At 62.9% G+C, this 57,671-nt stretch carries 37 protein-coding genes and 2 pseudogenes (1 of these 39 running past the window's edge); 15 read left to right on the plus strand and 24 right to left on the minus strand.

Going from position 1 to position 57,671, the window contains the following annotated elements; all coding sequences use genetic code 11:
• The 3 genes and pseudogenes from AC07PT_RS25075 to AC07PT_RS25085 all read left to right on the plus strand — a co-directional run.
• A pseudogene (locus tag AC07PT_RS25075) lies at nt 1–120 on the plus strand (electron transfer flavoprotein subunit alpha/FixB family protein); the annotation flags it as partial.
• Between the two features lie 77 nt (nt 121–197).
• Nucleotides 198–1,979: an acyl-CoA dehydrogenase gene (locus tag AC07PT_RS25080; RefSeq protein ID WP_494658502.1), complete on the plus strand. Its 1,782-nt coding sequence runs from the start codon at nt 198–200 to the stop codon at nt 1,977–1,979.
• Between the two features lie 20 nt (nt 1,980–1,999).
• Nucleotides 2,000–3,346: an acetyl-CoA hydrolase/transferase family protein gene (locus tag AC07PT_RS25085; RefSeq protein WP_492349769.1), complete on the plus strand. Its 1,347-nt coding sequence runs from the start codon at nt 2,000–2,002 to the stop codon at nt 3,344–3,346.
• 26 nt (nt 3,347–3,372) lie between these two features.
• On the opposite strand, the gene AC07PT_RS25090 is transcribed toward AC07PT_RS25085, so the two are convergent.
• Nucleotides 3,373–4,290, minus strand: coding sequence for a LysR family transcriptional regulator (locus AC07PT_RS25090; RefSeq protein WP_494658503.1), 918 nt, complete (start codon nt 4,288–4,290; stop codon nt 3,373–3,375).
• Between the two features lie 112 nt (nt 4,291–4,402).
• Between AC07PT_RS25090 and metE the strand changes: the two genes are divergently transcribed.
• On the plus strand, nt 4,403–6,709 hold the full coding sequence (gene metE, locus AC07PT_RS25095) for a 5-methyltetrahydropteroyltriglutamate--homocysteine S-methyltransferase (RefSeq protein ID WP_494658504.1): 2,307 nt from the start codon (nt 4,403–4,405) through the stop codon (nt 6,707–6,709).
• Nucleotides 6,710–6,897: 188 nt separating this feature from the next.
• On the opposite strand, the gene AC07PT_RS25100 is transcribed toward metE, so the two are convergent.
• The 8 genes from AC07PT_RS25100 to AC07PT_RS25135 form a co-directional block, all read right to left on the minus strand.
• Nucleotides 6,898–8,760 (minus strand): DUF262 domain-containing protein, encoded by a 1,863-nt coding sequence (locus tag AC07PT_RS25100; RefSeq protein WP_494658505.1) that lies wholly within the window; start codon nt 8,758–8,760, stop codon nt 6,898–6,900.
• A 583-nt stretch (nt 8,761–9,343) separates the two neighbouring features.
• Nucleotides 9,344–10,180: a RelA/SpoT domain-containing protein gene (locus AC07PT_RS25105; protein ID WP_494658506.1), complete on the minus strand. Its 837-nt coding sequence runs from the start codon at nt 10,178–10,180 to the stop codon at nt 9,344–9,346.
• Nucleotides 10,181–10,191: 11 nt separating this feature from the next.
• Nucleotides 10,192–11,286, minus strand: a complete 1,095-nt coding sequence (locus AC07PT_RS25110) for a ParA family protein (RefSeq protein ID WP_494658507.1) — start codon at nt 11,284–11,286, stop codon at nt 10,192–10,194.
• Nucleotides 11,287–11,691: 405 nt separating this feature from the next.
• Entirely contained in the window at nt 11,692–12,552 is an 861-nt protein-coding gene (locus tag AC07PT_RS25115) for an isocitrate lyase/PEP mutase family protein (protein WP_492349764.1), read from the minus strand.
• Nucleotides 12,553–12,593: 41 nt separating this feature from the next.
• A complete protein-coding gene (prpF, locus tag AC07PT_RS25120; protein WP_492349763.1) occupies nt 12,594–13,790 on the minus strand; it encodes a 2-methylaconitate cis-trans isomerase PrpF in 1,197 nt (398 codons plus the stop codon).
• The gene (gene acnD / locus AC07PT_RS25125; protein WP_494658508.1) at nt 13,787–16,420 is read right to left on the minus strand and encodes a Fe/S-dependent 2-methylisocitrate dehydratase AcnD; all 2,634 of its coding nucleotides are present in this window, start codon (nt 16,418–16,420) and stop codon (nt 13,787–13,789) included. Before acnD ends, prpF begins: the two co-directional genes overlap by 4 nt.
• 37 nt (nt 16,421–16,457) lie before the next feature.
• Nucleotides 16,458–17,627 carry a bifunctional 2-methylcitrate synthase/citrate synthase gene (gene prpC, locus AC07PT_RS25130; protein WP_494658509.1) on the minus strand — a complete coding sequence of 390 codons (1,170 nt, stop codon included), beginning with the start codon at nt 17,625–17,627 and terminating at the stop codon, nt 16,458–16,460.
• Nucleotides 17,624–18,022 (minus strand): acyl-CoA thioesterase, encoded by a 399-nt coding sequence (locus AC07PT_RS25135; protein ID WP_494658510.1) that lies wholly within the window; start codon nt 18,020–18,022, stop codon nt 17,624–17,626. The genes prpC and AC07PT_RS25135 overlap by 4 nt, the downstream gene beginning before the upstream one ends.
• A 113-nt stretch (nt 18,023–18,135) precedes the next feature.
• Between AC07PT_RS25135 and AC07PT_RS25140 the strand changes: the two genes are divergently transcribed.
• Both AC07PT_RS25140 and AC07PT_RS25145 read left to right on the plus strand, forming a co-directional pair.
• Complete coding sequence (locus AC07PT_RS25140; protein ID WP_494658511.1) at nt 18,136–19,572, plus strand: short-chain fatty acyl-CoA regulator family protein; 1,437 nt, start codon at nt 18,136–18,138, stop codon at nt 19,570–19,572.
• A 235-nt stretch (nt 19,573–19,807) separates the two neighbouring features.
• Complete coding sequence (locus AC07PT_RS25145; protein WP_494658512.1) at nt 19,808–22,006, plus strand: OsmC domain/YcaO domain-containing protein; 2,199 nt, start codon at nt 19,808–19,810, stop codon at nt 22,004–22,006.
• 43 nt (nt 22,007–22,049) lie between these two features.
• Here the strand turns inward: AC07PT_RS25145 and AC07PT_RS25150 are convergent, their stop codons facing one another.
• The gene (locus AC07PT_RS25150) at nt 22,050–24,581 is read right to left on the minus strand and encodes a cation-translocating P-type ATPase (RefSeq protein WP_494658513.1); all 2,532 of its coding nucleotides are present in this window, start codon (nt 24,579–24,581) and stop codon (nt 22,050–22,052) included.
• 276 nt (nt 24,582–24,857) lie between these two features.
• Between AC07PT_RS25150 and AC07PT_RS25155 the strand changes: the two genes are divergently transcribed.
• Together AC07PT_RS25155 and AC07PT_RS25160 are read left to right on the plus strand one after the other, a co-directional pair.
• Nucleotides 24,858–25,442, plus strand: coding sequence for a TetR/AcrR family transcriptional regulator (locus tag AC07PT_RS25155; RefSeq protein ID WP_492349756.1), 585 nt, complete (start codon nt 24,858–24,860; stop codon nt 25,440–25,442).
• Nucleotides 25,443–25,640: 198 nt separating this feature from the next.
• The gene (locus AC07PT_RS25160) at nt 25,641–26,738 is read left to right on the plus strand and encodes an alkene reductase (RefSeq protein WP_494658514.1); all 1,098 of its coding nucleotides are present in this window, start codon (nt 25,641–25,643) and stop codon (nt 26,736–26,738) included.
• A gap of 197 nt (nt 26,739–26,935) precedes the next feature.
• Here the strand turns inward: AC07PT_RS25160 and ctlX are convergent, their stop codons facing one another.
• Both ctlX and ocd read right to left on the minus strand, forming a co-directional pair.
• The gene (ctlX, locus tag AC07PT_RS25165; RefSeq protein WP_494658515.1) at nt 26,936–27,871 is read right to left on the minus strand and encodes a citrulline utilization hydrolase CtlX; all 936 of its coding nucleotides are present in this window, start codon (nt 27,869–27,871) and stop codon (nt 26,936–26,938) included.
• A 52-nt stretch (nt 27,872–27,923) separates the two neighbouring features.
• Nucleotides 27,924–28,973 (minus strand): ornithine cyclodeaminase, encoded by a 1,050-nt coding sequence (gene ocd / locus AC07PT_RS25170; RefSeq protein WP_494658516.1) that lies wholly within the window; start codon nt 28,971–28,973, stop codon nt 27,924–27,926.
• A 137-nt stretch (nt 28,974–29,110) separates the two neighbouring features.
• Between ocd and AC07PT_RS25175 the strand changes: the two genes are divergently transcribed.
• The gene (locus AC07PT_RS25175; protein ID WP_494658517.1) at nt 29,111–29,536 is read left to right on the plus strand and encodes an Lrp/AsnC family transcriptional regulator; all 426 of its coding nucleotides are present in this window, start codon (nt 29,111–29,113) and stop codon (nt 29,534–29,536) included.
• Nucleotides 29,537–29,655: 119 nt separating this feature from the next.
• Nucleotides 29,656–29,964, plus strand: a complete 309-nt coding sequence (locus AC07PT_RS25180; protein WP_494658518.1) for a hypothetical protein — start codon at nt 29,656–29,658, stop codon at nt 29,962–29,964.
• A 10-nt stretch (nt 29,965–29,974) separates the two neighbouring features.
• Here AC07PT_RS25180 and AC07PT_RS25185 read toward each other — a convergent pair.
• The 3 genes and pseudogenes from AC07PT_RS25185 to AC07PT_RS25195 form a co-directional block, all read right to left on the minus strand.
• Nucleotides 29,975–30,169, minus strand: a pseudogene (locus tag AC07PT_RS25185) (hypothetical protein); the annotation flags it as partial.
• Nucleotides 30,142–30,318, minus strand: coding sequence for a hypothetical protein (locus AC07PT_RS25190; protein WP_494658519.1), 177 nt, complete (start codon nt 30,316–30,318; stop codon nt 30,142–30,144). The gene AC07PT_RS25190 and the pseudogene AC07PT_RS25185, both read right to left, overlap by 28 nt.
• A gap of 124 nt (nt 30,319–30,442) precedes the next feature.
• Nucleotides 30,443–31,465: an aldo/keto reductase gene (locus AC07PT_RS25195; RefSeq protein WP_494658520.1), complete on the minus strand. Its 1,023-nt coding sequence runs from the start codon at nt 31,463–31,465 to the stop codon at nt 30,443–30,445.
• A gap of 219 nt (nt 31,466–31,684) precedes the next feature.
• Here AC07PT_RS25195 and AC07PT_RS25200 point away from each other — a divergent pair, with 219 nt between their 5' ends.
• Genes AC07PT_RS25200 through AC07PT_RS25215 form a run of 4 tightly spaced genes read left to right on the plus strand, consistent with a single transcriptional unit; the run spans nt 31,685 to nt 37,508 of the window.
• The gene (locus AC07PT_RS25200; RefSeq protein WP_494658521.1) at nt 31,685–32,872 is read left to right on the plus strand and encodes an LLM class flavin-dependent oxidoreductase; all 1,188 of its coding nucleotides are present in this window, start codon (nt 31,685–31,687) and stop codon (nt 32,870–32,872) included.
• A 54-nt stretch (nt 32,873–32,926) separates the two neighbouring features.
• Complete coding sequence (locus AC07PT_RS25205) at nt 32,927–34,540, plus strand: ABC transporter substrate-binding protein (RefSeq protein ID WP_494658522.1); 1,614 nt, start codon at nt 32,927–32,929, stop codon at nt 34,538–34,540.
• 53 nt (nt 34,541–34,593) lie between these two features.
• Nucleotides 34,594–36,132 (plus strand): amidase, encoded by a 1,539-nt coding sequence (locus AC07PT_RS25210; RefSeq protein ID WP_494658523.1) that lies wholly within the window; start codon nt 34,594–34,596, stop codon nt 36,130–36,132.
• Nucleotides 36,129–37,508: an ABC transporter substrate-binding protein gene (locus AC07PT_RS25215; RefSeq protein ID WP_494658524.1), complete on the plus strand. Its 1,380-nt coding sequence runs from the start codon at nt 36,129–36,131 to the stop codon at nt 37,506–37,508. The genes AC07PT_RS25210 and AC07PT_RS25215 overlap by 4 nt, the downstream gene beginning before the upstream one ends.
• 1,395 nt (nt 37,509–38,903) lie before the next feature.
• On the opposite strand, the gene AC07PT_RS25220 is transcribed toward AC07PT_RS25215, so the two are convergent.
• The 6 genes from AC07PT_RS25220 to AC07PT_RS25245 all read right to left on the minus strand — a co-directional run bounded on the left by AC07PT_RS25220 (nt 38,904) and on the right by AC07PT_RS25245 (nt 49,894).
• Nucleotides 38,904–41,078 carry a putative bifunctional diguanylate cyclase/phosphodiesterase gene (locus AC07PT_RS25220; RefSeq protein WP_494658525.1) on the minus strand — a complete coding sequence of 725 codons (2,175 nt, stop codon included), beginning with the start codon at nt 41,076–41,078 and terminating at the stop codon, nt 38,904–38,906.
• Between the two features lie 2 nt (nt 41,079–41,080).
• The gene (locus AC07PT_RS25225; RefSeq protein WP_494658526.1) at nt 41,081–42,568 is read right to left on the minus strand and encodes a methyl-accepting chemotaxis protein; all 1,488 of its coding nucleotides are present in this window, start codon (nt 42,566–42,568) and stop codon (nt 41,081–41,083) included.
• Between the two features lie 307 nt (nt 42,569–42,875).
• Entirely contained in the window at nt 42,876–44,357 is a 1,482-nt protein-coding gene (locus AC07PT_RS25230; protein WP_494658527.1) for a patatin-like phospholipase family protein, read from the minus strand.
• Nucleotides 44,354–45,691 (minus strand): TolC family outer membrane protein, encoded by a 1,338-nt coding sequence (locus AC07PT_RS25235; RefSeq protein ID WP_494658528.1) that lies wholly within the window; start codon nt 45,689–45,691, stop codon nt 44,354–44,356. Before AC07PT_RS25235 ends, AC07PT_RS25230 begins: the two co-directional genes overlap by 4 nt.
• Before the next feature lie 31 nt (nt 45,692–45,722).
• Nucleotides 45,723–48,797, minus strand: coding sequence for an efflux RND transporter permease subunit (locus AC07PT_RS25240; protein WP_494658529.1), 3,075 nt, complete (start codon nt 48,795–48,797; stop codon nt 45,723–45,725).
• Nucleotides 48,794–49,894 (minus strand): efflux RND transporter periplasmic adaptor subunit, encoded by a 1,101-nt coding sequence (locus AC07PT_RS25245; RefSeq protein WP_494658530.1) that lies wholly within the window; start codon nt 49,892–49,894, stop codon nt 48,794–48,796. The genes AC07PT_RS25240 and AC07PT_RS25245 overlap by 4 nt, the downstream gene beginning before the upstream one ends.
• A 496-nt stretch (nt 49,895–50,390) precedes the next feature.
• Between AC07PT_RS25245 and AC07PT_RS25250 the strand changes: the two genes are divergently transcribed.
• Nucleotides 50,391–53,264, plus strand: coding sequence for an ATP-binding protein (locus AC07PT_RS25250; RefSeq protein WP_494658531.1), 2,874 nt, complete (start codon nt 50,391–50,393; stop codon nt 53,262–53,264).
• A 39-nt stretch (nt 53,265–53,303) separates the two neighbouring features.
• On the opposite strand, the gene AC07PT_RS25255 is transcribed toward AC07PT_RS25250, so the two are convergent.
• The 3 genes in view from AC07PT_RS25255 to mhpA are tightly spaced (at most 42 nt apart) and all read right to left on the minus strand, a layout consistent with a single transcriptional unit that may run on beyond the window.
• The gene (locus tag AC07PT_RS25255) at nt 53,304–55,214 is read right to left on the minus strand and encodes an acyl-CoA synthetase (protein ID WP_494658532.1); all 1,911 of its coding nucleotides are present in this window, start codon (nt 55,212–55,214) and stop codon (nt 53,304–53,306) included.
• 42 nt (nt 55,215–55,256) lie between these two features.
• On the minus strand, nt 55,257–56,282 hold the full coding sequence (locus AC07PT_RS25260; protein WP_494658533.1) for an alcohol dehydrogenase catalytic domain-containing protein: 1,026 nt from the start codon (nt 56,280–56,282) through the stop codon (nt 55,257–55,259).
• Nucleotides 56,272–57,671 carry the 3' portion of a bifunctional 3-(3-hydroxy-phenyl)propionate/3-hydroxycinnamic acid hydroxylase MhpA gene (gene mhpA, locus AC07PT_RS25265; RefSeq protein WP_494658534.1) on the minus strand. The gene runs 295 nt beyond the window's last position, so 1,400 of the gene's 1,695 nt are visible here — the last part of the coding sequence; its start codon lies off the right edge, out of view; its stop codon occupies nt 56,272–56,274. The genes AC07PT_RS25260 and mhpA overlap by 11 nt, the downstream gene beginning before the upstream one ends.

Raw genomic sequence — 57,671 nt, forward strand, 5'->3', positions numbered from 1 at the left:
GACAGCAAGGTGATCGTGGCGATCAACAAGGACCCGGAGGCACCGATCTTCAGCGTGGCCGACTATGGCCTGGAGGCTGATCTGTTTGCGGCCGTGCCAGAGTTGATCAGCCAGCTTTGAACGCCCCCCTGTGAGCCTTGACCTGAGGCCCCCGGCCTCAGGTGCCCCCGACACCCCAAGACACTCTGGAGAGAGACATGACATACCAAGCCCCCCTCAAGGACATGCTGTTCGTGATGGACCACCTGGCCGGCCTTGATGGCATCGCCGCCCTGCCCGGCTTTGAAGACCACGGCCGGGACACCGCCGAAGCCGTGCTGGAGGAATCTGCCAAGTTCTGTGAAGGCGTGGTCGCACCTCTGAACGCGCCCGGCGACAAGAACCCGTCGGCCTGGAAGGATGGCGAGGTCAGCACCACGCCGGGCTTCAAGCAGGCCTTCGAACAATTCGCGGCCGGCGGCTGGCAAGGGGTGGTGCATCCCGTCGAGCACGGTGGCCAAGGCTTGCCCAAACTGATCGCCACGGGCTGCATGGAAATGCTGCATGCGGCCAACCTGTCGTTTGCGCTGTGCCCCATGCTGACCGATGGTGCCATCGAAGCCCTGCTGACGGCGGGCAGCGACGAGCTCAAGCGCATCTACCTGGAGAAGATGATCTCGGGCCAGTGGACCGGCACCATGAACCTGACCGAGCCCCAGGCCGGCTCGGATCTGGCCGCCGTGCGCACCCGGGCCGAGCGTCAGGACGATGGAAGCTACCGCGTGTTTGGCACCAAGATCTTCATCACCTACGGTGAGCACGACATGGCCGAGAACATCGTGCACCTGGTGCTGGCCCGGGTGCCGGGGGCGCCCGAAGGCGTGAAGGGCATCAGCCTGTTCGTGGTGCCCAAATACCTGGTGCAGGCGGACGGCAGCCTGGGCGCGCGCAACGACGCCCACTGCATCAGCATCGAACACAAGCTGGGCATCAAGGCCTCACCCACGGCCGTGCTGCAGTTTGGTGAGCATGGCGGCGCGGTGGGCCACCTGGTGGGCGAAGAAAACCGGGGCCTGGAGTACATGTTCATCATGATGAACGCGGCCCGCTTTGCCGTGGGCATGCAGGGCATCGCGGTGTCCGACCGGGCCTACCAGCAAGCGGTGGCCTTTGCTCGCCAACGCGTGCAAAGCCGTGACCTGGCAGGCTCTGCCGGGCCCGTGGCCATCATCGAGCACCCCGATGTGAAGCGCATGCTCTTGACCATGCGTGCGCTGACCGAGGGTGAACGCGCCCTGGCCTATGTGGCGGCCGCCGCCAGCGACCAGGCCCACCACGCCCCCGATGCGCAGCGGCGTGCCCGGTACCAGGCGCTGTACGACTACCTGGTGCCGGTGATCAAAGGCTTCAGCACCGAGCTGGCCATCGACGTGACCAGCCTGGGCGTACAAGTGCACGGCGGCATGGGTTTCATCGAAGAAACCGGCGCGGCGCAGCACTACCGCGACGCCCGCATCCTGAGCATCTACGAGGGCACCACCGCCATCCAGGCCAATGACCTGGTGGGGCGCAAGACCTTGCGCGATGGCGGCGCCATGGCGCAGCACCTGTGCGCCCTGGTGGCCAGCACCGAAGAAGACCTGGCCGTGCATGGCGAGCCCGAATGCGCGCTGATGCGCGCGGCCCTGACCCCGGCACGGCAGGCGCTGGAAGCTGTCGTGGCGCACGTGCTGGCCCATGGCAAGACCGACCCCAAGTCGGTGTACGCCGGCGCGGTGAGCTACCTCAAGCTGGCCGGCTACGTGTTGTGCGGCTGGCAGATGGCCCGTGCCTTGATGGTGGCCCTGGAAAAGCGCAACGAGGACCCCGCCTTCCACGGTGCCAAGGTGCACACCGCGGTGTTCTATGCCCAGTCACTGTTGCCCCTGGCCGATGCCCTGGCCAGCGCCATCGTGCAAGCCGGGGGCAACACCCAGGCCATGCCCGCCGATTTGTTCTGACCTGCCTCGGATCTGCCAACATGACACAAGACCTGCAGGCGCTCTACCGGCAAAAACGACTGAGCGCTGACGCCGCCGCGGCCCTGGTGCAATCGGGTGACACCGTGTTTCTGGGCGAATTTGCCCAGAGCGTGGAGGCCTTTGACGCGGCCCTGGCCCTGCGCGCCGGCGTGCTGCGTGACGTGAACCTGATCACCACCACCCGCGCCAAACCTCTGAAGTGCGTTGAAGCCGACCCCCAACGCGAGGCCTTCGTCTGGAACGACTGGCATTTCTCGGGCCTGGCACGCCAGGCCGCTGAAAAAGGCCTGGCCAGCTACATCCCCCTGTGCTACCACCAGGGCCCGCAGAACGTGATGCTGTACGAAGAGCCCGAGGTGGCGGTGGTGCAGGTCACGCCCATGGATGCCCATGGCTTCTTCAACCTCTCAACCAGTTGCTCGCTCACGCCCGCCTACCTGCGCAAGGCCCGCAAGGTGCTGGTGGAGGTGAACACCCGCGCACCGCGCTGTCTGGGCGGGCTCGATGAGGGCATCCACCTGAGCCAGGTGAATGGCGTGATCGAGGGCCCCAACAGCCCCCTTCTGCAACTGCCGGCCACCCAGGCCGGTGCGGCGGACACCACCATCGCCGGCTACGTCATGGGCTTGCTGGAAGACGGCGCCACGATTCAACTGGGCATCGGTGCCTTGCCCAACATCGTGGGCGCGCTGATCGCACAAAGCGACCTGAAAGACCTCGGGGTGCACACCGAGATGCTGGCCGACTCGTATGTGGACATGTACGAGGCCGGCCGCATCACCGGCCAACGCAAAGCGCTGGACCGCGGCAAGATGGTCTACACCTTTGCCATGGGTTCGCAAAAGCTCTACGACTTTCTGCACAACAACCCGGCCGCCGCCATCTACCCCGCGTCGTACACCAACGACCCCTGCGTGATCGGCCGCAACCCCAAGGTGGTGGCGATCAACAACGCCATCGAGATTGACCTGTTCACCCAGGTGTCCAGCGAGTCGACTGGCACCCGACAGATCTCGGGCACCGGTGGGCAGTTGGACTTCATCCTGGGCGCCTACAAATCGGAAGGCGGCAAGGGCCTGATCTGCCTCAACTCCACCTACCGGCAAAAAGATGGCACGCTGGCCTCGCGCATCGTGCCGACGCTGTCGCCAGGCTCCATCGTCACCTGCCCGCGCTCGCTGGTGCATTACGTGGTGACCGAGTTCGGCTGCGCCCAGTTGAAGGCCAAATCGACCTGGCAGCGGGCCGAAGCCCTGATCAACATCGCACACCCGGATTTTCGGGAGCAGTTGATCCAGGATGCCGCCCGCCTGGGGGTGTGGCGGCGTTCGCAGCGGGTGCTGTGACCTGAGGCAGCGGCCCGGGGGCCGTCTCAGGTCGCCGGGGCCTTGGCGGTGGCCCCCCGCACATCGCTGCTGCGTGCCAGCGCCACAAAGGCCTGCAGGTAGTCCACCTGCACATCGGCCTCGCGGGCGCCCAGGTAGATCTGCTTGGCAATGCCTTGCTCGCCCAGGCGCACCGGCTGGATCGGCAAGCGGGCCGCGTACTCTTGCACCAGCCAGCGTGGCAGCGCGGCCACGCCCCGCCCGCTGGCCACCATCTGCAGCATGATGTCGGTGTTCTCGATCGGCTTGTGACGCCGGGGCAGCGCGCCCGCAGGCACCAGAAACTGCTGGTAGATGTCGAGCCTTTCGGGCGATACGGGGTAGCTCAACAGCACTTCAGACGCCAGTTCAGCTGGCTCGACAAAGAGGTGCTCGGCCAGCCGATGGCCCCGGCCCACCACCAGCACCTGTTCATAGTCAAACACCGGCTCGAAATGCAGGCCCGGCTTGAACACCGGGTCGGGCGTGACCAGCAGGTCGATCTCGTAGCCAAACAGCGCACCGATGCCCCCGAACTGGAACTTCTGTTTCACGTCCACTTCGACATCGGGCCAGGCCGCCAGGTAGGGCGCCACGATCTTCAACAGCCATTGGTAGCAGGGGTGGCACTCCATGCCAATGCGCAGCGTGCCGCGCTCACCCTGGGCAAACTGCTTCATGCGGGCCTCGGCCAGCTCCAACTGGGGCAGCACCCGGTTGGCCACTGCCAGCAAGTACTCGCCAGCCTGGGTCAGGCGCAGGCTGCGGCCTTCGCGCAACCAGATGTCGGTGCCCATCAACTGCTCCAGCTTTTTCATGGCGTGGCTCAGCGCGGGCTGCGTCAGGCACAGGGTCGAGGCTGCGGCCGTCATCGAACCCTGCCGATCCACGGCCTGGATGATGGCCAGGTGAATGCGTTCAATCATGCAGATCCATGAGCAAAATTTATCGAACTCTGAAATAAGATCATTTTACGTCATCGCATGTCGTCTCTAACCTTGCGTCATCTCCAACCTTGATGACATTGAAGAAGACAGCATGGTCCGCACACACAACCTCGGCTTTCCCCGCATCGGCGCCCAACGCGAACTCAAGTTCGGCCTGGAGGCGTACTGGAAGGGTCAATCCACACTGAACGATCTGAAGGCCTTGGGGGCCGCCCTCCGACAGCAGAACTGGGCCGATCAGGCCCCCCTGGACCTGGCCCCCGTGGGCGACTTTTCGTTCTATGACCAGGTGCTGGACCTGAGCTTCACCCTGGGCAATCTGCCCGAGCGGGTGCGCGGCTTCCAGGGCGACGCGCTGGACAACTGCTTCCGCGTGGCCCGCGGCCGCTCGGCACAGCCTGCCGAGGCCCATGCGGGCTGCGGTAGTGGCTGTGGTGGCGGTGTGGCGGCCGGCGAAATGACCAAGTGGTTCGACACCAACTACCACTACATCGTGCCCGAGTTCACGGCGGCCACCGCGTTCAAGCTCGATGCCAGCCGCCTGCTGGCGCAACTGGCCGAGGCGCAGGCCCAGGGCGTGAAGGCCAAGCCCGTGCTGATCGGCCCGGTCACCTACCTGGCCATCGGCAAGAGCAAGGACGGCTCGGATCGACTGAGCCTGCTGGAGCGCCTGCTGCCGGTGTATGCCGAGCTGCTTGACGCCCTGGCCGCCCAGGGCGTGGAATGGGTGCAGATCGACGAACCCATTCTGGCGACCGAGCTGGATGCCGATTGGCAACATGCCTTCAACACCGCCTACCACCACCTCAAAGCGGCCAAGGTCAAGCTGCTGCTGGCCACCTACTTCGGCCAGTTGCAAGAAAACGCCTACCTCGCAGCCAACCTGCCGGTGGCCGGCCTGCATGTGGACGCCATCAACGACCGCGAAGGCGTGCAACCCTTGATCAACCTGCTGCCCGCGCACAAGGTGCTGTCGCTGGGCGTGATCAATGGCCGCAACATCTGGAAAACCGACCTCCATACCACCCTGGGCTGGCTGGAGCCCCTGGCTCAGCAACTGGGTCAGCGCCTGTGGATCGCACCCTCATGCTCACTGCTGCACGTGCCGGTGGATTTGGCCAGTGAACAGAAGCTGGATGCCGAGATCCTGTCCTGGCTGGCCTTTGCGCGCCAGAAGCTGGTCGAGCTGCAGGTGCTGGCCCAGGCCTTGAACGAGGGCCGCGAGGCGGTGCGCGAGGCCCTGGACGCCAACCAGGCCGCCCTGGCGGCCCGCCGCGCCTCGCCACGCGTCAACAACCCCACCGTCAAACTGGCCGTGGCCCGCATCACCCAAGACCTGGGTCGCCGTGAAAGCACCTATGCCAACCGCGCCCCCAAACAGGCTGCGCTGCTGAAGCTGCCCAAGTTTCCGACCACCACCATTGGCTCGTTTCCGCAGACGGCCGAGATCCGCCAGGCACGCAGCGAATTCAAGGCCGGACGGCTGGACCTGCCGGCCTACCAGGCCGCCATGCGCCAGGAGATTGAGCGTGCGGTACGCGAGCAGGAGGCCCTGGGCTTGGACGTGCTGGTGCACGGCGAGGCCGAGCGAAACGACATGGTCGAATACTTTGGCGAGCAACTCGACGGCTATGCCTTTAGCCAGTTCGGCTGGGTGCAATCCTATGGCTCGCGCTGCGTGAAGCCCCCGATCCTGTTCGGCGACATCAGCCGCCCGCACCCCATGACGGTGGAGTGGACCACCCATGCCCAGTCGCTGACCCCCAAACCCATGAAGGGCATGCTGACCGGCCCGGTGACGATCCTGAACTGGTCTTTTGTGCGCGACGACCAACCGCGCTCGCAGTCTTGCCGGCAACTGGCCCTGGCCATCCGCAGCGAAGTGCTGGACCTGGAAAAGGCCGGCGTGCGCGTGATCCAGATCGACGAGGCCGCCCTGCGCGAAGGCCTGCCGCTGCGCCGGGCCCAATGGCAGAGCTACCTCGACTGGGCGGTGGAGAGCTTTCGCATCAGCGCCAACGGCGTGCGCGACGAGACCCAGATCCACACCCACATGTGCTATTCGGAGTTCAACGACATCATGGCCTCGATCGCCGACATGGATGCTGACGTGATCACCATCGAGACCTCGCGCTCAGACATGGAGCTGCTCGATGCGTTTGACCACTTCAGCTACCCCAACGAGATCGGCCCCGGCGTGTACGACATCCACTCGCCCAACATCCCGAGCCAGCAGCACATGGTCGACTTGATGAAGAAGGCCGCCGAACGCGTGCCCGCAGAGCGCCTGTGGGTCAACCCCGACTGCGGCCTCAAGACCCGCCAATGGCCCGAGGTGATCCCGGCACTGACGCACATGGTGGCGGCGGCCAAGGCACTGCGGGCAGAGCTGGCCTGATTGGGCTGTGTGGGACCCCGGGGGGGAGAGGGGCGAAGGCTGCGCACTGAGGGGGGGTCCGAATTGGCGCAACGGACCTCAACGACTGGTGTGCAGCGATTGCCGTCGACCACAGATAGAGGCTCCTATGGCAGCTATGGGGCCAGAAGCGGATAGCTGCCAACGGCTGGTTCGTAATCAGGTAAGGCCTAGCCTCTCGGCCACAGCTCAAGCGCCCGAGAAAGCAGGTCGCGGCCGCGCCGCTCAATCGCTCCTTCGTCCCACGTTTCGGCGCTCCTCAGTTGGAGGTTGATTGGCAGCAAGCTATTCGCCTCAATTGCGGCTCGCTTGGTTGCCCAGGCGCCATTCGAGATTGAGCTGTTCAGACTGCCTGTGATCAAGGTGAGGTTGCCGAACGTTTGGACGATGGCGCTTCGAGCGCGTGTCGCAAGTGCCTGGGGATCATCTGCCGGAACAGACCATGGAATGTCGACGCCTCTGTTTCCATCCGACAGCAGCCAGTGAGCGACCCAGGCCTGCGGCATCAGATGTTCTACCGTAAGCTGCCCAGTTACTTTCAGCTGTTCGGTTTTGGAATTTCGGTAGGTTTCACTCAGCTTGCTCAGGATGTAGACGATCCTCCCGTTGTTGAGCGCCGAGTAAGCGTGCCCCGTCATCCATGCCTCGGTGAATCGTTCGTCGCTCGGCCACGCATCGGTGGCGCTCTGGAGGCCGATCAGGTGCGAACGAACAACTGCGGCGGTCGCCCCGTCTCGGCGAATCGCCCGCGTAAGGCCCATAAAGACTCGGTTGTACGCCTTGGTATCCGACACGCAGACCGTACGACGAAGGAGGTAGCTCTCAAGGACACTTGCAGCCTCGCGCATCTCATCGTCGCTCGCCCCGAGATCAAGCATGGCCAGAAGAGGTGGGAAGACGGTACTTATGTCGAACGTCTCCAGGAAGTGGGCGAGCGGCCCGAGTGCATCGGCATCACTACGACCGACGAGGCGTCTGAAATCCTTGCCTTGCTTCGCTAGCGCCGCGAGCTCTGCCTCGACCGTCTTGTAGGGAGCACTGCGTTCGACCCAATATTTGTACTCGACGAACAAGTGCTTGATTGGGATATCTCTGGCCTGCTTGCTCGCAAGAAAGTGCTGAATGAATAGGTCACTGCGTGGACGCAACAGACGCCCCTGCACGACCTCCTGGCGCCAGAAGGGCTCATCGAAGGCTGCCCAATACTTCTTGTACAGCGCCTCTTGTTCCTCGTTTTGCCGAGCGGCCCGAAGGAAGATGAAGTTCCGGAGAAGATCGGCCGGCAGAAGCGGCTCGCCACGGGCGTTGAGCGTCTCGAAGATGACCTGTGCGTCGTCGTCGCGGTCAAGGTCGATTGCTACCACCTTCAGCGCCGTCTTGAGGGCTTCGAAGCACTCTTCAACGCGATCAGCCAACGGCTTGTTGGCTGCCAGCGGCGGCTCGGTCGGGCTTCCCTTGAAGAACTCAGCAAGACTGTCGTAAAAGAAGAAATAGGCCTCCACCATTCGAGGGCGCGGCTCGAACTTCCGCGAATACTTGCGTCGCGTCAACGGATGGAGCTTCTCCAGAGCATCTCGTGACCCCGCATCGACGACGTCAATGAACTGCTGTCGGTCGCTCAGTGTTGGCCAAACCTTGTACTTCTCCACTTCCGGCTCTGCCATCCGACCGGTGTTCACCGTGTACTTCTCACACTCGTCGGCGAAGTCGCCCAAACCTTCACATCGGCAAAAGTCGCGAAACGAGGCAAGGAAAAGCTGAAGAGTTGTGAGACGCTGTTGACCGTCGATCACACTGCGCCGCTCGACACGGCCGGTCTGCGTTTGCCGCTGGTCGAGCACCATCGCACCGAGGAAGTGAACTGGTGCGTCGGTTCGACCCTCAATGAACTCCACAAACTTGCGAGAGATGTCCTCCCACAGTGGCTCCCATTGGTGCTCCTGCTTCCAGACGTACTGCCTCTGGAACATCGGCACTTCGAGCCGCATCTTCTTCTCAAAGATGTCCAGCAGCGCAATCGCATTCGCGTCCATCGCTCCCCCCAGGTCTAACGTGAAAAGCGCTTAGCTTATCGGATCCCCCCAATGGCGGGACAAGACTCTTCGGAAGGAACTGAGCGTACTTCCTATGCAGGGGTGCTACGCCCTGACCCTTCGTCGCACGGTATTCGATTTTTGTTCCGGACAGATTTAGTCGAGTAGGCAAGGGGCTAAGCACCTCGCCCGAGTCGCTGGAGCCTAGTTCTATGTGTTCTCTCCTGATGGAGTAGTCCGTATGGCGTATCCTCAAAGCCGTATCCGCATCCGTAAGGATGCAAGCACGTCGGAAGTGCGAACACCGGCTTTCGGGAGGTGTGATTGCGCGCAGGTGTAATCTTAGAGTGCACAGCAGTCGCTTGAACGTTTACCGTTGAGCATCAGCAACCAGCCGGAAGCCGTCCGACAGCAGTCGGCCGGCAGCTATGCAGCGGTGACAGTTAGTCGGTCAACTTCCCGGTGAGGTCAACTCTGGGCCAGTTGCGGCTATTGGCGAGCGACAGCTTAGTGGCCGTGCATCTGTTGATTTTGCGAGAAGTGGTCAGGCAACTGTATTTTGTCCTGCGTCCAATGGAGGCGCTTATATTGGTTCAGCCGGCCTCTGCTCCACGAATTCCTCTGCGGCAGCCGCAGGTTCATTCTCGAGCTTCAGCACCGCTGGTGGCAAAACGACAGGAGCATGTATCACAACGGGGGTGATCTCGGTAGCTGCCTCGGGTTGGTGCGCTTGCTCCACGAGTAGGGCTGGTTCGGCTGCAACTGTTCGATAAATTGAATCAACAAGCCTGCTACCCGCGCCCACGACCTTCCCGAGAACAAGAAGCTGCTCTCTACACGCGACGCTATCCGTAGGATCCGGGTAGTTCAGCGCATGATCTACCTCCCCCCAGATTTCCTCGAACAATGTGCGGACTTGAATCTCGCAGCACAAGGGGGAGTCATGTCGCGGGCGCACAGTGTAATGAACGCTTGTATAGGACGAAGGCTTCAAATGAACTTCAAAACCTATTCCATGATAAAAGTCGCGCCGCTCTGGATCCCAGGTGTAGGCGCGCGGCGTCTCGTGAAGAACCCAGTCACCCCTATGCTCGATCTTTCGGAGAATCTGTTCGTGAATTTGCGTTAGTTGCTCTTGGTGCAGATGTAACACACGGACCCCGGCAAGGTCGGTGATCTTTTGCCCAAGATTGCTTCCGTCAATCAGATTTTCCGTATTAGATTTTTTCTGGATTTTTGCTCGCAGATGCTCTCTATTTTTTAACCTGGATTTAACGGAATGAACCAGCGGCGTATATCCGCTCGTCAGACTGGGATGGGTCTCAAACCACGTCCGAACGCTTGACATAAACATGGTCAATTCATGATTCATTTCGTCGAAGGCGTTCAGTGCCGCATTCGTCAATGCTGCGTCTTGCATATCGTGCTCTCTTAATCCAGCGAGGACGTGCGCAAGAGAAGATCCTTGGAAAACTCGGAGTATTTTTCTTTGGTCGCCTCGTATGCCGTACGATTACCCTGAATCGTAGAGACATCTGATGAATCCAGTGTTGCGTACGGCACCCGCCACATCGGTGTATGGTACTTCTGCGCCATAGAAGGCAAGGTGTTGTGGGTGTGCATGATCGCTCTCCCACCAATCGGCTTTTCCAAAACCTGCTCACTCAAGTGAGAGCGAATATCCAGACTAATATAATCACGGATCGCCTCCGGAATCTGCGTCGCAAAGTTGTAGTGTGCTGTCGCTAAGTCGAGTGGCTTTCCGGAATACTTCTTCGCATTGAATATCGTATAACCCAGCAGGCGTACAAAGTTCTGAGGAAATTGCTTTCTTTTCTCCGTCGACAGGAGGTGGTATATCGTTTCAAACTGCTTTTTCCAGTTTGCAAGCGCGTTACCAATATTCTTGATGCCATATTGAGAAAACATGTCTGGCATACACGGGATCAGAAAACCGTCTGCCGTGGAGATGATCACCTTGTTTAGAGTACCGAGGCTGGGCGACGTATCCATAATGACAAAGTCGTATCCGTAGGCCCTCGCGTAAGCCTCTGCAATCTGCCTAGGGCGAGTTACTGTTCGAACAGCAAGCGGATCACCCTGATAAACGTCACTCCATCGCCTAGCGATGGCATCCTCATATAAATGCATCGTGAGGCGGCCAGGGATGAGGTGAAGGTTCCTTGCAATTTGAAAAGGCGGCGGGAGACTATCCAGATCGGAAAGGCCATCTTCGGTTGGTTTCAGCAAAAAGTGGATAGAGCGCGGAGACGTTATCAGCGCGTCAAGATCCTTCTTTGGGAGACTATCTCGTGCGGCCTTGAAGTCGTCGATAAAGGCTTCTTCCGCTTGCCACACCTGATCCAAAGTTTCTTCAGGTAGCCCAAGGATGGTTAGATTACATTGAGGATCAAGGTCAATGACTAAGGTTTTATAACCTAGCTCCGCGAGCGCGTTGCCCAAATGGAACGTTAGAGTAGTTTTTCCTACGCCACCTTTGTTGTTAAACACGGAAATCGTCTTCAAGTTCTTCTCCACCTGTGCTTACGTCGACACCTGTTATTTGGTCTGGTCCCCGTTAAGATCAACCGCTCCCCACGGAGATGCACATCGTAACCGCAAGCTATCGAAGGTGGCCAGAATCCAAATCAAATTGAATGCCTGCTAACGGTCACTGACTTCGACATTCGCTGCGACTCATATGGGTCGAAAGCGACCAACCAACCGCCCGACGGCGAACGACAGCAGCCAGCCTACTGCAGCCCGCCGCGCCCAAAGGCCAGCAGACCGCCCCCGGGCCGATATTTCCCAGTCGTCCGGACAATGAGCGAGAAAAGGGGTGCCCATCACAGGACACGCCCCTTTGGCTTTGTCATACGCCTGTTCAGGCGCAACGCCACATGGTGCTCCTGGCTTGGACACGCCCGGCCCTCAGGTGTACTGCTTCTCCAAGGCGTCCCAGCCGGGCTTGCCCACCAGACGTTGGCGCTCGGCAAACGGCGTGACCAGGCCGCTGGACTCGTGCACTTCCTTCTCGTCGCGCAGCACCGTCAAGGCCTTTTGCATGCCGGCCACCGCGCCTTGCAGGGCCGCGTTGGCGTACAGCACGATGCCGTAGCCCAGTTCACCCAATTGCTCGGCATTGAAGATGGGGGTGCGGCCACCGATCACCATGTTCATGAGCTGGGGCTTGGCCAGGCGCTGGGGCAAGGCGCGCACCTCTTCGGCCTGGGTCACGGCCTCGACAAACAAAATGTCGGCACCGGCCTCGGCAAATTTCTGGGCGCGCTCCACCGCGGCCTCAAAGCCGTGGGTGGCGGCGGCGTCGGTGCGGGCCATGATGAGCAGGTTGGGGTCACGCCTAGCGTCGACGGCGGCCTTGATTTTGCTGACCGCTTCCTCGGTGGAGATGACCTCCTTGCCTGAAAAGTGCCCGCAGCGCTTGGGCGCCACCTGGTCTTCGAGCTGGATGCAGTCGGCGCCGGCGCGCTCCAGGGTTCGCACCGTGTGGTAGACATTGAGGGCGTTGCCAAAGCCGGTGTCGGCATCGACCAGCAGGGGCACGCTCACCGCATCGCGGATGCGCGCGGTGTGGTCGGCGATCTCGGCCAGGCCCATGAAGCCCTGGTCGGGCATGCCGAACCACATGTTGGTGACCCCGGCGCCGGTGACATAGATGGCCTGAAAGCCCAGGTCTTCGATGACTTTGGCCGACAGCGCATTGAAGGCGCCGGGCACGATCAGGCCACGGCGGGCTTCGACGAGTTGTTTGAGTTGTTGACGTGGGGACATGAACTGGAATCCGGTGAGGTTTGGAATCAAGGGGCGCGCGTTCAGAAGGCATCGCCGGGCACGCGCACCCAGCCTTCCATCAGCACGCGGGCGCTGCGGCTCATCAAGGCCTTGGTGACCAGCCACTGGCCGTCGCGCAGCTCGGCCTGGGCCCCCACGCGCAGGGTGCCCGAGGGGTGGCCAAAGCGCACCGCCTCGCGCGGGCCGCCGCCCGCGGCCAGGTTGACCAGGGTGCCTGGCACGGCCGCCGCCGTGCCAATGGCCACGGCGGCGGTGCCCATCATGGCGTGGTGCAGCTTGCCCATCGACAGGGCACGCACCAGCAGATCGATCTCGCCGGCCTGCACCGGTTTGCCGCTGCTGGCGGTGTAGCTGGCCGGCGGGGCCACAAAGGCAATCTTGGGCGTGTGCTGGCGTTTGGCAGCCTCACCCAGGTCGCGGATCAGGCCCATGCGCAGGGCGCCGTGGGCACGGATCGTCTCGAAGCGGGCCAGCGCGGCGGCGTCGCCGTTGATGGCCTCTTGCAGCTCGGTGCCGGTGTACCCCAGCTCGGCGGCGTTGAGGAAGATGGTGGGGATGCCGGCGTTGATGAAGGTGGCCTGAAAACGGCCCACGCCGGGCACATCCAGCGTGTCCACCCACTGGCCGGTGGGGAACATGGCACTGCCACCGTCGTCACCCTCGCCTTCGTCGGCCGGGTCGAGGAACTCAATCGCCACCTCGGCGGCCGGAAAGGTCACGCCGTCCAGTTCAAAGTCGCCCGTCTCCTGCACCTGGCCATGGGTGATGGGCACATGGGCCACGATGGTCTTGCGGATGTTGGCCTGCCAGATGCGCACGGTGCACACCCCGTTGTCGGGGATGCGGTCGGCCGGGATGAAACCGTTGGCGATGGCAAACGGCCCGACGGCGGCCGACAGGTTGCCGCAGTTGCCCGACCAGTCGACAAAGTCGCTGTCGATGGCCACCTGGCCGAACAGGTAATCCACATCGTGCCCGGGTTGGGTTGGGGGCGAGATGATCACCGTTTTAGAGGTAGACGAGGTGGCCCCGCCCATGCCGTCGACCTGCTTGGCGTAGGGGTCGGGGCTGCCGATCACGCGCTGCAGCAGGCGGTCACGGGCCGTGCCCGGCACCTGGGCCGCCGCAGGCAGGTCTTGCAGGCGAAAGAACACGCCCTTGCTGGTGCCGCCGCGCAGGTAGGTGGCGGCGATCTTGATCTGGGGTGCGTGGCTCATGCCGCGGCTCCTTGTAGTTGGGCCAGAAAGTCTTGGGCAAAACGTTGCAGCACGCCGCCGGCCTGGTAGACCGAGACCTCTTCGGCCGTGTCGAGGCGCGAGCGCACCGGCACCTGAAGCAGGCTGCCATCACGGCGTGTCACCACCAGGGTCAGGGGCGCGCGCGGCGCCAACTCACCGGCCACCGCGTAGGTTTCTCGGCCATCCAGGCCCAGCGTCAGGCGGGTGGTGCCGGGCAGGAACTCCAGTGGCAGCACGCCCATGCCGATCAGGTTGGTGCGGTGGATGCGCTCGAAGCCCTCGGCCACCACGGTCTCGACCCCGGCCAGGCGCACGCCCTTGGCAGCCCAGTCGCGGCTGGATCCCTGGCCGTAGTCGGCACCGGCAATGATGATCAGGGGCTGGCGTCGGTTCAGGTAGGTCTCGATCGCCTCCCACATGCGCACCACCTGCCCCTCGGGCTCGATGCGGGCCAGCGATCCCTTTTGCACCTGGCCGTTGACCACGGCCATCTCGTTGACCAGTTGCGGGTTGGCAAAGGTGGCCCGCAGGGCGGTCAGGTGGTCGCCCCGGTGGGTGGCATAAGAGTTGAAGTCTTCCTCGGGCAGGCCCATGCGGGCCAGGTACTCGCCGGCCGCGCTGTCGGGCAAGATGGCGTTGGAGGGCGAGAGGTGGTCGGTGGTGATGTTGTCGGGCAGCAAGGCCAGCACGCGCATGCCCTTGAGGGTGCGCGGGTGGGCCGCCAGCGCGCCTACGCCCTCGGTGTCCCAGTAGGGTGGGCGGCGGATGTAGGTGGACTGCGGGCGCCAGTCGTACTGCGGACGCACGGTTTCACCGTCGTCGCGGCGCAGGGCGAACATGGGCTCGTACACCGCGCGAAACTGCTCGGGTTTGACGGCCTGGGCCACGATGGCATCGATCTCTTCATCGCTGGGCCACAGGTCCTTGAGGCGGATGTCACGGCCCTGCACCACGGCCAGCACATCGTTCTCAATGTCGAAGCGGATGGTGCCGGCGATGGCATAGGCGACCACCAGCGGCGGCGAGGCCAGAAAGGCCTGCTTGGCATAGGGGTGGATGCGGCCATCAAAGTTGCGGTTGCCCGACAGCACGGCGGTGGCGTACAGGTCGCGCTCGATGATTTCTTGCTGGATCTTCGGGGCTAGGGCCCCGCTCATGCCGTTGCAGGTGGTGCAGGCAAAGGCCACGATGCCAAAGCCCAGGGCCTCCAGATCGGCCAGCAGGCCGGCTTCTTTGAGGTACCGCTCGACGGCCTTGGAGCCCGGGGCCAGCGAAGACTTGACCCAGGGCTTGCGCGCCAGGCCCAGGCGGCGTGCGTTGCGGGCCAGCAAGGCGGCGGCGATCACGTTGCGCGGGTTGCTGGTGTTGGTGCAACTGGTGATGGCAGCAATGATGACAGCGCCATCGGGCAGCAGGCCCTGTGCCTCTTCGGCCTGGGCGGCAGCCAGCTTGTCGGGGCCGGCGATGCCGCGCTCCACCAGCGCCGTGGTGGGCAGGCGCTGGTGCGGGTTGCTGGGGCCCGCCATGTTGCGCACCACACGGGCCAGGTCGAAGCTCAGCACCCGCTCGTACTCGGCCGTGGCCAGATCGGTGTGCCAGAAGCCGGCCGTCTTGGCATAGGTCTCCACCAGCTGAAGCTGCTCGGGGCTGCGGTCGGTCAGGCGCAAATAGTCCAGCGTCTGCTGATCGATGTAGAACAGCGCTGCCGTGGCACCGTACTCGGGGCACATGTTCGAGATGGTGGCGCGGTCACCGATGGACAGGCTGTCGGCGCCTTCGCCAAAGAACTCGACATAGGCGCCCACCACCTTCTGCGCGCGCAGGAACTCGGTCAGGGCCAGCGCCATGTCGGTGGCGGTGATACCGGGCTGGCGGCGCCCCGTCAAGCGCACACCCACGATGTCGGGCAGGCGCATCCATGAGGCGCGGCCCAGCATCACGTTCTCGGCCTCCAGCCCGCCCACGCCCACGGCGATCACGCCCAACGCGTCCACATGCGGGGTGTGGCTGTCGGTGCCGACGCAGGTGTCGGGGAAGGCCACCCCGTCTTGCACGTACACCACCGGCGACATTTTCTCGAGGTTGATCTGGTGCATGATGCCGTTGCCCGCCGGGATCACATCCACGTTGGCAAAGGCCTTCTTGGTCCATTCGATGAAGTGAAAGCGGTCTTCGTTGCGCCGGTCTTCGATGGCCCGGTTCTTGGCAAAAGCCTCGGGGTCAAAGCCGCCGCACTCCACGGCCAGCGAATGGTCCACGATCAATTGCACCGGCACCACCGGGTTCACGGCCGCCGGGTCGCCCCCCTCGTTGGCAATGGCATCGCGCAGGCCGGCCAGGTCCACCAAGGCGGTCTGGCCCAGGATGTCGTGGCATACCACGCGCACCGGAAACCACGGAAAGTCGATCTCGCGCTGGCGCTCGATCAATTGGCGCAGGTAGCTGTCGAGCTGGGTCGGGTCAGCCCGGCGCACCAGGTTTTCGGCATGCACCCGGGCCGTGTAAGGCAGGCGCGCCCACGCGCCAGGCTGCAGGGCATCGACCGCGGCGCGGGCGTCGAAGTAGCTCAGGCCCAGGCCTGGCAAAGGGGATCTGAAACAGGAATTCATGGCAGGTTGCTGAAGAGGAATTGTGGCGCGGATGGGCTCAGGTGCGCTGATCCAGGGGCACGAACGCCTGATCTTCGGGGCCGACATACTGGGCACTGGGGCGGATGATCTTGCCGTCGATGCGCTGCTCGATCACATGGGCCGACCAGCCCGAGGTGCGGGCGATCACGAACAGGGGCGTGAACATGTCGGTGGGCACGCCCATCATGTGGTAACTGACAGCGCTGAACCAGTCGAGGTTGGGGAACATCTTCTTGGCCTCCCACATGACCGATTCCAGGCGCTCGGCGATGTCGAACATCTTGGTGTTGCGCTGCTCCAGCGACAGCTCGTGGGCCACCTTCTTGATCACCCCGTTGCGCGGGTCACCGACGGTGTAGACCGGGTGACCGAAGCCGATCACCACCTCCTTGCGTTCGACGCGGTCACGGATGTCGGCTTCGGCCTCATCGGGGTTGTCGTAGCGTTTCTGTATTTCGAAGGCCACCTCATTGGCGCCACCGTGCTTGGGCCCGCGCAGGGCGCCGATGCCACCGCAGATGGCCGAATACAGGTCAGAGCCGGTACCAGCCACCACGCGCGAGGTGAAGGTGGAGGCATTGAACTCGTGCTCGGCATACAGGATGAGCGAGGTGTGCATGGCGCGCACCCAGCTGTCGCGCGGCTTCGCGCCATGCAGCAGGTGCAGGAAATGGCCGCCAATCGAGTCGTCATCGGTCTCCACCTCGATGCGTTTGCCGTTATAGGCAAAGTGGTACCAGTACAGCAGCATCGAACCCAACGAAGCCATCAGTTTGTCGGCAATGTCACGCGCCCCCGGGTGGTTGTGGTCTTCCTTCTCGGGCTTGACGCAGCCCAGCACCGAGACGCCGGTGCGCATCACGTCCATCGGGTGGGTGGACGGGGGCAGTTGCTCGAGCGCGGTCTTGACCGCCGCCGGCAAGCCGCGCAAGGACTTGAGCTTGCCTTTGTAGGCGGCCAACTCGGCCTGGTTGGGCAGCTTGCCGTGCACCAGCAGGTGGGCCACTTCCTCGAACTCGCAGGTGGTGGCGACGTCCAGGATGTCATAGCCCCGATAGTGCAGATCGTTGCCGCTGCGCCCCACGGTACACAGGGCGGTGTTGCCGGCAGCGGTGCCCGAGAGGGCGACCGATTTCTTCGGCTTGAAGGTGGCTGGCGCCGGGGCTTGCACGGTCTCGGTACTCATGTCGGGGTCTCCTGTTGGCTATCAAAACGATCCATCGCTGCGGGGCGGCCTGAGGCATCGACCGCCACCATCTCAAACACGCCCCTGAGGGCCTCGTCCAGCGGCACACCGGGCGCATCGGCCAGGCCGGTGACGCAGACCGTCATCGAGCTGCGCCCAACGCGACTGACCCAGGCCCGCAAAAGCAACTGATGGCCGACCGGCACGGGGTGGTGGAAATCCACAGCGCTGACACCGGCCATCACGACCTCACGCTGCGCCAGGCTGCGCGCGGCCAGAAAGGCCGCTTTGGCCAGCAGTTGGAGGCCCTGGCCTGCAAACAGGGTGCCGTGGTGATTGGCCAGGGCGGGCAACACCAGTTCTCTGAGCTCGACGGTTCCTGGGAGGCTTGTCATGCTTCGCAATTTACGCAAAATGCACCCCTTCAAACAGGCCTGAAAAGGCGAATATTTGCGAATGAATTTCGCAAATCAGCAAATTTTGCGAATTTTCAGGAACGCCACTGCGGATGAAAAAGACCTTCATGGGCGTGAAACTGCGCCGACTGCGCGCAGAGCGCGGGCTGTCGCAGATCGGCCTGGCCCAGGCCCTGGGCCTGTCGCCGAGCTACCTCAATCAGTTGGAGCAGAACCAGCGCCCCTTCACGGTCTCGGTGCTGCTCAAGCTGAACCGGGCGCTGGGTGTCGACATCCAGGAGTTCTCTGAGGATGAAGAAGCCCGCCTGATGGCGGGGGTGCAAGAAGCCCTGGCCGAAGCCCCGGAGCCCATCTCGCTGCCAGAGTTCCAGGAGCTGGCCTCCCAGATGCCCGCGGTGGCGCGAGCGGTGATCGACATGCGGCGGCGCCAGCACGAACTGCAGGGCCGGTTGGAAGCCCTGTCGCTGCAACTGGGCGACAACCGAAGCCTGGATGAACCTGTCGTCCACCAACCTTTCGAGTTGGTGCGGGATTTCTTCTTCAACCACCAGAACCACTTCGACGGTCTGGACCGCGCAGCCGAGCGCCTGGCAGCAGAGGCCGACAGTGGGGATGACCCAATCGCGCGGCTCGCCTGGCTGACGCAGCGCCTGGCCGGGCACGGCATCCTGGTGCGGCACGATCCGGGGCCGCAAGGCAGCAAGCGCCGCTTCGATGCCAGGCACTCGACACTGACATTGGCTGGGCGCCTGGATCCCGCCCAGAAAGCCTTCCAGATGGCGACCCAGCTGGCGCTGACTGAGTTCCCCGCCGAGCTTGATGCCCTGACCCAGGTGACCCCATTCACCCGCCATGAGCCAGCGCGCCAACTGGCCCGCCTGGGCCTGGCCAACTACTTCGCAGGCGCACTGCTGCTGCCCTATGGACGTTTTTTGCAGGCGGCCGAGACGTTGCATTACGACATCGAGCTGCTGGGCCGGCTCTTCGGCGTCGGCCTGGAGACGGTCTGCCACCGACTGAGCACTTTGCAGCGCCTGGGCGCACCGGGCGTGCCCTTCTTCTTTGTTCGGGTGGACCGGGCTGGCAACATCTCCAAGCGCCAGTCAGCCACCCACTTTCATTTCAGCCGCATCGGTGGCACCTGCCCGCTGTGGAATGTGTACGAGGCTTTCTCGCGCCCGGGTCAGATCCTGGCACAGCTGTCCAGCATGCCCGACGGTCGCCGCTACCTGTGGGTGGCACACGCGGTCACCCACGGCGAGGCCGGATATGGCTCACCGCGGCGCACCTTCTCGGTCGGACTGGGCTGCGATGTGCGCCACGCGCATCGCCTGGTCTATGCGCGCGGCCTGGATCTGCAAGACCCGGCGGCCGCCACGCCCATCGGCATGGGTTGCAAGGTCTGCGAACGACATAACTGCCCGCAGCGCGCCTTTCCCTTTGTGGGCCGCGCCCTGGCGGTGGACGAGCAGGAGAGCCCGTTCGCGCCCTATGGCTCACTGGGCGGGGATGCAGCAGGGGGCGTTTGACCAGGCCCGCTGCCTGCACCATTTCACACCGGCCTTTGAACCGGTGCCTTCGTCATACCCAAAGGCCTATTTTCAAGCTCCAACCTGCGTTCCATGTCTGCATGGACAATCGGGTGATCAGATGCCAACGATCTCACCCCCGATTGCTGCGCGACGCCTGCAACCATGACAGCAGTTTTCGCATTTGAGATGCGGCCTGCGAAACCTGCAAATATTATTTTTGGACATTTTCCCCATGGAAATCAAAGTCAACTTTCTGGATAAGCTTCGTCTTGAAGCCAAATTTGATGACTTCACGGTGATCGCCGATCAACCCATTCGCTACAAGGGCGATGGGTCGGCCCCAGGGCCTTTTGATTATTTTTTGGCATCCTCCGCCCTGTGTGCCGCGTATTTTGTCAAGCTGTATTGCAACACCAGAAACATACCGACCGAAAACATCCGGTTGTCACAAAATAATATTGTCGATCCAGAAAACAGGTATCAGCAAATATTCAAAATCCAGGTGGAATTGCCAACGGACATCACGGCCAAAGATCGCCTGGGTATTTTGCGCTCCATTGAGCGCTGCACGGTCAAAAAAGTGGTTCAGACCGGCCCCGAGTTTGTGATCGAAGAAGTAGAAAATCTGGATGCCGATGCGCAATCGTTGCTGACGGTTAATTCAATCTCTGATATTGCCACCTACATCCCCGGAAAAGACCTGCCTCTGGAACAAACCATCGCCAACATGTCTGGCTTGCTGGCCAACTTGGGCATCAAAATAGAAATTGCCTCTTGGCGCAACATCATTCCGAATGTCTGGTCACTGCATATTCGCGATGCGCACTCACCCATGTGCTTCACGAACGGCAAGGGGTCCACCAAGGAAAGCGCCCTGGCATCAGCGCTGGGCGAATACATTGAACGGCTCAGCTGCAATCATTTTTATGCGGGCTCATTCTGGGGGTCAGACATTGCCGAAGCCAGCTTTGTTCATTATCCGAATGAACGTTGGTTCAAGCCCGGTAAAAAAGACAAATTACCACCTGAAATCCTGGATGAGCATTGCCTGGCCATCTACAACCCGAGCGGCGAGTTGCGTGCCTCGCATTTGGTCGACACCAACTCTGGCAACGCCGCGCGTGGCATCTGCTCGCTGCCCTATGTGCGCCAGTCGGATGGCAAGGTGGTGTACTTTCCGTCCAATCTGATTGAAAACCTCTATGCCAGCAACGGGATGAGTGCCGGCAACACGCTGGCCGAAGCGCAGGTGCAATGCTTGTCAGAGATCTTTGAGCGCGCGGTGAAGCGTGAAATCATCGAGGGCGAGATGGCCCTGCCCGATGTGCCGGCGCAGGTCCTGGAGAAATACCCAGGCATTCTGGCGGGCATTCGAGCCCTGGAGGAACAAGGGTTTCCGATTCTGGTGAAGGATGCCTCTCTCGGGGGGCGTTACCCCGTGATGTGCGTCACCTTGATGAACCCTCGCACGGGGGGCGTTTTTGCCTCATTTGGTTCACACCCTAGCCTGCAGGTGGCACTGGAGCGCAGCCTGACAGAGTTGCTGCAAGGTCGCAGCATTGAAGGGCTCAATGACTTGCCTCAACCCACCTTCATCAGCAATGCGGTGACTGAACCCAATAATTTTGTGGAGCACTTCATTGATTCCAGCGGCGTGGTGTCTTGGCGGTTTTTCAGCGCGCAATCTGACTTTGAATTTGTCGAATGGGATTTTTCTAGCAAGGGTGAAAATTCCAATGCGCAGGAAGCGGCCACTTTATTCGGCATCCTCGACAAAATGGGCAAGCAAACCTATGTGGCGGTGCATGATGAATTGGGCGCCACAGCGTGTCGAATTCTGGTGCCGGGTTATTCGGAGGTCTATCCCGTGGAAGACCTGGTCTGGGACAACACCAACAAGGCCTTGCTGTTCCGCAACGACCTGCTGAATCTGCATCAATTGACCGACGATCAACTGGAGGCCCTGCTGGATCGCCTGGAAAACGAAGAGCTGGACGAATATGGCGACATTGCCACCCTGATCGGGATTGATTTCGACGAAAACACCGTGTGGGGGCAACTCACCGTTCTCGAGTTGAAATTGCTGATCCAGTTGGCCTTGCAAAGGTTGGAGGAAGCCCACGAAGGGGTGAAGTCTTTCCTGCAGTACAACGACAACACGGTTGACCGGGGCTTGTTCTACCAAGCGTTGAATGCGGTGCTCGATGTGGTCCTGGACGAAGACCTGGAACTCGACGACTACATGGTCAACTTCCGTCGCATGTTCGGCGACCCGCGCATGGACGCCGTGACGGGCTCGGTCGACGGCACGGTTCGCTTCTTTGGCTTGACGCCGACCAGCCTGCAGCTCGATGGCCTGGACCGCCACAAGCGCCTGCTCGACAGCTACAAAAAGCTGCACGCCGCACGGGCGCGTGTGGCGCAACCCTGATGACTTGACGCAGGCCCACAGGCCACCCGGCCGCCAAGTGCTGTCAGCCCGGCCTTTTGCCCAGCAGCCGCTGACTGCCCACAAAGACCAGCATCAGGCTGAACCCGGCCGCCAGCGTCGTCAGCCAGGGCCCGGGCGCCAGCGCCACAAAGTGGAACGGGGCCGCCAACCAGGGCACGGTGGTGATGGCACACAGCGCCAGCAGCGTGCCGCCCAGCACCCACAGGCTGACCGGTGTGAGGCCCTTGAACAAACTCAGCCCGTTCACGCGGCCCTGGCGGCTGGGCAGGATCAACACGGCATTGGCCACCACCAGCAACACAAAGGCCACCGTGCTGGCCAGGCCCGCCGGGTGGCCCTGGCTGAGCAGCCATGCATAGGCGCCCACCACCGCCCCACTGACCGCCCCCCCTTGCAACAAACTCAGCAACACGTGGCGCGGGCTGAGCAGCGGTTCGTCGGTGCGCCGCGGCGGCCGGTCCATGAGGCCGGTGGCCCCAGGCTCGGCCTCGAACACGATGGAGCAGGCCGGGTCGATCACCAACTCCAGGAAGGCAATGTGCAGGGGCGCCAGCACCAGCGGCAGGCCGAACAAAGCTGGCAGCAGGGCCAAAGCGATGATCGGGACATGCACGGCCAGGGTGTAGACCATGGCCTGGCGCAGGTTTGCAAAGGTGAGCCGGCCACGCGCAATGGCCTGCACGATCGCTGAGAAGTCGTCGTTCAGCAGCACCAGAGAGGCCGCCTCGCGGGCCACATCGGTGCCACGCTGCCCCATGGCGATGCCGATGTGCGCCGCCTTGAGCGCGGGTGCGTCGTTGACGCCGTCGCCGGTCATGGCCACCACTTCGCCCTGGGCCTTGAGCGCCTCGACCAAGGCCAGCTTTTGCTGGGGCCTGATGCGTGCAAACACACTGACCTGGCCCAGGCGGCCCGCGAGGTCAGTGGGGGACAGGCTGGCCAGTTCGTCGCCAGTGATGACCTGATCGTGCGCCATGCCCGCCTGGGCCGCCACGGCCCGGGCAGTGCGTGGGTGGTCTCCCGTGATCATGACCACCCGGATACCGGCCTGACGGCACTGCGCGATGGCGGCCGGCACCTCAGGTCGCAACGGGTCGGCCAGCCCGACCAGGCCCAGCCAGACAAACTCGAAATCGTGCTGGCCGGCCGGCCAGTCCTGGGCACTGCGGTGCCGGGCCTTGGCCACCCCCAGCACCCGCAGGCCCTGGTCGGCCAGTTGCGCCGCTTGCGCGCTGACCGCAGAACGCTCAGCCTCAGGCAGGTGGCACAAATCGGCCACGGCTTCCGGCGCGCCTTTGGAGGCCACCCAGTCAACCGGGCCGTTCTGATCACGCCACAGGTGCGACATGGCGAGCAAACCAGGCGACAGCTCGTACTCGCGCACCAAGCGCCATTCGGGGTGCAGGTGCTCGGTGCCCACCAGATGGGCCCCGGCAAAGCGGTGAAAGGCCTGCTCCATGGGATCGTGCGGGTCGATCTCGCTGGCCAGCACCGCGTACTCCAACAGCTCGTGGAAGGCCTCGGGCAGCGCGTCGGGGCCCTCTGCCATCGGGTCCAGGGTGTTCAGTGTCTGGGTGCCGGCACACAAGGCTGCCACGGCCATGCGGTTCTGCGTCAGCGTGCCGGTCTTGTCCACACACAGCACGGTGGTCTGGCCAAGCGTCTCGATGGCATTCAGGCGCCGGGTCAGCACCTGCTGGGCGGCCATGCGCCGGGCGGCAAGTGCCAGAAACACGATCATGATCACCGGGAGCTCCTGCGGCAGCAGCCCCATGGCCAGGGTGATGCCTGACAACACGGCCTGCAGCCAATCGCCCCGCAACACGCCCAGCAGGCCCACCAGCAAGGCGCACAACGCGAGGCCGATGAACACCAGCTGACGCGTCAGCCTGGCCATCTCTTCGCGCAGCGGCGAGGCCTGCAAGGCAATGGTGTCCAGCGATTGACCGATGCGGCCCAGCTCGGTTCGCTGGCCAGTCGAGGTGACCTGAAGCAGCCCTTGCCCGCTGACCACCAGGGTGCCGGCGAACACGGCTTGGCCAGGTTGTTTGGCCACCGATTCCGATTCGCCGGTGAGCATGGATTCGTCGGTGGCCAGCTCATGGGCCTGCAGCAGGGTGCCATCGGCCGGTATGCGGTCGCCTTCGGCAATCATGAGCAGGTCTTCGCGCACGACCTCGCGGCCCGCCACCCGCTGCGCCACACCGCCACGGACCACCAGGGCCCGCGGGCTGGACAGGTCGCGCAATGCGTTCAAGGCCTGGTCGGTGCGGCGCTCCTGCAGCACCGTGATCGTCATGATGACGACCACGAAACCCAACAGGATCATCGCCTCATGGGCATCGCCCATGGCCAGGTAAATGACGCCCGCGCCCAGCAGCAACAGGAACATGGGCTCACGCACCACATCCCAGGCCATGTCGCGCAGCGTGCGCCGCTGGCTGACACCGAGTTCGTTGGGGCCCTCGTCACGCAGACGCTGGGCCGCTGCGGCAGGCTCCAGGCCGGTGGGTGGCGTTGTCGCTTGGGAAGGCTCGGTCGGGGATGCGGACATGTCTGAAACTGTGGGGCAGGTGAGCGCCCCGAAGAATGACCTTGCGCAATTTATACGCCTGATCCGTGACACCGCCATCGGTGCAGCCCCGGCGCGGCGCCTATGCGGCCTTGTTGCGAGCGCCTCTTGCCTCTTGCCTCTTGGCCGGGGGATCCCCCTCCTTTGCACGCCTAAGCACCGGGTCAGGCCCTCAGCTCACCGCAAAACCCCATGAACGATTGGGATATTCACCGGTTAATAGACGACTGGTCTAATACATCCGTACCATTTACTCCCATGAAACCCGCCCACGCCGACACCCGCCAGCATATTCTGGACACTGGCAATCGCATCATTGCCAGCAAGGGGTTCTCCGCCGTGGGTCTGAACGAGATCCTGCAGGCGGCCGAGGTGCCCAAGGGATCGTTCTACCATTACTTCAAATCGAAGGAGCAGTTTGGCGAAGCCTTGCTCGAATCGTTTTTTGAAGGCTATCTGGGCCGCATCGACAGCCTGTTCGAACGCACCGATCTGAACGCCCGCGAACGCCTGCTCGCCTACTGGCAGCAATGGCAGTCCACCCAATGCCCCAGCGGCGGCGACCAGCCCTGCCAGGTGGTGAAACTCAGTGCCGAAGTGTCCGACCTGTCTGAACCCATGCGCATGGCGCTGCATGACGGCACCCAGCGCGTCACGGCACGGTTGGCCGAGGTGATCCGCGCTGGGCAGACCGATGGCTCGATGGCCAAGCTCGAACCCGAGGCCACCGCGGGTCTGCTCTACCAGCTGTGGCTGGGTGCCAGCCTGCTGAGCAAGGTGCACCGGCAGACCCAATCGCTGGAGCAGGCCATGGCGTTCACCCGGCAACTCCTCACCCCTTGAATCGGCTCAGCCTTTCAGGATTTTTTGAAACCCAAACTAGACGACCGGTCTAATTTAAATGGACAACACTCACGCCATCACCCGCCGCACCCAGGCGCCCCGGGCCGTTGGCACCGCGGTCGTCCCCACCCTTTGCCTTTCTCTGTCTGCCTCAACCCGGGCCCCTGTGGCTCTCTCAACCTGAAAGTCCTTGACCTCATGACCACCTTGTTCGACCCCGTCCAAGCCGGCGACATCGCCCTGCCCAACCGCATCGCCATGGCCCCACTGACCCGCAACCGTGCCCCCGGCGGCGTGCCCACGGCTGCCATGGCCGACTACTACGCCCAGCGCGCCAGCGCTGGCCTGATCATTGCCGAGGCCAGCCAGATCAGCCCCATGGCGCAGGGCTACCTCGACACCCCCGGCATCTACTCGACCGAGCAAGTGGTGGCCTGGCGGCAGGTGACCGACGCCGTGCACGCCCAGGGCGGACGCATCGTGCTGCAGCTGTGGCACGTGGGCCGCATCTCGCACAACTCGCTGCTGCCGGGCGGCGCGGCCCCGGTGTCGCCCACCGCGGTGGCCGCCAAGACCCACACGTTCACCGCCGAAGGCTTTGTGCCCGTGTCCACCCCTCGGGCCCTGGCGGATGACGAGATCCCGGCCCTGCTGGAGGACTACCGCCGCGCCGCGCGCAACGCCATCGAAGCCGGCTTTGACGGCGTTGAAGTTCACGGCGCCAACACCTACCTGCTGGAGCAGTTTCTGCGCGACAGCGTGAACGACCGCAGCGGCCCCTATGGTGGCCCGATCGAAAACCGCGCCCGACTGCTGCTGGAAGTGGTGCGCACCGTGGCCACCGAAATCGGCGCCGGCCGCACGGGTCTGCGCCTGAGCCCCATCACCACCTTCGGCGGCAGCGCCCCGGTGGACAGCCAAGCCCAGGCCCTGTATGGCCACGTGGTGCAACAGGTGGCTTCGCTGGGCCTGGCCTACCTGCACGTGATCGAGGGCGAAACCGGCGGGGCGCGCCAGCCTGAAGGGGCCCCTGCCTTTGACTACGCCGCGCTGCGACGCGCCTTCCCGGGCACCTGGATCGTGAACAACGGCTTCAGCCGCAGCGAGGCCCTGGAGGCCGTGGCCAGCGGCGCCACCGATGTGGTGGCCTTCGGCCGCCCCTTCATCGCCAACCCCGATCTGGTGCGACGCCTGCGCGAAGACGCCCCGCTGAACCCCTTGCGCGCCGACAAGCTGTACGGCGGCGGGACCGAGGGCTACACCGACTACCCCACGCTGGACGCTGTGACGGCCTGAGCGTGGGCTTGAGTGGGGCTTTTCACGAGGGATGGCCTCGGTGTGAGCCGCATTTCACCCCATACGGCTCAAAATGTGAGCCGATCCGTGTGACATGCGGACCCACACGGCGCACCCCTGGCACCCCCGCCTGATCAAAGCGACCCCAAGTGCTGCCAGGGCCTCACGGGCATTTGATACTGCCCGCGCGACCCGGGTCAACGCCGGGGCGCCAGGTGAATCCCTGCCAGCATGCAGCGCACCGAGCCACCGGCCATCTCGATGGTGGGCACGTTCAGCGGCAGCAGCCGGGCACTCTGGCCGATGAGGGCCTTCTGGGCCGGCGTCAGACTGTCGTGGGCACGCTGCGACAGGGCCAGCAGGCGCCCTTCCCGGCCCGACAACTCCAGCGCGTTGCCCGCAAACTCGGCAATCTGGCCTGCGCTCAGGGCGATCACCTCGCGGCCCGACTCTTCCAGCCGGGCCCGCAGTTCGGCGGCACGCCTGGCATCGGGGATCAGGTCCAGACCGACCAGCGCAAACTGGGTGGCAATGCACATCAGTACATTGGTGTGGTAGATCGGCTGGCCCTGGGCGTCTGCCGTGTCGAACACCAGGGGCTCGAAGCCGAAATGGGTGCAGAAACGCTCCAGGGCCACCGCATCGGCCCGGTTGGAGCGGGCCGTGTAGGCGACCCGGGCCACGTGGTCCAGCACCATGGCGCCTGTGCCTTCCAGAAACAGCCCGTCGGGCTCCAGCCCCGAGTAATCGATCACGTCCTGCACCCGATAAGTGCTTTTGAGCATCTCGATCACATCGCTGCGGCGCTCACGCCGGCGGCTGGGCGAGTGCATGGGATACAGCGCCACATGGCCGCCCGGGTGAGTGGAGAACCAGTTGTTCGGGAACACCGAATCGGGGGTGTCGCGCTCGCCATGGTCCTCAAACAGATGCACCCGCACACCCTCGGCCTCCAGCCGGGCCGCTGCTGCGGTGACCTCGTCACGCGCGGCTTCGGCGATGCGCTGGGCCGCCTCACGCTCGGCCGCCTGCTGGAAAGCATTGTCGGCCGCGGTTTCAGGGTTGGGGGTGAAGTGGTGCGGACGCACCATCACGACGGCCGCCGGGGCCTGGATCGAGGGCATGGAAGGCATGGGCTCAACGGTGTGCAAGCAACGGGAAAAAGCGCGGGGCGGCCGTGGCCGCTCAGGCCACGCGGCGCAAGGCGACCCGCGCGGCACTGGCACGGGTGTGGCGAAACAGATCCTTGGGGTCATCGGCCTCAGGCACCAGTTCGACCTCCACGCCCAGTTGGTAGCGGGTGGACTGTGCCAGCACGTAGCGCAAGGTGGCGTAGTCCTCCAGCGCAAAGCCCACCGAATCAAACACTGTGACCTGTTCGGCACTCTGGCGCCCGGCTTCAGTGCCGGCCAGCACCCGCCACAGGTCCGCCACCGGGAAGTCGGCCGGCAGTTGCTGGATGTCACCCTCCACCCGGGTCTGCGGCTCGTACTCGACAAACACGCGAGCGGCCCGCAACACATCGGCATGCAGCTCGGTCTTGCCTGGGCAGTCGCCCCCCACCGCGTTCAAGTGCATGCCGGGCTCGATCATCTCGGGCGTGAGAATGGTCGCGCAGCGCTTGTCGGCCGTGATCGTCGTCACCACATCGGCCCCGCGCACGGCATCGGCGGTCGAACTGGCGCGCCGGATCCGCAGCCCGGGGCAATGGGCCAGGTTGCGCACCAACTTGTCGGTAGCCCGAGGATCGAGGTCGAACGCAGCGATCTCATCAATGCCCAGGTGGTGGTGAAAGGCCAGGGCCTGGAACTCGCTTTGCGCCCCGTTGCCGATCAGGGCCATGCGGCGTGAATCGGGTCTGGCCAGCGCCCGCGCCGCCATCAGCGAGGTGGCGCAGGTGCGCAGCGCCGTGGCCAAGGTCAGCTCCGACAACAGCACCGGGTAGCCCGTGGCCACCTCGGCCAGCACACCAAAGGCCATCACCGTGTACAGGCCCCGGCCCGTGTTGCCGGGGTGACCGTTGACGTACTTGAAGGCGTAGTGCTTTGCATCGGACACGGGCATCAGCTCGATCACACCGATGTCGGAGTGGCTGGCCACGCGGGCCGATTTGTCGAAATCGGCCCAGCGCACGAAATCGTCGCGGATGGCATCGGCCAGTTCGCCCACAAAGCGGGCCACGCCCACCTCCTGCACCAGGCGAGACATGGTCGGGACATCGATGAAGCGGGTCATGGCAGGGTCTTTCAGGCTGCGCTCAGCCAGTGGGGATGACAGAATTTTTCCCGTGAGACGCGCCAAAATGAACCCTTCAATCTGTCACTTTTTACGGTTTAATGCACAGATTGCTTTATTCAACCGTCAATCCGCCCATGGACGACATCGACCGCCAATTGCTGGCCCTGCTGCGTGACAACGCCCGCCTGCCAGTGGTCGCCCTGGCTGCCAAACTGCGCGTGGCCCGGGCCACGGTGCAGAACCGCATCGCCCGACTGGAAGCCGACGGCACCATCGTGGGCTACACCGTGCGCCTGCGACCGGCCGCCGAGGCGCAGCGCATCCGCGCCATGACCAGCATCGCCGTCGAGGGCGCGCATGGCCCCGAGGTGCAACGCACCCTGCGCGGCCATCCCAACATCGTGGCCCTGTACAGCACCAATGGCCGCTGGGATCTGCTGGCCGAGATCCGGGCCGACAACCTCGAAGAGTTCGACCGCGTGCTGGGCACCCTGCGCACCGTGCCTGGCATCGCCAACACCGAGACCAGCTTGCTGCTGTCCACTTACAAGCTGGGCTGAAGCGGCGGTGCCTGAAGCCCGCCGCCCGACCGATGAACAACCACCTTGGTCGTCAGGGCGTGGGCCCACGCGGGGTTGAACCTTAGAACCGTGGCTTCCCGAACCCTCAGGAGGCCTTCATGTCCCCAACAATCACCAACGATGGCTGGTCAAACAAAGCCGGCACCGCCGAACGGGCCTGCAGCTGCCAGACCTGGAAGCAGCACTGGCTCAACTTCTCGGGTCGCCCCTGGCCAGCGCAATGCGCGGTGCAAGCCTGCGCCAGCCGCCCCACCCTGGGCGCGCATGTGATCAACCCTGCCGTGAGTGGCGAAAGAATCATCCCCATGTGCGAGGCCTGCAACCACCGATCAGGCCATTTCTCGCTCAAACCCGCCACGGTCCTGGTCAGTGCCAACCAGGCCGAGACCTGCGCCCGCAAGCGCTGACCGCCGCAGATCAAGCCACCTGGCGCGACAAACCCAGGTGATCCCGCAGTGTCGTGCCCTCATACTCACGGCGCGCCAGGCCCCGCCGACGCAACTCGGGCAACACACGCTCTGCAAAGTCGCGCAAGCCATTGGGCAGCACGGGCGCCATCACATTGAAGCCGTCGGCCCCATAGTTCACAAAGCGCTCTTCCAGCGGGTCGACACATCGCTGTGCGTCGTGCGGCTCAAGACTTCAGGTCGATCGCCCTGAGTACTCACGCCATCGGGCACGAACAGCAACTCGAAACGCGCCGCCTTGACGATCTGCGCCAGTTCACGGTAGTGACGGATGTCGAGGCCGGCTCCGGGCAAAGCGTCCGGGTGGTGCCAGGCCGCGCTGTGATGCCCGGTGGGGCACAGAAAAGTGCCAAAGCGCAGAAAGCCATGCCAGGCGACAGCGTGCCATCAGCCGATGGCCTGCGCTGGGGCGCCAAAGTCAGACGACGGCTGGCGAAACAAAAGGTACACGCCCTTCGACCGGATGCCCAGGATCGGTATACCCAGGGGTAGAACTGTGACCAGCCGGCACCAGCCGGTTCACCAGGGCCTCGTCCTCAGGAGTCAGCACCACGTCTTGCGCCTTCACATAGGCCTGCCACTGCGCCTCGGTGCGCGGACCGGCGATGAAGGAGGTGATGAGCCGGTTGTTCAGCACCCAGGCCACGGCCAACTCGGCCGGCGTGATGCCGCGGGCCTCGGCGTGCTCGCGCAACTGGCGAGCGATGCGCAACGATTCGGGGCGCCACTCGGTCTCAAGCAATCGCTTGTCGGCACGTGCTGCCCGCGAATCAGCGGGCGGCGGCGCATCGGGGTCGTACTTGGCCGTCAGCACACCGCGCGCCAGCGCGCTGTAAGAGACCACACCCAGGCCGTAGTGAGCGGCGGCGGGCAGTTGCTCCACCTCGGCACTGCGGTCCACCAGGTTGTACAAGGGCTGGCTGGCCACGGGGCGGTCGATGCCCTCTGCATCCGCCAGGTGGGCGACCTCGGCAATGCGCCATCCCCGAAAGTTGGCCAGACCGAAATAGCGCAGCTTGCCGGCGCGCACCAAGTCGCCCAGCGCACGGACCGCCTCGCCCAGGGGTGCCTCGAAGTCGGCCCGGTGCAGGTACAGCAAGTCGATGTAGTCGGTGCCCAGACGCTTCAGGCTGGCCTCGACCGCCTGCACGATCCACTTGCGCGAGGTGCCGCGCTGGTTGGGCCCCGGGCCCATGGGGTTGGACAGCTTGGTCGCCAGCACCCAGTGGTCTCGGTCGCCCTGCAGGGCGCGGCCCACCACCTCTTCGGTGCGGCCCTTCTGGTAGGCGTCGGCCGTGTCGATGAAGTTGATGCCTTGCTCGCGGGCACTGGCGATGATGCGGTGCGAGGTGGGCTCGTCGGTGGCACCGCCGAACATCATGGTGCCCAGGCTCAGGCGGGACACGCGCAGGCCGCTGCGGCCCAGGTAACGATAGGTCATGGGATGGGTTTCCAGGTTGGAGAAAGGGCACGGCCGACAGGCGCCGCAGGCCTGCCGTGACGCGGTCTTTTTTCATTCTAGGAACGCACCACCCCCGCGCAAGCCCCGCCCAGCAACGATTTCCAAGAATCGACATCCGAAATCGGCATAGCGGACCTGAAGCGCCGCGACCCAGAATGCGCTCTCACTTGTCACCTGCCCGAGCACGCTTCAAACACCATGTCACTGCCATCTCATGCCGGGGCCCTGGTCGGCCTGGACCGCTTTGCCGCCCCCACCGATTTCCCGGACAGCCCGCTGTCTCAAGCCCTGAAGCAGCCCGTGCTGCTGGGCCTGTTCCTGCCCATCCAGGCCGGTGGTTGGAGCGCTTCCACACTGCCGCGCAGCACCGATTGGCGCTTCGATTACAACCGCGATCTGGTGCTGAAAGCCGAGGCGCTGGGCTTTGACCTGGTGTTCGCGCTGTCGCAGTGGCTGCCCAAGGGGGGCTATGGCGGCGTGTTCGATGGCAACGCCCTCGACTCATTCATGACCACCGCAGCCCTCACCTCGGTGACGCAGCGCATCATCCTCATCTCGACCCTGCACGTGCTGTATGGCCCCTTGCACCCGCTGCACCTGGCCAAGTGGGCCGCTACCCTGGACCACATCTCGGGTGGGCGCTGGGGCATCAACGTGGTCACCGGGCACCGTGAGGTGGAGCACCGCATGTTTGGCTGGGACCGCATCGAACACGACCACCGCTACGACCTGACGGCAGAGTTCATCGAGGTGGTGCAACGCCTGTGGAGCGACCCCGAGAACTTCAGCTACGATGGCCGCGAATCGAGCTGGAAGCTGCAGGGCGCGTTCGTCAGCCCCAAGCCCCGCTATGGCCGCCCGGTGCTGGTCAACGCCACCGGCTCGGTGGCCGGCTTCGAGTACGCGGCCCGCTACTCCGACATCGTCTTCATCACCAGCCCGGCGGGCTCGGACTTTGCGAGCGCCGTGCAGGCCCTGCCCGCCCACATCGCCGACCTGAAGGCCCGTGCCCGTCAGCAGGGCCGCGAAGTGCGCACACTGTTGAACCCGCTGGTGATCAGCCGTGACACCGAGGCCGAGACCCGTGCCTACTACGACGCCATCGTGGCCCACCAGGACCCGACAACGCCCCAGGGCTTCAACAGCCTAGCCAGCGACGCCCATGCCTGGAAAGGCCGGGTCGGCATCGACCCGCCAAGCCGCCGGGCCATCGGCGGCAACATCGAAGTGGTGGGCACACCCGAACAGGTGGTCGAGCAATTCGTGCAGTTGCACCGAGCCGGCGTGGACGGCCTGCAACTGAGCTTCTATGACTTCAAGCCCGACCTCGAGTACTTCGGCGACCGCATCCTGCCGCTGCTCAAACAGGCCGGCCTGCGCCTCTGACCGCCCCCCATCAAACCCAAATCACACCAAGAGAAACCGACTTTGGAACCCACCATGACCCAGCGCCTGCCCCAACTCAACCGCCGCCTGATCGCCCTGCTGCTGGCCGCCCTGCCCCTGACCGGCACCAGCCTGAATGCCAGCGCCCAGGCCACGGCCGCCAAACCGCAAAGCGGCGGCACCCTGACCCTGGCCACCGACCTGGAGCCGCCATCGCTGGTGTCCTTTCTCGACACCAACACCCGCATCCGCAACATCAGCGCCAAGATCGTCGAGGGCCTGCTGCGTTACGACAGCCAGTTCAAGCCCCAGCCCTTGCTGGCCACCAGTTGGACGGTGAGCCCCGACGGCCTGCGCTACACCTTCAAGCTGCGCCCCGGCGTGAAATGGCATGATGGCAAGGACTTCAGCGCCGTCGACGTGCGCTTCTCGCTGCTGGCCCAGAAAAAGCAGGGCCCGCGCGGCCGCATCACCCTGGCCAACCTCGAGCGGGTGGACACGCCCGATCCGCTGACCGCCGTGTTGGTGCTGAGCAAGCCCACGCCCTTCCTGCTGAAGTCGCTGAGCTCAGCCGAGCTGCCCATCGTGCCGGCCCACCGCTACACCGAGGCCGACCCGCTGACCAGCCCGAACCAGAGCGCGCCGATCGGCACCGGCCCCTTCGTGTTTGCCGAATGGGTGCGGGGCAGCCATGTGCTGCTCAAGAAAAACCCCAATTACTGGCAGGCTGGCAAGCCCTACCTGGACCGCGCCGTGATCAAGTTCATCGGTGACCGCGCCAGCATCGTGGCCGCGCTGGAGGCCGGCGAAATCGACGTGGCCACCAACATCAACCTGGCCGATCTGGACCGCCTGGCCCAGAACCCCAAGGTGCAGGTGGATGACAGCTACGACGGCTTCCTGAACAATGCCGCCTTCCTCGAGTTCAATGTGGAACACCCCATCCTGGCCAAGCCCGAGGTGCGCCAGGCCATTGCGCACGCCATCGACCGCAACGCCCTGCGCACCACGGTCTACTACAAGCGCGCCGAGGTGGTCAATTCGCCCGTGCCCAGCGTGCTGTCGAGCTACTACGACGACAGCACCTTCCAGTACCCCTACGACGTGGCCCGGGCCAACCAGTTGCTGGACCAGGCCGGCTACCCGCGCCAGGCCAATGGGCAGCGCTTTGCGCTGCGCATCACCAACATCCCGGGTGCCGACTTCAAGCGCAGCTCGGAGTTTTTGCGCAATGCGCTGGGGCGCGTGGGCATCAAGGCCGAGCTGCAGGACGGCGACATGGCCAGCTTCTTCAAGCGTGTCTACACCGCCCGCGACTTTGACCTGAACATCAATGGCCTGGGCCGCCTGTTCGACCCCATCGTGGGCGTGCAACGCATCTACTGGTCCGACGGCGTCAAGAACCCCCTGATCTGGATCAACGCCGCCCACTACAACAACCCTCAGGTCGACGAGCTGTTCCGCCAGGCTGCGGTGGAGGTGGACGAAGGCAAGCGCGCAGGCCAGTTCAAGCAGATCCAGCAGATCGTGGGGCGTGAGCTGCCGGTGTACCCACTGGTGACCGTGCCCGGCCCCTCGGCCCTGAACAAGCGCGTGCACAACTTCTTCAACAGCATCGACCTGCACGCGGGCGACTGGTCCGACACCTGGGTGGAAGGCGGCAAGTAAGCCGCTCCTGCCAGCAACACCATCCCACCAGATTCACCGAAAGCGAGCCGCCCATGAACGCACCCGCCGACACCCATCACCTGAAGACTGCCTTGCTCAAACGCCTGAGCCATGCCTCGGCCACCGAGCAGGCACGCGCCCTGGCCGAAGGCCAGGTCAGCGCCAGCGAACTGCTGGAGCACAGCATCGAACGCATTGCGCGCCTGAACCCGGCCATCAACGCCCTCGTGGTGCTGGACCTGGAGCGCGCCCGAGCTGACGCCCGGGCCGCCGATGCCGCGCTGGCGCGGGGCGAGCGCCGCCCGCTGCTGGGCGTGCCGGTCAGCGTGAAGGAGAACTTCGATGTCGCCGGCTTGCCGACCACGGTGGGCAACCCGGCCCAGACCGGCAACCTGGCCGCGCAGGACAGTGCCGCCGTGGCCGGTCTGCGCGAGGCCGGCGCCATCGTGCTGGGCAAGAGCAACGTGCCCCTGGCGCTGGCCGATCTGCAAAGCTACAACGCGGTCTACGGTCTGAGCCGCAACCCCTGGGACCCGGCCCGCACGCCGGGCGGCTCCTCCGGTGGCTCGGCCGCCGCCCTCGCCGCTGGCTTCGTGGCGCTGGAGCTGGGCACCGACATCGGGGGCTCAATCCGCATTCCGGCCCATTTCACGGGCGTCTATGGGCACAAGACCAGCCAGGGCCTGATCAGCCTGCTGGGCACCGGCCTGCCCGCCGGCCGCCAAGGTGAACGCGACCTGGCCGTGGCGGGCCCGCTGGCCCGCAGCGCTACCGACCTGGCGCTGGCCTTGCCGCTGCTGCTCAACCGCGACCCACGTCGCAACAAGACCTGGCGCGCCACCCTGCCGGCGCCACGGCATCAACGGCTGAGCGATTTCCGCCTGCTGCTGATCGATCGATGGCCGGGCACGGAGGCCAGCCTCAGCGAGCAGTCGGTCAGCCAGCGGCTGGAGCAGGCCGTGCAGGCCGCGGGCGGCCGGGTCAGCCGGGTGAGCGAACTGGCCCCCGGCCTGCTGCCCGATCTGGTGGCCGCGCACGCGCTCTACCGCAGCCTGCTGGGCTCATCGCTGGCCGACCCGCCAGCGCTCAGTGCCGGTGCACAACAGCGTCTGGCAGCCCTGACGCCCGAAGACCACAGCGCCGACGCTGCCTGGCTGCGTTCGTTTTCATTGAGCCACCGCGACTGGCTGCGCCTGGACGAGGCCCGCCTGCAGGTACGCGCGCAATGGGCACGCCTGTTCGAGCAGTTCGACCTGGTACTCAGCCCCGTGGCCCCACTGCCCGCCTTCGAGCACAACCAGCAAGAGCCCAAGGACGAACGAAGCTACCCCGTGGCCTTCGCCGACGGTGTGCGCCCAGTGCGCTTTCTGGACCTGTTCCACTGGGCCGGCCTGCCGGTGCTGCCCGGCCTGCCCGCGACCAGCTTTCCGCTCGGGCTGGACGAGGATGGCCTGCCCATCGGCGGGCAGGCCGTGGGCCCCTTCCTGGAAGACCTGACACCCATCCGCTTTGCCGAGTTGCTGGAGGCCCAGCAAGCCGGCTTCATCGTGCCCCCGGGCTGGCACAGCAACGAGGAAGGGAACACGCCATGAACCCCTTCCACGCCACCGCCGAAGCTGATACAGCCGGCACAGGCCTGTCACGCCGTCAATTGCTGGCCCAGACCAGCGCCGCCGGCCTGGGCGCCCTGCTGCCCTGGGCCCCGACCCAGGCGGCCACACCGCCCCTCGCGCCGCAACGCGGTGGCACCCTGGTGCTGGCCATCTTCCCCGAGCCGCCGGTGCTGACCACCATCGCCCACACGGCCAACAACAGCTACTTCGTCAGCGCCAAGGTCACTGAGGGCTTGCTGGACTACGATTTCGACCTCAACCCGCAAGCCCAGCTGGCCTTGTCGTGGCAGGTCTCGCCCGATGGCCTGCGCTATGTGTTCAAGCTGCGCCCCAAGGTGCTGTGGCATGACGGCCAGCCCTTCACCTCGGCCGATGTGGCGCACTCGCTGAACCTGCTCAAGGAAGTGCATCCGCGTGGCCGCGCCACCTTCGCCAACCTCAGTGAAGTGCGCACGCCCGACCCGCTGACGGTGGAACTGCGCCTGTCGGCCCCGGTGCCCTACCTGCTGAGCGCGCTGGCCGCTTCGGAATCACCCCTCGTGCCCAAGCACCTCTACAGCACCGGTCGGGCCGAGTCCAACCCGGTGAACAACGCCCCCATTGGCACGGGGCCCTACCGCTTCAGGGAATGGGTGCGCGGCAGCCACCTGGTGCTGGAGCGCAACCCCGACTACTGGGACAAGCCGCGCCCCTACCTGGACCGCCTGGTGATCCGCTTCATCCCCGACGCCGCCGCGCGCAGCGCTGCCCTCGAGGCGGGCGAGGTGCACCTGGCGCCCAACACCCCGGTGGCCCTGGCCGATGTCGGCCGGCTGCGGGCGGCCGGCAAGCTGCATTTCAGCAGCGAGGGCTACCAGTACGTGAACTCGGTGTTTCGGCTCGAGTTCAACCTGGAGCGCCCCTTCTTCAAGGATGTGCGGGTGCGCCAGGCCTTCGCTCACGCGCTGAACCGCCAGACCATCGTCAAGACGGCCTGGTACGGTCTGGCCAGCTCGCCTCCCGGGCCGGTGGCGCCGGGCCTGAAGCGTTTCTTCCATGCCGACCTGGCCGTGCCGGTGTACGACCCTGATCGCGCCAACCGGCTGCTGGACCAGGCAGGCTACCCGCGCGGGGCCGATGGCGTTCGGGTGCGCATCACCCACGACCCCATGCCCCACGAAGGCGGCCTGCGCACCAGCGAGTACATCAAGCAGGCCCTGGGCAAGGTGGGCGTCGAGGTGAGCCTGCGCAGCAGCGACTTCAGCACCTATTGGATACCCCCGAATAGAAAAATGTGGACACCCCTTGGAACCCGCTCCAGTCAAGGACTTTACTCGTATCTGAGATGTCCGGGACTTGCGCGCAATGTGTTCTAAAAGGCTCACCACTGGGACTGCAAAAAATAAAGTCCGTCGAGAGTACTTGCTCTTGATTGAACTCGGCGACTGTGGTCATTGCGCTCGTTGGATTCAGACTATCTGGTGCATTCGTGCGGCCTCTTGGGATGACGAAACTGATTGGGGAGGTCCGGTTGCTGTCGAGCAGGATTGAATCGCTCGGTGAACCGCCCCCCAGAAGTTGGACAAACTTCAAGGGGTCTCATGGGGAAGTAAGAAACGGAGTTCAAGCTCAAGGTCGTTAAGAGCTTTCTGGCTGGAGAGGGCGGCGCGAAGTTGCCTGCACGGCGCTGGTCAGTGCCTGAAGAGAAAGTTCGCAGTTGGGTCACACTCACTACCGGCTGCACGGGATTTGGGGCCTGCAGCCCAAGCGGCGTGCCTACACTGCGCATTTCAAGCTCCAGGTGCTGTCGCATCAAGATGCGTGAACTGCTCTCGAGTCGGCAAGTGGCTGCGATCTACGATATTCTCAATCCGAACAAGGTTGTTGTCTGGCGGCGCGCCCGTCGATGACAGTGGTGTCGTGGCACTCGAACGCAGAAAAAAACGCGTCCTACGAAGGCAGAGAAGCCAAATCCTGAGCCACCTCACACGGACAGCGCCAACTCACATCGCGCGTTGCGCGAAGAGGTTGAACGACTGCGCGCGGAGGTCGCATACCTAAAAAAATTGGAGGCCTTGGTTCGAGCCAATCGGTAGGCTACGCGGAAAGAGCACGAGCCGTTATCGAACTGAGGCCAGACTACCCATTGCTGGTAGCCGCCGGCTTGTCGCGCAGCGATGTTCTATTTCCAGGCCAAGGTATTGAAGGCTGGGGACAGGTATGCAGGCTTGAAGTCAAGCATCAGGGCTGTCTATGAGCGTCACGAGGGCCGCTGCGGCTAGACAAACGCGAGTAGCAGTGATCCCGGACCTGTGAGCACTACTTGCTGCGTCGTGCGACATCGTTAAAACTTGATGTGGTGAGGCTCATAACTTTGATAGGCCGGCATGTCGGGGTGCGACATGCCCAACTTGAACAAGCTTTCTTAAGGTAAAACATGGCAACTTTATTTGTGCTTGCTCTCATAGTGCTCATAGGTGGTGCGGGCTTTTATGTGGCCGGCAGGCCTACAGTGACCCCCAGTGAACAGGACAGGATCGTGCGAGAAGAAGTACTTGCAGCTCGCACCCCTAAAAGAAATGTGCCTTGACGAGAACCGTGTGATCTTTGCCGTGCAAAGCCTACCGAAAGGGGAGCCCAAAGTAGGAGATCTGAAAATGATCTCTGCAGCTTGCTCGGCCGTTCACGGGTGCTGCAGTGAGGCCCATGTGGACGTCAGTAAAACGTAGCTATGACTATTCAATTCGATACTCTGCGATATGCTGAAAAGCTTATGTCAACTGGCGTCCAGCCCGTGCATGCTGGGTTGCCACCTCGGGCAAGTCGCGCTGCATCGCCAACGACTCCAGGTCACTCAGCCACAACGGCGCCCCAGTCAGAAATCCTTGAAAGTACTGGCAGCCACTTTGCGTCAGACGCTCGTGCTGTGCTTCGGTTTCGACACCTTCCGCAATCACGGAAAAGCCCAGAATCTGGCAAAATTCGATCAGGCCTTCCACAATAACCTGGTCTCGGACCGAATGATCCAGATCCACAATGAAGCTCCTATCGATCTTCAATTGATCAATTGGAAGGTTGCGCAAATAGGAGATGGATGAATAGCCGGTACCGAAGTCATCGAGTGCAATCCCCAGGCCCAATCGTTTGAGCTCATCGAGTTTCAGCGCCAGTTCGTCCAGATCGACGGTCAAGACGCTTTCCGTCAACTCCAGTTTCAAGTGCCCGGGCAAGATCCCATAGCCTTCCAGGGCACGGGCCACGATCATCACAAACTGGGGATCTCTGAATTCTGCCGCACTGATATTGATCGCTAGCGTCATGGCTTCAGTCTCAGGATGCTTGGCCCATCGCGCCAGTGTCATGCAGGCCTGGCTGAGCACCCAATGCCCGATTTCGATGATGAAGCCACTCTGCTCTGCCAGCGGAATGAACTCGACCGGGGAAATCGGGCCTCGGGTGGGATGTTGCCAACGCAGCAAGGCCTCTGCCCCGACAATCACCCCCTGTGCATTGACCTGTGGCTGGTACTTGAGGGCCAGTTCCCCATTGGGCAGGGCCACTCTGAGGTCATTCAACATTTGCGCGCGTCGATTGACCTCCAGCGCCAGGTCGGGATCGAACACCCGATAGGTGTCGCGAGACTCTGATTTGGCCTGGTACATGGCCAGGTCGGCATGCGCCATCAGCACGTCCGGAGCGTCGGCTTCGGGGCCGAACAGCACGGCCCCAAGGCTGGCGCTGGTGCGGTAGTCATGGCCATGCAAACCAAAGCCCTGCTTGCTGAGGCGCAACAGGCGTTGGCACCAGAGATGGGCCTGGCGTTGCGCCAGTTCCTGGCGTTGGTCGAGGCCCTCAATGAGAAATGCAAACTCGTCGCCGCCAAGCCGACTTGCCACACCGCGCCCCCGAAGCCGACGGCCGAAGCGCTCTCCGATTTCACGCAACAATTCGTCCCCTGCCGCATGGCCGAGCGTATTGTTGATGGCTTTGAACTGATCAATGTCAGCCACGATCAGGACGGCATAACCGCCTTGCTGCTTCAAGCTGTTTTGTGCCCTTGTCACACAGTCCATCAATTGCCGCCGGTTGGGCAATCCGGTCAGCGCATCGAAATAGGCCAGTTGGTGAATGTGCGCTTGCGTGGCCTGTTGCTCACGGATATCTTTGAGCAAACCGAAGCAGATCGGTTGCTTGGCTGACCCATTGGCCGAGGTCAAGACCCGCACGGGTATCACCGATCCATCCCGGTGCCGCAACTTGCGCTCGATGACCGTCTCCGCTATGCCATCTCTGCGGAACGCCTCATCCCGACACCAATGTCGGAAGTGACGACGCGCAGTGGCGTTGGGCAACAGGATGTCCGCGTGTCGGCCCAACACATCGGCGGCAGCATGGCCAAACAGTCTGCTGGCGGCCTGATTGAATGAGCGCACCACACCAGATGGGTCGACCGAGATGATGGCGTCTTGAACGTTATCCAGCACAAATTGCAGTTGCTGCATCGATGGCGGCAGACGAGCTTTGTCTTGGGACAGCGTCATGGGCAATCCATGAAGCCAGGTCACGTCCATGTAGTTCGCGTAGACCCATGTCCGGTTGTGACTCTGCAAACGGCTCATTCTCAGCTGGCAGCGCCGGCGGGATCCCCGAGCAGTCTTGATCCAGACTTCATGGATCGCGCCGGGACCCGCCAGCACCTGGGCCGCGATCAATTTGAGACGGGATCGCACCACTTCCAACGGCTCACCATCCTCACCATGAAATTGGACTGGATCCATCTGCATCATGTCGCTTCGCGACGATTCAAACAGATCGGCCGCCACAGCGTTGACGGCCAGGAGTCGCTCAATGCCCTCGTCGTAAACCAACAATGCCCCCGGGGCCAGGTCAAACAGAAAGCTCTCGAACGCGTTGCCACTGAGTGATAGGTCAGGTTTTCTGTACATGCTCAGCTGCGGAAGGTTTTGAGGGATTGCGCCAGGCTGCTAGCCTGGAACGACAAGGAGTCTGCCGACGAGGAAAGCTGTTGGACCAGCACCGTATTGCGGTGCGTCTGTTCGTCCAATGAGTCGACTGCCTGACTGATCTCGGAGATCGCCTGCAACTGTTCCCTGCTGGACTGGTGGACATCGGCGACGAGACTCCGAAGTTGTCGGGCCGCGTCGGCGGTTTCCGCGATGGCTCCCGCGGCATTGGCAACTTCGGTCACGCCGGCGCTCACCCGCTCCTGAGCGTTTTGGCTCAACTGCTTGATTTCGCGAGCTGCCAGTGTCGTTCGATTGGCGAGTGATCTAACCTCTGATGCCACCACCGCAAATCCCCGACCCTGCTCCCCGGCTCGGGCGGCTTCGACAGCCGCGTTGAGCGCGAGGATGTTGGTCTGAAAGGAAATGTCGTCGATGTGCTGCGTGATCTGAGAGATCTTCTGCGATGAATCGCATATTTCTTGCATGGTGGCTCGCATGTGCTCGACGCTTGCGGTGCTGCGCAGCGCGACAGACAAGGTATGGTCTGCCAATGTGCTCCCCTTTTGCGCAGACTGAACGTTTTGGCTGACGGCATCGGTCATCTGTTTCAGCGAAGCTGCCGACTGCTGGACCCCGGCGGCTTGCATGTCCGTAGCTGCAGCCAATGACTCTTTGCCGGTCAGCACGGCATCGATGACGGTCCAGAGCGCTTGAACCTCGTCGCGGGCATCACCCACCAGGGTCTGCAGGTTCATCCGCAATTGGGCGAGAACCCGCTGCAACTGACGAACCCCGCCAGTGCCATTGATCTTCAGTTCGCCACGCAGATCGCCTGCGGCGACGCTGCTGGCAAAGCCGATGGATTGACGCAAGGGCCGTTCTAACAGCAGTTGCTGAATGCGGGCCGCCAACCAGGCCACCAGAACCGAGATCGAAACGCCCCACTGCCAGCCTCCCAACGACGCGGCGATCGTCGCGATCAAGGCGACCAACAGGCTGGGCAAGGCTGACAGGCAGATGGATTGCACGCGAGCCAAGGCCCGCTGTGAACGCCCCAGCAGCCCTGCCCTGATCAATTGACCATGCCTGAAGGCAAAGGCAGGGCGCCTTTGTTGGGCGCGGGCCTGGCGAAACTCCTGGCAGACGGCCTCGGCACGTTCGATCATCTGGGGATCCGGTGCCCGCCGCACCGAGAGGTAGCCAATTATTTTGCGATCCGAGAACAAGGGGGTCACGTTCGCGTGCACCCAATAGTGATCGCCATTGCGGCACCGATTCTTGACCAGTGACGACCAGGTGTGCCCGCCTTGGATGGTGCTCCACAGGTCTTTGAAGACTTCGGCGGGCATGTCAGGGTGGCGGATGAGGCTGTGCGATTGCCCGATCAGCTCATGCCTGGCATAGCCACTGATTTGCACAAATGCGGTATTGCAATGGGTGATGACCCCTTGGGTGTCGGTGGTGGACATCAAGGTGACCCCTTGGGGGACTTTGTATTCTCGCCCCGTGACCAGGTGGTTGTTTCTCATGCGGGCTCCTTCGCCACGGTGTTTTGCAGGGTGCAGGCTCGAACTGGGTGGCTGTGCAAGCCCACGAGCCTGAAAATGCAGTGAGCCTGGATGGGGGGCGGTTGCCTGTCAGGACCGTCATCCGGGGCTCTCTGCCAAGGAGGCCAGTATTCAACGGGCCTCTCGCCAAGTCGTCTCTTTCCGGTACCGGAGCGGTATCGGCCCTGGCCTTACTAGGTCGGGCGAATTTAGTCGCCCACCCACAGTTTCAGGAGCCCTCGGATGCCTTGCCATCTGACGCTTTCCGGGGCGACCTCAGACTCCGCAGCAGGCGCTGAAAGCCGGGTGATTCGCGCAGGACTTCCCGACCCGCCGTCTGCAGTTCCTTGACCTGAATTGGCAGAACCGTCAATGCCGTGGGCACGTTCAGGAGCCGACCTTTGATTTCGGGATTCTGGAGGTCTCGCAGGCTCACATTGATCACGTGGATCTCTGCGTCTTCCGCAAAAGGGCTGCCGGGCCGCAAGCGCTCCTCACGGAGTTCATCCGCCATCCGCTTGGCGGCGTCATTGACCATCGCGGTGGTCTCAGTGGTCTGCCTCGAACCCGCACCGAAGACCAGGGAATCCAGAACCTGTCCTCCGGTGGGGACCTTGTCGGAATGGTCAATGCGCTCGGCAGTGTCCCGTTCGGAATTGACGCTGATCAATACGACCTCGTGAACCGATCGGGGGGCAACACCCTGGAAGGCTCGGTTCAAGGAGCCGTTGGCAGAAGCCCGATCCAGCAGGCCGCGGACACCGAGGTTGTCCACAACCCCGCCGTCAACCAAGTGGATATAGGGCCGCTCTTCGGCATTCCTGTAACTCTTCGCGATCATGTGCAGAAAACGTGCCGACAGGTTGGTATCAATCAAGGCAGCGTCGTAGGGCAGCGGCCGACTGGGACACTTGCCGGCGAAGTTATGGATGGTGACCGGGCTGAGCAACAGAGGAACGGAGGACGAGGCCGCCACAGCGTAGGCGAGGGGCACACTGTCCAGATCAGAGCATATGAGACCAAACTGCTCCGACGTGAACTCAAAAGGGGCCCCGGTCGTCAGGTCTGCTGCGGTGATCAGCAGCCGTGGATGACCGGCTTGCTTGGAAAGATCGCCGAACGTCTTGCCGCGATACACGGTGTCGAGGCGCTCTGCCAAGGCATTGCTGCGGCCATACCAGGGCGAACTGAGCCGATAGAGCGTTGCCGGCGAAAGTGCATCCCTGATGAGGCTGGACTGGAAATTCACCAGCAGGAAATCTCGTTCAAAGTGGGTAAAAACCTCGTCACCGAAGGCTGCATAGTAAGCCGCCAACACACTCCCCCCGGAGACACCGCTGACCAGATCCATGTGCTCCAGCAAGGTGGTCGATTGCCCCTGCCAGTCAAATTCGGTGGCTTTCAACTCCTGAAGGACGCCCAGACCGAACGCTGCGGCCCGTGCGCCTCCGCCCGAAAAGGCGACGGCGCCGATGATGGGAGGGGAGAACGGCGGCTCGGCCTCCGGAGCTGAGGCCTCTGAGGAGGGCAGAGCCGATCCGGTCTCCGGCACCGAAAGCGGTTGATTGACCCAGGGTCGATTCGTGGAACAAGCGCCTAAAAGAGACACGGCGCAGACCCACAGCAGGCCTTTCAGCGCAATGCTGCAAAACCGGCGCACGATGCTGGGTGGCGACGATGGGTCGCGCCATCCGGTGGGTCGCAGTTTCATGGCTGACGCAACCAACTGTTGGTGATCCGCAGATGGTCAGCGCTCAACTCGCCGGTCGCCGCGGCCAGGCGGATCTGCCCCAGCAGGTAGTCCAGGCGGGCTTGCGAGTATTCAAACTCGGCCGAGAACGCTCTTTGCTGGGCGTCCAGCACATCGAGTTCGGTGCGCGTTCCCACATCGCGCCCCAGGGTGGTGGCCGCCAAAGCGGACCGGGCGGAGGTCAGTGATTGCCCGAGCGATGCGACCCGGGCAACGCCCGTCTTGACCTCCAGAAATGCGCTTTGAATCTGCAGGCGAACCTGGCTCTTGGCTGCTTCCAGCAAGTCGTCCGCCTCATCCTGTTTGGCCAGGGCCTCCCGCTCTTTCGAATCCAGCCCCCCCCCCGCATAAAGGGGCGCCGTGAACTGGACGCCTATCGTTGCATTCCGATCGCTTCGGGCCGACACCAGAGGCGACAGGCCGCCGCTCTGGGCACGGTTGTTGTAGCTGGCCACCAGGTTGAGCGTCGGTCGGTTGGCCAGGCGGTACTTCTCGACCTCGGCGGCCGCTGCAGCCCGTTGCGCATACCGCACCCGTATCTGGCTGTTCTGTTTCTCGCCTCGTTGCTGCCAGTCCGCCAGCCTGTCGGGTTCGGGGGCGGAAGGCACCCGCTCAGCGCTCAGCTCCTGCAATTGCAAGCCGTCGGCCGGCAGACCGGTGAGCTCGCACAAACTGGCACGGCGCAGTTCCAGCACGCTGCGCGCACTGACTTCCTGGGTCAGAACCTGGTCATACCGGGCCTGGGATTCGTGCAGATCTGTCACCTTTCCACGGCCCACATCAAATCGGGCCTGTGCCCGATCGCGTTGCATTTCCAACGCTGATTTGGTGGCAAGAACAACACGCAGGTTTTCTTCAGCCTTCAACACATCCAGGTACCTCTCGGCAACCCGTTGGATGAGGTTTTGCGAGGCCTGCTCGAACTCGATCTGCGCCACTTCGGATTGCAGATGCAGTTGCACTCTACCCGCACGCGCACCCTGGTCGTAGAGGGGCTGGCTCAATTGCAGCGCAGACTGATGCACCAAGCCGGTGCCGTGCCCCGGCAACAGACTGGCGTAGGCTGCCGGTGCGCCTGTGGACATGTGGTCATCAACATAGTTGGCACCGGCCTGAAAGGACACACTGGGCCGCAGCAGGGCATCCCCTTGCACGGCTTTTTCGCGCCCGGCACGCAATGACTGCATCGCTGCCTTTTGCACCGGATCATGATTGAACGCGGCCTCGTAGGCACCGAGCAGGTCCAGCGCGTGCGCGCTCAATGGGCCCATGGACAACACGGCAACGGCTGCCATATGTGTGGCAATTTTCTTCAGGTTCATGGCTTCAACCCTTCAGGCCCGTAGCGGCCTCGATTGGGGGACGTTGGGCGCGGTACAGCATGGCGTAGAGGGAGGGCAGGAAAACCAGCGTCAACAATGTCGCGACAGCCAGACCGCCCATGATGGCCCAGGCCATCGGCCCCCAGAACACAGACCTGGTCAATGGCACCATGGCGAGAATGGCGGCCAATGCGGTCAGTACGATGGGTCGCAGACGTCGGACCGCAGACTCGACGATGGCGTTCCACAATGGCACCCCGTGGGCCAGGTCCTGGTCAATCTGCACCACCAGGATCACGGAGTTCCGGATGATCATGCCGGCCAGGGCGATCACTCCCAGCATCGCCACGAAACCGAATGGGATCTGGAACGAAGCCATGATCACGCTGACACCGATCAGACCCAGCGGGGCCGTCATCAAGACCAACGCCATCTTCTTCATGTCCTGCAACTGGACCATGAGCAGCACCAGCACCACGATCAGCGTCACGGGGATCACGGTCAGGATCGACGCCTGGGCCTTCTCACTGGATTCGTAGGCGCCGCCCACATCGATCCCGTACCCCAGGGGAAGGTCCTTCGACAGCGCCTCGATTTCAGGCAACAGGGCACGTGTGACATCCGGCGCTTCGGCTCCAGCAATATCGGCACGCACGGTCAGTGTCGGCACACGGTTGCGACGCCAGATCTGGCTGTCTTCGCTGTCCAGCGAGATCCGGGCCACCTGGGACAACGGCACGAACTTGCCGTCACGAAGGTAGATCTTGGTGTCCTTCAGGTTGTTGAGGTCGGTACGCTCCTGCTCGACCAGGCGGGTCACCACATCAATGCTCTGATCAGCCTCGCGGTACTGCGTGATAGCAGAGCCGGTCATCGAGGTCTCCAGCGATTGCTCGATTTCACGCGAGGTCAAGCCCAGGGCACGCGCCTTGTCCTGGTCAACTTCGACCCGCACGCGCTTGATGCGCTCACCCCAGTCCTGGTTGACATTGCGGACGTGTGGATTGCCTCGCACGATCGCAGCCACCTTGGTGCCTACGGCCTGCACCTGCGCCAGATCGGGCCCGAACACACGGAACTGGACTGGATAACCAACCGGAGGACCGTTCTCCAGCCGGTTGACCCGGCCACGGACATTGGGCATGTGGTGGTCCAGAATGCCCTGGACCTTGTTCAGCACCCGTTCGCGAGCTTCCCCTCCGCGGGTCATGATCATCAATTCGCCCAAGTTCAGATTCGGGGTCTGCACATCCAGGGGCAGGTAGAAGCGGGGGCTGCCATTGCCGACATAGCTGGTCACGGCTTCGATATCGGCATCGCTCTTCAGCTCAGATTCCAGCCGCTGAACCTCGCGCGCGCTGGATTCGAAGGTGGAGGCCTGGGGCATCCAGAGGTCCACGATCAATTCAGGCCGATCCGAGGCCGGGAAAAATTGTTGTGGAACCCATTTGAACAAGGCCAGCGAGCTGGCGAAAGCCGCCAGAGTGATCAACACCACGATCAGACGGTGCCGAAGGCTGAAATCCATGAATTGGCGGAAGCGGACGTAGAAGCCGCGCTGGTAGACCGCATCCTCGTCATGGGAGGCGTGCTTTTCTTCCTTCAACAGCTTGAAACCGATGTACGGGGTGAACAACACCGCCACCAGCCAGGACAGGATCAACGAAATGCCCACGACCTGGAACAGCGAGTAGACGTACTCACCTGTGCCCGATTTGGCAAATCCCACCGGTAAGAAGCCAGCGGCCGTGATCAGGGTCCCCGTGAGCATGGGGAAGGCGGTTGCGGTGTAAGCATAGGTCGCCGCCCGGAACTTGTCCCAACCCTGCTCCAGTTTCAAGGCCATCATTTCTACCGCGATGATGGCGTCGTCAACCAGCAATCCCAAGGCAATGATCAGGGCCCCCAATGAGATGCGTTGCAGCTCGATGCCCAACACGTACATGACGAGGAAGGTCAATGCCAACACCAGCGGGATGCACAGCGCCACCACCAGCCCTGTGCGCAGGCCCAATGAAAAGAAGCTCACGGCCAGCACAATGATCACGGCCTCCGCCAGACTCTTCTTGAACTCGTGCACCGACTCCTGAACCACTCGCGGCTGATCGCTGACCGAATGGACTTCGACGCCCACGGGCAACTGTGACTGCACCGTCTTCACGGTGCGGTCAAGGTGTTCACCCAGGCGAATCACGTCACCGCCCTTGCGCATGCTGACCGCCAAGCCGATCGCTTCCTCGCCATTGAATCGCATCTTGATCTGCGCGGGATCGACGAAGCCCCGATGAACGTCAGCGATGTCACCCAAACGGAAGGTCCGGCTTCCGGCATGTATCCCCAGGTTCCGGATCCCCTCAAGAGAGTCGAATTCGCCGCTGACGGTCAGGCGAACCTGCTCACTGCGGGTCTGGACCGTACCGGCCGAGGCGACGCCATTGGTCTTGGCCAACGTGGCGGCAATCAATCCGGGATCGATTCCCAGCGAGGCCAGCTTGGCATTGGAGGTTTCGACATAGATTTTTTCGTCCTGTTTGCCGACCACATCCACTTTGTTGACGTCATCGACACGCAGGAATTCATTGCGTGCGGCGTCGGCGAATTGACGTAATTGAGCATTGCTGAAGCCGTCACCGGTGATCGCATACAAGTTGCCGAAAGTGTCGCCAAACTCATCGTTGAAGAACGGCCCTTGAACCCCAGGCGGGAGCAGAGATTTGACGTCGCCGATCTTCTTTCGAACCTGATACCAGACATCAGGAACATCCCGTGGGGCCGTGGCCTCCCGGAGGTTGATCTTGACGAGGGTTTCGCCAGGCCGAACGTAGGTGACCGATGCATCGATCTCGGCGACTTCCTGCAGTTTCTTCTCGATGCGGTCAGCAACCTGGTCGGCCATCTGCTGAGAGGAACTGCCCGGCCAGAAGGCCTGCACCACCATGGTCTTGACCGTGAAGTCTGGGTCTTCTTTCTGCCCCAATCGACCATAGGCAAACGTGCCGGCGACCGTCAGAAGCATGAGCAGAAAAGCAATCATCTGCGAATGCTTGAGCGCCCACTCGGAAATATTGAAGTCCTTCATTTGCCGACCTCCGTGGAAGGCTTGAGCACAGGCACGTTCACACGCTGCTCAGCCAACAATCGATGGACACCCGCCGTGACCACCGTCTCGCCGCCTTTCAATCCGGAAACCACGGCGACCGAATCGTTCTCTGCGCTGCCAAGCTCCACAGCTTGCTGCCGGACCTTGGAGGTTTTGGGGTCCACGACCCACACATAGCGCCCACCCTTCTGATCCACGATCGCTGTCAAAGGGAGACGGATGCTCGTTGCGCCGTCGACATTGCGCAATACAACGCTGGCGGTCATGCCCATGCGCATCAGTTCGGCATCCGGTTGCCGAATGGACACCCGTGCCGCATAGGTTCTGGTGATACTGTCGGTGGCCGGTGCCAACTCACGCAGAGTGCCCTGCCAAGTCTTGCCAGGAAGTGCCCACAACGAAATTTCCAGAGACGTCGCGCTGCGCAACTCCTCGACCCGCGATTCCGGCACGCTGATCGACACCTCCCGCTCACCGTCTGCCGCCAAGGCAATGACTGGCTGGCCTGCAGCCACAACCTGCCCGGCTTCGGCAAGGATGGCGGTCACCACGCCATCGCGGTCTGCCGTGAGGACGGTGTAGCCCTGTTGATTGGCCGCAGCGTTGCGCCGAGCGTGTGCAGCACGCCATTGCGCTTCATACTGCTCCACCAACAGACGTTGCTGATCCATCTCTGCTTGCGAGGCGAACTGTTTGGCCAACAGTTGACCCGTTCGCTGGAGATCGATCCGGGCCTGCGCCAGACGCGTCTGCGCGGCGTCGACCTCGGCCTCGCTTGCCGAAAGATTGAGCGCTTCCTGTTCGGGGCTCAGCCGCATCAAGGCCTGGCCTCGCTTGACAGCACTTCCCACCTCGACGAGGCGCGCAATCACTTTGCCCGGCGTTCGGAAGGCGAGCTGACTTTCATACCGGGCCACGATGCTGCCCGAGTACGATGCCCCCGCCGTGCCGCTGGCCCGGCCTGCCATCAGAGTCTGGACGGGCCGGATTTCTTCATGGGGCGATTCGACTTGGCGTTCGCAAGCGCAGAGAGACATGGCCGCAATCAAAGGCACGAATGTCCAATAGGTCCTCATGGGACGCTCCTATCAGTTGGGTGTGGGAATGGCGCTCTGACCGGCTCAGTGATGAGAGTCCCGAGTGGGGCAGTGCGTGGAAGAAGGCGACGCTGTGGGAAGTCGCCTCTGGTCACGGCATGGCAGATGCAGCAGCCGGTCCGGCAGGCGTTTGTGGGTGAGGAGATTTGTTGCGCAATGTCATCTCACTCCTCTGTTAAACCGCGTGGGCGTTCCGTTTCGCCCTTGTCTTGGCCGCGCCTGGAGAGCCAGGTCAGGAGCTCGGCGCTGTCGCTGAACACTGCGAACTCGCCACTTTCAAGGTGTTCGACGCGTCCAAGCAAGTGCGCAGCGTCCGAGGGTGAGTCTCGGTGCAAACGAACGACATAAGCACCGCTTGCCGGATAGATGGGAAGTAGGTTGAAAGCCATGTCTGGAGTCTCGCCAGACTGGCAGCTCAAGTCGTCTTGATACTGTCTCGATTGGGTACCGATTTCGACGTGCTATATTTTGTAAGATGGATGTAAGACCACACATTCGAGTTCATTTTGGTAACTTTCTGATCGACGAGGCCGAAGCTCGGATTGAATGTTCTGGCGCACCCGTCGGGCTGGCCCCGCGGGCTTTCGCCGTGCTGTGCGAGTTGATTCGCCACCCAGGGCAACTCGTGAGCAAGGACAACCTGCTCGATGCGGTCTGGGGTCACCGGCACGTCAACGAGGCAGCTCTCAAAAACATCATCAGTCAGCTGCGTTCAGCGCTGAACGACGACGCGCGGGAAGCCATCTATATCCAGACCGTCGCCCGCAAAGGGTACCGATTCATTGCTCCTCTGGGCAACACGGCGGGCAGGCTGCTGAGCCCACCCACATCGCATTCACCACCGGACTCAGACGCCACGGGCCTGGCGTGGGTCGGACGCGAGCAGGTACTGTCTCAGGTCTTGCGGACTCTTGGCGGCCCGACGTCGGAGCATCGTCCGGTGGTCTTCATCGCGGGTGAGGCGGGCATCGGGAAAAGCACCCTGGTCGAGCACCTCATGGCCCGCACCAGCCTTCCAGTGGCTTATGGCCAATGCATCGAGCACTACGGTGGTGCGGAGCCCTACATGCCTGTGCTGGAAGCCCTCAATGGACTTTGCCAGGGGCAGAATGGTCAGACCTGGGTTGAAATGATGCGCCGCGTTGCACCCCATTGGATGCAGCAGTTGCCCTGGTTTGTGAGTGAAGGAGATACGCCAGACCTGATGAGCCTGCGTGGCAATGCCACCCAGGAAGGGATGCTGCGCGAGTTCGGCGAGTTCATGGACCGTGTCACGCAAACCCAACCCATTCTGTTGGTTCTGGAGGATCTGCACTGGTGCGATCATGCCACCGTGCAACTGCTGGGTTACATGGCGATGCGCCGCCCCAGGGCGGCGTTGACCATCGTGGGCACATTTCGGGCAACGGATCTCATCGTGCTGGACCACCCATTGGCGGGGCTGCGTCACACCTTGAGGCAGCGCAGTCTGTCTTCCGAGTTCAATCTGGAATATCTCTCAGAGTTCGATATTGCGGCTTACCTCGCTGCGAAACTGGGCGCGCCTGCACCTGAATGGTTTGTTCAACAGCTTCATCAACATACGATGGGGCTGCCCCTATTTGTGGCGGCTGTGATCGATGAGCTGAGTGCATCGGGCCAACTCGCCTATTCGGAACAAGGCTGGCAACTGCCGAGAGAGAAGCTGACCGTCCCGGAGACGATCGCGGCCATGATCGATGGTCAATTGCGGCGGTTGACACACGAACAACGCCGCATCCTGGATGCAGCAAGTGTTGGCGGGATTGATTTTGCGCACTCTCTTCTGGCGGACGTGCTGCAAGTACCGGCCTCTGTCGTGGAAAGCCAGTTGACCACCCTGGTCAAACACCTGCCCTGGGTGAGCAGCGGTGAGCCCAGAAAGTTGAGTGATGGGCGACTGGCGGCAAGCTTCCACTTTGCCCATTCTGTGTATCGAAATTCGTTGTACGAGCAGATTTCAATGCTTCAGCGAATCCAGTGGCATCGGGATTGGGCCCGTGCCCTGACGTCAACGCAGAAGCCTGGTCAGACCGAGCTGGCGGCAGAGCTGGCCCTGCACCTGGAAAGAGGAGACCTGCGGGCTGAAGCCGCAGCGCAGCTCGCGGTGGTGGCCACAAGAGCGCTGGCCAGAGGGGCCCCTCAGGATGCTGTCCATGCTGCGCGCCATGCGCTGCAATGGTCAGATGAGATCACTGACTCGGGGTTGAGGTTGGAGCTGCATGTGCTCGAGGGGGTTGCCCTGACGCGCCAACGTGAGATCACGGACATCGAAGTCGTACAGGCGTTCAGCGCTGCCCGTGCCCTCGGCCCCCATGGCACGCCGGCTTGGCAACGAGCCCTGCAGGGGTGCTGGTGGATTCATTATTCGAAGGCTGAATTCAAGCAGGCCCTGGGTCTTGCTCATGAAATGCTTGAGGAATCACAGCGCCAGAGAAGCGCCGAACTGCGCCTGGCAGCTCTCAATGCCGAGGGCCTGGTTCTGATGGTCACCGGCCAATTGAAACAGGCGCGTCATTGCCTGGAGCAGGCTTTGGCCGTCTATGGTTCTTTGGGAGCTCAGCCGCCGACGACTTCCTTTGTCCAGGATCCCGGGGTGGAGGCCTCACTGGCCTTGGCGCTTGTCGATTGGATCTGCGGAGAACCCCGGAAAGCGCGAGAGCTGATGCGAGAGGCCATCCGCCTGGCCCAATCCCAACATCATCCCTTGAGTGAGGTCACGGCTCTCTACGGAGCGGCGATCCTGCATGCACAGGCCGGGGAATATGACACTGTCTACGCACTGACCGAGAGCATTTTCCAGATCACTCGGGAGTATTCCTTGCCGGAGAGGGGGGGTGGGCATGCATGGTTGCACGGCCAGGCCTTGGTCGAACGCGGATGCTGCGAAGCGGGGCTGGCAGAGATGCGCGAGGCGGCCCAGGCGGTGCGCAGGTTTGGCGTTCTCATGGGGCTTTGCTCCTACCACTACCACCACGCACTCGCATGCCTGAAGGCCGGTGCACAAAGTGATGCCCAGGCCGCCGTCGACGAGGGTGTGACGCTGATGGGTGACCTTGGCGAAACCTTGATGCTGCCCGCCCTGTTGACGCTCAAGGCCCAAATGGAATATGCCGGCGACCAATTGGTTGGTGCCAGCCAGTCGCTGCAAATGGCGATCACACATGCGAAAGAGCAGGGGGCTGTGTTCCACGAAATTCAAGCACAGACCCTTGCTTTGAACCTGGCCCTTCCGTTGGGTGACCTGGATCGCCTGCGGCAACTGACCCGTCTCTATGAAGGAGACCCGTCACCTTTGCTGCAGGCAGCATTCAAGCTTTGTCGGGCTTAGGTTGTCGACAGGCGATCGCATGGAGTTTCCGACCGCGGATCAATGTTCCCGCGACACCTCGAAACGAAACGGAAATTGCCCGAGGACCTCTTTTGCGGTGTCCACAGCGGCGCTCTCCACCCATACAACGACGCGCGTGCCCACTTTCGGATCGTTGAAGACGTCCATCCTGGAGACCGGAACACCGGCCTCGTTCAATGCCGTGCGGGTCACATCCGATACTTCTCGCAGCCTGAGTTCAGGTTTGAAAATCTTCCCGACCCCGGTGAGTGGCATGCTCGTGACCAGTCGGATGGATTTGGGCACTGCGGCGCGTTCGCCGATGTGCGCATTGGCATAGGCAATCAAGTCTTCCTCCGTGGCGGACGCGCCCGGCTTGAGCTGGACATAAGCGATCGGCAGCTCCCCGGAATGCCGATCAGGCCGCCCCACAGCGGCGGCAAGTTGTACCGCGGGGTGACGGTGCAGTGGCTCTTCGATGCTTGCCGGGTCAATATTGTGCCCGCCTCGGATGATCAGCTCTTTCTTGCGGCCGGTCAGATAGAAATAGCCATCTGAATCCTGGCGACCCAGGTCGCCGGTGTTCAGCCAAGGCTCACCTTCTCCAGCCTCCAGCCACAGTCCGACATTGTGCTCGGCCATCTTGTACCCCTTGAATACATTGGGGCCTCGGATCACCAGCAACCCGACCTCGTCCGCCTCGCAATCCCGGACATAAGCCCCCTGCTCGTTCACTACGACGGCCTTCATGGCTTGCAGTGGCAGAGAAAGGCCGATGGAAGCTGTGCGACGCTCACCTTGGGGCGGGTTGACGGTGCTGACGCAGGTGCCCTCGGTCAAGCCATAGCCCTCTAGTATCTTGAGGCCGGTGCTTTCCTCGAAACTGCGCATCAGCGCTGCCGGCATTGGTGCTGCACCGCACAGGCCGTACTCGAGTGAACTCAGGTCGCGCCCCTGCCACGGGAATTGCATTAATGCAGCGTAAATGGTGGGGACGCCGCTGAAAAAATTGATGCGGTGATGTTGCACCAGATCCCAGAAGTGCTGAATCACACCCTCGCCTCGGTACCCCCCGGGAGTCCCCAGGATCACGTGAGCGCCTCGGGAGAACGGCAACAGCCCGGTGACCAGCACTGCATTCACGTGGAACAAGGGCAGGCCGCAAAACAGCGTCTTCCCGACCTCGATGCCCTCGGCAAACATTTGCCCCGCGCTCCAGGCGTTAGCCACCTCATTGCGGTGGGTGCGCATGGCGATCTTGGGAGCTCCTGTGGTCCCACCCGTGCAGAAGAAAGACGACAGGTCCTCAGGCTGGATCTGACGCCCACTCACCAGGTGGGTCTGGCATTGCTCTTTGATGCCTTCGTTGAAATCATGCACCGAGATCCGGCGGGTGTCGACACGGGCCGTGTCAGCAGCATGCTCGACATCGAGAGTGGCCGGGTCGGCGCGGTAGTGGTTGAGACCGACCAGCACCAGATGTTGGAGGGTCGGTACCTCGTCGATGACCGATCCGAGCCTGCTCCAGAGGTCGGCCCCCTCCTGCGGCGCCAGCGTGACAAGCACTTTTGCGTCGCCAGCACGCAGCAATTCAGCCATGGAGGCCGGTTCCAGCAATGGGTTGATCGCGAAAGCGATGCCCGCAGCCTGAGCACCCCAGATCGCCAAGTGGGTCTCTGGCAGATTGGGCAGGACAAAAGCCACGACATCGTTCTTGTGGATGCCCAACTGGTGAAAGAGATTGGCGGTCGCAGTGATCTTTGCAAAGAGCGTTGCGTAGTCCCAGGTACAGGGGCGCTCGTGATCCTGGACTTGAAGAAAGAAGGACAACGCTTTTGCGTTCGGGTGGGATCTTGCGGTCTCTCCAATCATCTCGTAAGTGCTGGCCGGCAGAGATGAAGGTGTGCGATCCGTGCCTGGAGCGGACGACAGACTGGTCAATGCGTTCATGGGGAAAGTTCTGTTCAATTGCAATTCAAGATGAGGCTGATTTCAGGGCTGCAGTACCGCGCGGCCAAACTGTCCGGCGGAGACATGCTGAAACGCCGCATGAGCCTGCTCAAAAGGGACTGTCAAGCCGACGGGCAGCCCGTAGCGCCGCTCATTCAGGCCTGCTGCCAACTCATCCAGAGCGCCAGGATCCGGCTTGAAAATGGTCCAGTGGTACTGGCCGGTGGGGGCGCGGGCTCGGACTGCCGCGCTCACCAACGCCTTGTCGCGACGACTGGCCATGGCGCCTCTGATCCAGCCCAACCGGTCGAAGTGGCCCAGCAAAGGATGGACTGTTGTGGCATGGCCGAGCGCGTCGGGCGCCAATCGGGAGGCCAAAGCCAGTTCGTCATCCCAATTGGCGAAGTTCAACACCACATCAAAATCGTTGGGCAGAGTGCGGATGACATTGACGTCGCGCTCGACCACGTCGTGGGCGCCCAATGCCCGACAGTCCTCTGCTCTGCCCCGATCGCAAACCGCAGCGATGTGGCAGCCCCAGTTCGACAGCAGCTGCAACGCAAGTCGGCCCAGGGCACCTGCTGCGCCATGCACCAGGACACGCTTGCCTCTTGCATTCTCCCGCTGCAGTCTGGTGGATTGAACCGCGAGCCACAGGGTGGTGAATGAATACGGCAATACCGCCAACTCCGACGACTCAATGCCCTCGGGCGCAAGGCGCAAAAGCGACTCCGGTAGCAGGGCATGGGAGGCATGCGCACCACCAAGCCTACCCGTCGGCAACATGCCAAACACGCGTTGACCGGGCTTGAAATTGACGACCCCGGGCCCGACCGCCTCAACCCTGCCGGACAGGTCGTTTCCCAAGGTCAGCGGAAAGCTCCCCGCACCTTTGAGGGCGAGCAGTCGTTGGCCATAGCCCGCGGCGCGTTTGGCATCGATCGGGTTGACCGAGGTGGCTTCGATTCTGACCAGGACCTGTTGCCCTTTCGGGGGCGCGATAGGCTGGTTCCTGACCTCAAATCGAGGTTGCTCCGATGGAGCGAGACATCGCAGTTCACGACGCATGTGTTGCAATCCTTGTGTCTGATACAGAGTGATCGAGCCGATCGGGCCGCGCGGCGCCGGCGGGCTCGATGAGCGCGAGCGCCTTTTCAAGCAATTCATGGACCTGTGTTTCGTGACCTTCGGCCATCACACACCGGTCCGGACGCACGAGAAAGACCCAGCCCAAGGGTGCCTTGCGTGGAACAAGGCCCTCGTCCAATGCTTCCAGTCGTTGCGCCTCCGGAGCGAGGTGCAAGCCCTGCGATCGCTGGCACCATTGCCAGACCCGCCCACCGACCGCCTTCCAGCGAGCTGCCTGCTCGGAGTTCAGTCTGGCGCCGGGATCGACCCCCACACCGATGAGCGCCCAATTCAATCCCAGGGCCTCATCACTCAACATGGGTTGACCCCCTGGGGCGCGCACCCAGCATTGCGGCATGCTGGCCCCTGCGCGCAGCCATTCCTTGTGGGGGTTGCGGAAGAACAGGCCCTTTTCAAAAGTGTTCTCTGGTTTGATCTTCAGATCATCAAACAGCCGTCGACCGGCAGGCAAGGTGCGGATGGTTCGGATCAGCCCGTGCAGGGCGAAAGCCACCCAGCGGTTGCTGGGCATGACCAGGGAACCCAGGAACAGGGCCAGCTTGATGATCTTCATCGCGTGTGGGCGACGCTCTGCGTTGTAGCTGTCCAGGATCTGGGCACCGGCCCGGCCACGCACCACCCAGGCCAGCTTCCAGGCCAGATTGGCCACGTCGCGCAGCCCTGCAACCAGTCCCTGGCCTGCGAACGGCGGCGTGATGTGTGCCGCGTCACCTGCGAGAAAGCAGCGGCCCTTGGAAAACGACTTTGCTTCGCGCGCATGGAAGCGATAGACCGCGGTGCGCTCGATGTGGATCTGGTCCACATCACACCAGGAGGCAAGCAGGCGACGCACCGACTCCGGACTTTCCATCCTGGCCGCATCTTCGCCGGGATGCAGCATGAACTCCCAACGCTGACGCCCTCCGGGCGCCACCATGTGCGGCGTGGGGCGGCGCGGATCACAGATGAATTCGATGTGATCGATCGGGTTGGGGACGTTCAGGGCATCCACGATCAGCCAGTCCTGCGTGAAGGTCTGGCCCTCGAACTCCAGGCCCAGCAGACGACGCACGAGAGAGTTGGCACCATCGCAGCCGACCAGATACCGCGCACGGATCTGCGCCACCCGCCCCTGAGCGGTCTTGATCCGGGCATGAACCCGTTGCCCATCGTCCACGAGGCCTTCCAACTCCACGCCCAGCCGCACCTCCACATTGGGAAGAGAGGCGACCTTCTGGCGCAGCAGGCGTTCCAGCTCGGGCTGATAGAACGTGACCAGCATGGGGTGGCCATCCACGATGCCGGCGGTGCTCAGTCGGCCGAACTGGC

The organism is Curvibacter sp. GW821-FHT09D12, assembly GCF_059416245.1.

Bases quoted from the DNA above. Each gene is read 5' to 3' on its own strand.
- AC07PT_RS25080 (WP_494658502.1), top strand. From the start codon at position 198: ATGACATACCAAGCCCCCCTCAAGGACATGCTGTTCGTGATGGACCAC.
- AC07PT_RS25085 (WP_492349769.1), top strand. From the start codon at position 2,000: ATGACACAAGACCTGCAGGCGCTCTACCGGCAAAAACGACTGAGCGCT.
- AC07PT_RS25090 (WP_494658503.1), bottom strand. From the start codon at position 4,290: ATGATTGAACGCATTCACCTGGCCATCATCCAGGCCGTGGATCGGCAG.
- metE (WP_494658504.1), top strand. From the start codon at position 4,403: ATGGTCCGCACACACAACCTCGGCTTTCCCCGCATCGGCGCCCAACGC.
- AC07PT_RS25100 (WP_494658505.1), bottom strand. From the start codon at position 8,760: ATGGACGCGAATGCGATTGCGCTGCTGGACATCTTTGAGAAGAAGATG.
- AC07PT_RS25105 (WP_494658506.1), bottom strand. From the start codon at position 10,180: ATGCAAGACGCAGCATTGACGAATGCGGCACTGAACGCCTTCGACGAA.
- AC07PT_RS25115 (WP_492349764.1), bottom strand. From the start codon at position 12,552: ATGTCCCCACGTCAACAACTCAAACAACTCGTCGAAGCCCGCCGTGGC.
- prpF (WP_492349763.1), bottom strand. From the start codon at position 13,790: ATGAGCCACGCACCCCAGATCAAGATCGCCGCCACCTACCTGCGCGGC.
- acnD (WP_494658508.1), bottom strand. From the start codon at position 16,420: ATGAATTCCTGTTTCAGATCCCCTTTGCCAGGCCTGGGCCTGAGCTAC.
- prpC (WP_494658509.1), bottom strand. From the start codon at position 17,627: ATGAGTACCGAGACCGTGCAAGCCCCGGCGCCAGCCACCTTCAAGCCG.
- AC07PT_RS25135 (WP_494658510.1), bottom strand. From the start codon at position 18,022: ATGACAAGCCTCCCAGGAACCGTCGAGCTCAGAGAACTGGTGTTGCCC.
- AC07PT_RS25140 (WP_494658511.1), top strand. From the start codon at position 18,136: ATGAAAAAGACCTTCATGGGCGTGAAACTGCGCCGACTGCGCGCAGAG.
- AC07PT_RS25145 (WP_494658512.1), top strand. From the start codon at position 19,808: ATGGAAATCAAAGTCAACTTTCTGGATAAGCTTCGTCTTGAAGCCAAA.
- AC07PT_RS25150 (WP_494658513.1), bottom strand. From the start codon at position 24,581: ATGTCCGCATCCCCGACCGAGCCTTCCCAAGCGACAACGCCACCCACC.
- AC07PT_RS25155 (WP_492349756.1), top strand. From the start codon at position 24,858: ATGAAACCCGCCCACGCCGACACCCGCCAGCATATTCTGGACACTGGC.
- AC07PT_RS25160 (WP_494658514.1), top strand. From the start codon at position 25,641: ATGACCACCTTGTTCGACCCCGTCCAAGCCGGCGACATCGCCCTGCCC.
- ctlX (WP_494658515.1), bottom strand. From the start codon at position 27,871: ATGCCTTCCATGCCCTCGATCCAGGCCCCGGCGGCCGTCGTGATGGTG.
- ocd (WP_494658516.1), bottom strand. From the start codon at position 28,973: ATGACCCGCTTCATCGATGTCCCGACCATGTCTCGCCTGGTGCAGGAG.
- AC07PT_RS25175 (WP_494658517.1), top strand. From the start codon at position 29,111: ATGGACGACATCGACCGCCAATTGCTGGCCCTGCTGCGTGACAACGCC.
- AC07PT_RS25180 (WP_494658518.1), top strand. From the start codon at position 29,656: ATGTCCCCAACAATCACCAACGATGGCTGGTCAAACAAAGCCGGCACC.
- AC07PT_RS25195 (WP_494658520.1), bottom strand. From the start codon at position 31,465: ATGACCTATCGTTACCTGGGCCGCAGCGGCCTGCGCGTGTCCCGCCTG.
- AC07PT_RS25200 (WP_494658521.1), top strand. From the start codon at position 31,685: ATGTCACTGCCATCTCATGCCGGGGCCCTGGTCGGCCTGGACCGCTTT.
- AC07PT_RS25205 (WP_494658522.1), top strand. From the start codon at position 32,927: ATGACCCAGCGCCTGCCCCAACTCAACCGCCGCCTGATCGCCCTGCTG.
- AC07PT_RS25210 (WP_494658523.1), top strand. From the start codon at position 34,594: ATGAACGCACCCGCCGACACCCATCACCTGAAGACTGCCTTGCTCAAA.
- AC07PT_RS25215 (WP_494658524.1), top strand. From the start codon at position 36,129: ATGAACCCCTTCCACGCCACCGCCGAAGCTGATACAGCCGGCACAGGC.
- AC07PT_RS25220 (WP_494658525.1), bottom strand. From the start codon at position 41,078: ATGTACAGAAAACCTGACCTATCACTCAGTGGCAACGCGTTCGAGAGC.
- AC07PT_RS25225 (WP_494658526.1), bottom strand. From the start codon at position 42,568: ATGTCCACCACCGACACCCAAGGGGTCATCACCCATTGCAATACCGCA.
- AC07PT_RS25230 (WP_494658527.1), bottom strand. From the start codon at position 44,357: ATGAAACTGCGACCCACCGGATGGCGCGACCCATCGTCGCCACCCAGC.
- AC07PT_RS25235 (WP_494658528.1), bottom strand. From the start codon at position 45,691: ATGGCAGCCGTTGCCGTGTTGTCCATGGGCCCATTGAGCGCGCACGCG.
- AC07PT_RS25240 (WP_494658529.1), bottom strand. From the start codon at position 48,797: ATGAAGGACTTCAATATTTCCGAGTGGGCGCTCAAGCATTCGCAGATG.
- AC07PT_RS25245 (WP_494658530.1), bottom strand. From the start codon at position 49,894: ATGAGGACCTATTGGACATTCGTGCCTTTGATTGCGGCCATGTCTCTC.
- AC07PT_RS25250 (WP_494658531.1), top strand. From the start codon at position 50,391: ATGGATGTAAGACCACACATTCGAGTTCATTTTGGTAACTTTCTGATC.
- AC07PT_RS25255 (WP_494658532.1), bottom strand. From the start codon at position 55,214: ATGAACGCATTGACCAGTCTGTCGTCCGCTCCAGGCACGGATCGCACA.
- AC07PT_RS25260 (WP_494658533.1), bottom strand. From the start codon at position 56,282: ATGCGTCGTGAACTGCGATGTCTCGCTCCATCGGAGCAACCTCGATTT.